Below are 50,147 nucleotides of genomic sequence, written 5' to 3'. Positions count from 1 at the left end.
GTGGTGCTCGACCTGGGCAGCGTGATCGCCACCGGTACACCGGAGGAGATCCGCACCGATCCGCGGGTGATGGCCGCCTATCTGGGGACCGAGGGCCCCGCCGCAGAGGAAGCGGCCCCAGAGGATTCGGCCCCGGAGGATCCTGCCCCAGAAGAACCGGACCATCCGGCACCCGACGGCCCCGCCGGGGCACGTCCCGTCCGCAACGATTCCGACGCTCCGGAGGTCATCGCATGAGCATGCTGTCGGCCCGGTCCCTCGATGCCGGTCACATGAAGGGCAACCCGGTGGTGCGCGGCATCGACCTGGACGTGGCGGCGGGCGAGATCGTCGCTCTGCTCGGTCCCAACGGCGCCGGGAAGACCACGCTGCTCGAGACGATGGCGGGGCTGCTGCCGCGCCTCGGCGGTGAGCTGAGCGTCGACGGGACGGCGGTGGCCTCGGCCGATCCGCGGTCGGCGGTGCGCTCGGGGCTGGTCCTCGTGCCCGACGACCGGGCGCTCTTCCGCAAGCTCTCCACCGAGCAGAACCTGAAGCTGGCGGTGCGCGCCGATGCGGGACGGCCGCTGTTCGGCGGCCGCCGGCGCCGGTCGGAGGCGGCGGCCCGGGTGGCCGAGATCGTCGACTGGTTCCCCTCGCTGGGCCGGCGGGCGCGGGTGCCGGCCGGCCAGCTCTCCGGCGGCGAGCAGCAGATGCTCGCCATCGGGCGGGCTCTGCTGCAGCGGCCCAAGGTGCTGCTGATCGACGAACTGCGCATGGGGCTCGCGCCGGTGATCGTGGAATCGATCCTGCCGGTGCTGCGCCGGGTGGCCGACGCGGACGGCACCGCGATCGTGCTGGTGGAGCAGCATGTGCGGCTGGCTCTGGAGGTGGCCGACCGGGCGGTGGTGCTGGTGCACGGCGACATCGCGCTCGAATCCGGGGCGAGTGAGCTGGCCGCGGATCCGGCGCGCCTGGAGCGGGCCTACCTCGGCGGGTCGGTGGCGGACGGGTCCGACTTGGCAAGAAACTAAAACGTGTTCTAATCCCTCTGGTGTGAACGTATCCCAGATCGCCATTCGGTGATCGGCGCACACGGATGCAAGGACCGCGAACCCACCCCAACCTGGACTATCCGAGTTTCGATCCGCTGCAGAACGTGGCGGTGACCGCCCGCGCGGTGGCCGATCTGCGGGCGCTGGTCTCCTGGGTCGGGCAGCAGGATCCGCTCGACATCACCATCGGCGGCACCTCGGTGGTGGACCCGCTGGCCGTGATGCCCTATGCACCCGAGAATCGGCGTGCGGTGATCGCCGCACTCAACGACCGGGTCACCTGGGTGACGGCCGCACAGAAGCTGCACGAGCACTGGGGCGGCCGGATCGACTGGTATGCGGGCGGCCATGTGGGCCACGTCTTCTCCGGTCAGGTCCGGGCCGCCACCGACCAGTTCCTGTCCGTGCCGCCGCACGCCGTGGAGTAGGTCCTTCGCGTGCCGGGCCGGGAGGTTGCGGTTCAGGCCGGGCCGGATGCGCCGAACTCGCGCTGAGCACCGGCCAGAAACAGGCGCATCATGTCGGCGAAGAGCTGTTCGTCGGACCAGTGCGCGGCCTGCATGGAGGTCACCAGGTCGGCGTCGAACTCGGTCGGGTCGGTCAGCGGGGCCATCGCGGGCCGGCCGGTGGCCGTGCACATGGCCGAGCCGATGGTCATCCGGTGCACCGATTCGAGGATCACCATCTGCCAGTCCACCGGCACCCCGTGCCGGCCGAGCACCCGGCAGTGCTGGACGTAGAGCTTCTCCAGCAGCTGCCGCGGGAAGTGCTCGACCACCAGCGGCACCGCCCGGGCGTGCGCCAGCAGCGCCGAGCGGAACGCCAGGGCGCCGTCGATCAGCCAGCCGGCCCAGTCGTCGCCGACCACCGGCCCGTGATCGGGAGTCGAGAGCACGATCTGCCGGGCGGCCTCGGTGAGGATCTCGTCCTTGTCGCTGAAATGGTTGTACAGCGACGGCGCCCGGACGCCGAGCCGGGTGGCGAGGCGTTCGAGGCTCAGTGCGTCGGGACCGTCGGCATCGATGATCTCGACGGCGGCGAGTGCCGCGGACTCACGCTGGATCAGCGGTCTGCGTCCCACCCTGGCGTCCTCCCGGTCGTGTCGGTCTCCCGACCAGACGCTACCCGGCCGCCGAGAGCCGTTCCCCGCGGACCGGCAGGTCCGCGTACTCGTCGCGCAGCGCGCCCTTGCGGATCTTCATGCCGGCCGTCCGCGGCAGCGGCTGGGCCAGGAACTCCACGTACCGGGGCGCCTTGTACGAGGAGAGGCTTTCGCGGCAGTGCTGGACCACCTCGGCGGCGGTCAGCGCCGACGACTCGGCGGTGCGGACGAGCGCCGCCGGGGTCTCCCCGAATTCGTTGTCGGACACGCCGATCACCGCCACCTCGAGCACATCCGGCAGCTCCGCGATGGCGCGCTCGAGTTCGGCGGCATAGATGTTGATGCCGCCGGAGATGATGATGTCCTTGGTGCGGCCCACCACCCGGATCGCCCCGGCGTCGTCGCGCACGCCGATGTCGCCGGTCCGCAGCCGGCCGTCGCCGAAGGTGGCGGCGGTCAGTTCGTCGTTGCGCCAGTAGCCGGCGGCGACGCCCGGACCGGCCACGGTGATCTCGCCGGGTTCGCCGGGAGCGCACACCTCGCCGTCGGCGTTCACGATCAGGATCTCGTTGAGCACACCGCCGGTTCCCACACTGTCGGGCGCGCTCATCGACAGCTCGATCGACGGGACGCAGACCTGCGACTGGGATTCGGTGAGCCCGTACACCTGCCGCAGCCCGATGCCCTTGTCGCCCCACAACCGGATCAGCTCGTCGGTGACCGGATTGCCGCCGGTGAAGGCCAGGGTCAACGACGACAGGTCGGCGTCCGGGAAGTCGGGGTGGGCCGCCATCTGCTCGTAGAAGATGGTGGTCGCGCCCAGATGATTCACCTTCTCGTCGCGGATCATCCGCAGGGCGATCGCCGGATCCCACTCGGGCAGGTAGGCCACACTGCCGCCGAGCACCAGCGGGCCGAGGAAGCCGTTGAGCAGGCCCGCGCCGAAGGCCATCGAGCTCACGCTCAGTGAGCGCATGTGCAGGAAGGAGGGCTCGGCCAGGCACCATTCGAAGAAGCTGCTGAGCAGTGAGTCGTGCGTGAAGACCACGGCTTTGGGGGCGCCGGTGGAGCCGGAGGTGGCCAGGATCGCCACCGGGTCGGCGCCGTCGGTGCGCACCGCGGGCAGCGGCCGGTCGGCCGGCTCGGGGCGCCCGATCTCCTCGAGCGCCAGGGTGGCGCCCGGCAGCGCCTCGGCACTCGCGCGCAGGGCCGCCGAGACGACGGTCAGCACCGGCTCGGTGACCGAGACCGCGGCCGCCAGGTCGGCGGGGCCGCTGCGCTCGTTCAGTGGGCAGACGATCGCACCGAGTTTGATCACCCCCATGGCGGTGACCGCCCATGCGGTGCCGGTCCGGCCGAGAATCGCGACCCGGTCGCCGCGGCTCACGCCGGCCTCGGCGAGTTCGAGGGCGGCCCGGTCGCTGGCCGAGTCGAATTCCGACCAGGTCAGTGCCACGGCCGGATCGGCCACGGCCGGCTCCTCGGGCTGGCGTGCGGACCAGGCCGCGATCGGACGAAGAATGCTGGCGTTCATGCGTTTTCCTTCAGGCTGGTGGTCGGTGGTTGAGGGTCGGGTGTCAGGGGTGGGCAGGACAGGAGCACATCGCTGCGGTCGTGGCCGAAGGCGGCGGACCGGAGGATGTCGATCAGTTCCAGGTCGGCGGTGTCGGCGACGGTCTGCACCATGCGGGCGCCGCGGGTCAGCAGGGTGTCCACCCCCAGCCGGACGGCGCCGGCCCGGTCTGGTCCGGCGGCGTCGCGCAGGATTCCGGTGCTGCCGTGCACCGCGATCCGGACGGTCGACGGGGAGCCGCCCGCGGTGCGCAGCTCCACACTGCCGGGCACCTCCTCGCCGAGGGCGGGCCACGGCGAGGAGGGGACCGGCCGCCGCTGCGGCCGCCCGGGGGTGCTGTCGCCGTCGGCGGCGAGCCGGGAGTGCAGGTAGGCCGACGCCGAGGGCAGCAGCAGGTGGTGGCGTTCGCCGAGCTGCTCGGCGCCGAAGCGGCGCGCCATCCGCATCGCCGCCGGATGGGAACCGTGGCAGCAGATCAGCAGGCGTGCCCCGGACGGGACGGTGAGCACGTCGCTGCGGCGCAGCGCTTCTACGGCCGCGGTCCCCACTCCGGTGGACCGGAACAGCGGCGCGATCTGCAGGGTGAGCACGACGTCCGGCCCCACCAGCCGGGCGGTGGCCACTCCGGCGAGCAGTGGCTGGTCGCCGTGCGGTGCCGACCAGCGGTGCAGCCGGGTCCGCAGTTCGGCGGTCCTGATGATCGGCGCCGGCAGGATCCGGTGCTCGTCGGCGGCGAAGCTCATCTCCGCGTCGGCCCGGTCGGCGTCGGCGGCGAGGTCGGCGGCATCCTGGCGGGGCGGCCCGGGGTAGCTGTCCACCACCACCAGTTCCTCGGTGGGGGCGGTGTTCACGGCGCTGCGGCGGCCGGCGCGGTCGCGAGCAGCTCGTCGACCATCCGGCGGAACAGATGGCTGCCGATCTCGTTGCGGCCCAGCAGCATCGGTCCGGTGTCGAGGCTGTTCATCGCCACCTGGGAGCCGTCCAGGATCGGGAAGTCCTCGTCGTGCAGGATGGCGATGAGCAGCCCCCAGTTCTTCTCCCAGCGTTTGGCCCAGTGTTCGGGGGTCAGCCCGCTGTCCTGAACCGACGGCGCCATGATGCGCATCTGCATGATCGACTGGTTGGGGTCGGCGCCCACCGGCCGGAAGGTGAGCAGCTCGAAGTGGGTGGCGTGCTTGAGCAGCATGGAGTTCGGTGCGAGGAAACAGCTTTCGATGGTGTGGCCCTCCATCTCCGGGCTCCAGGACACCTCCTGGCCGATGAACTGGTCGACGGTCTTGCGGGCGGTGAGGAACCAGAACGAGCGGCCGTAGTCCTGCAGCGCCACGGCATTGGTGTGCAGCATCTTCCCGGCGGTGTTCGGGTGCGCGTACTTGACGTGGTAGTTGTCCAGGAAGCCGTCCTGCATGATCTTCCAGTTCGCCGGCCGCCGGTAGGTGTGCGGATCCACGCTCACCAGATCGCCGATCCCGTAGGAGGCCATGATCGCGTCCATCTCCGGGCCCAGCCAGGCGGCGACGTCGATCTGCCGGTCGGGGTTGTCGATCACCCAGACGAAGCCGTGCCGCTCCTCGGTGGGCAGTTCCACCAGCCCGTACTGCGAGCGGTCGAAGTCGCCGAAGGTGTTGTCGAGTGTCACGCTGCGCAGCGCGCCGTCGGTGCCGTACGACCAGCGGTGATACGGGCAGGAGAAGAGGCGGCACTTACCGGAGTCCTCGGTCACCAGCTGGGCGCCGCGGTGCCGGCACGCGTTGACGAAGGTCTTCACGCCGCCGTCGCTCTGCCGGATCACCACGACGTTGTTGCGCGGCAGGTCGGCGGTGATGAACTGGCCGCGGCCGGTCACCTCCGAGGAGTGGGCGACGATGAACGGCACCTCGCCGAAGACGCGGTCGCGTTCGAGTTCGGCGCGGACCGGATCGGCGAAGTCGGGGGCGGACGAATCGGCGATCTCCGGCCACTGGTCGGTGACCGAGCCGTCCAGATGGGCGAGCAGGTCGCGCAGGGCGCGGGTGCGCAGGTCTTGGATGTCGACGGCGAGAGTCATGGGGTCGGGCCTCCTCGGGTGAGGGCTGTGGTGTGCGTCACAGCCAGTATACTAACGCCATTAGTCTAAATGTCGGAAATCGCCGAGATGCGGCCGCGGCCCGGACCCCGACGATGTCGGAATCCGGGCCACGATCAGGCAGTGAGCTGCGGTGATGCCTAGTAGGGCAGGTGCTCGGGACGGGCATCGGCCAGCAGGGCCTCCCGGTCACTCGCCAGCAGAAAGCCGTCGGCGATGCCCTGCTCCACCGCACCGGCATACCGATCGAGATAGTCCGCACGCGAGCGGTAGAGGTCGGCGAGCTGTTCGCCGGGCAGTGCCGTGGTGGAGCCGAAGAGCAGGCAGATCCGGGAGACCGGCTCGGGCACCACGCCGCTGAGCACCTCGGTGGGCACCTCCACACACGGTGTGCGCACCCCGCCGCGGGCATTGCCCACGGCATCGGTCACCAGTGACGGCCGCTGCGGACCGGACTCGCCGGTGATCTCCAGCGGAGCCGCCGACGGGGGAGCGGACTCGCCGGCCGCCCACCGGTCCAGGTGGGCCAGCGCAGCGCGCAGCACGAACTGCTGCTGTCCGCGGTTCACCGGATCCGGGCAGCCGAGCATCTCCTCGAACGGCCCGATCTGGACCAGGTCGGCGTGGGAGGTGCCGGCCACCTCCCACACCCGCAGCCGATCGGTGTCGGGCTGACGCGCCAGGTAGTACCGGAAGTCGGTGAGCACATCGGTCTCGGTCTGCACCACGAACACCGGCGCCTGCACCGACCGGATCTTCTCCGGCTCGCCGCGGTAGGCGCCGGAGATGTCGATCGGGCGGCCCACCTCGCCGAGCGGCAGCCCGGCCAGTGCCCGGCTGTGGATCAGATATCCGTCGTAGGCTCCGTGCTCGTCGGCAAAGCGGTTCACATACGTGGTCAGCGCCATCGCGGACTGCGATTCGCCCACCGCCAGCAGCCGGCGCACGGTGAGCCCGCCCAGCGGGTGCAGCGACGATTCGGTCTGGCCGTCCGGACGGCGCAGCACCCGGCCGAGCTGACCGAACAGGTCGTAGCAGTACGCATCGCCGGGATGGTGCAGGGCGCCATAGCGTTCCGGGTTCTTCGCGGCCAGTCCGCGTGGCCCGGTGTCCACGCCCACCGAGCCGTCCCCGCCCTCGACGCCGGTGTACTGCGCCGACAGCCCCACCCACGCATAGCCGCCGCGCACCACCTCGGCGGCCACATAGCTGTACTCGGGGGCGGCGTCGTTCCCGCTGCTCACATTGAGCCATTCGACGATCACGGTGCCGTTGAAGTCCTCGTCGCGCCGGGGCCGGCGCACCAGCATCCGGGTGACGTATTCGGCCGGCGGTGCCGATCCCGCCTCAGTGGTGCCGCCGACGATGCCGCCGACCGCGTATTCGTCCTCGGCGTAGCCGTGCGCCGCCAGCTCCGGCAGCGGGCTGGCCGCCAGCAGTGCGTGTCCGGTACCGCCGCTCAGTTCCTTGAACATCACCATGATGCGTGTCTACTCCTGCTCGGTGGCGCGCTGAGCCTTCCGGTGGTTCTTGGCCGCCTGGCCGAAGATCATGTTCAGCTTGGTGCCCACCGGCCAGCCCACGTAATAGCAGAGGAACAGGGCGATCTCCTCGAGCTGCTCGGCGGTGAGCTCGCCGTTGGTCAGCGCCGCGCCGGCCTGGATCTCGGCCACATCGGTCTGCCCGCTGCCGGCCAGCGCGCCGAGCAGCAGCAGGCGGCGATCCCGCATGCTCAGACCCTCCCGGGTCCAGACCTCGGCGAAGAGCTGATCGGCGGTGTGCGCGAAGTGCAGGCCCGGGCCGTCGGACATCTCCCAGCCGTACACCTCCGACATCTTGTCCACGCCCCGCTTGCGCTGCGGGGTGCCTTCGCCGCCTACGGCGGTGCCTGAACTCATGAGGGGGTCGATCCTTTCGTGGTGGGGATGCCGAAGCCGGCGGCCAGGTCCCGGCGGGCGATCTCGCCGAGCGGCAGGTCCACGCCGAGTTCGGCACCGAGCTGCAGGGCCAGTGACAGATCCTTCTCGCCCAAGTCGACCACATGGGAGAAGACCTCGTACCAGAAGTCGTCCGGTTCGATCTCGGCGGTGGTCTCGCGGAGCATGATCGCGCCGGCGCCGCCGGTGATCGCATCGGTGTGCCGCACCACCCGGCCGAGGGTGGTGATGTCCAGGCCGGCGGCCTCGGCGAGGCGTTGCGCCTCGGCGGCGGCGTTGAACGAGATGAAGTGCAGCAGATTGCGGGCCAGCTTCATCTTGGTGCCCGCACCCACCTCCTCACCTGCGTGCACCAGCATGTCGCCGGCCAGGGAGAACGGCGCCTCGACCCGGTCGTAGGCGGCGCGCGGACCGCCGAACATGATGGCCAGGCGGCCAAGCTCGGCGCCGGGCGCACCACCGGAGATCGGGGCGTCCAGCAACTGCACGCCCTTCTCCGCGCATTGCGCGGCGAGCGTCACGGCGGTCTCCGGGCTGATCGTGGAGTGCACGGTGATCACTGTGCCGGGGGCGGCGGTGGTCAGCAGCTCGCCGACCACCGACCGCACCTGGCCGTCGTTGACCACGCAGATCCCGATGATGTCGGCCATCGTCGCCAGTTCGGCCGGTGAGTCGGCCGCCTGCGCGCCCTTCTCGGTGAGCTTGTCGACGGCCTCGTCGGACAGGTCGGACACGGTCAGGCCGCCGCCCCAGCCTGCGAGGCGCCCGGCCATCGGCGCGCCGATGTTGCCCAGGCCCACATAGCCGAGCCGGGCGGCGGTGTTCTCGCCGCTCATGCCCGGTAGACCTGTCCGCCGTCGACGTTGAAGATCTGGCCGGTGATCCAGCCGGCCTCGTCGGAGAGCAGGAACATGAGCATGCCGACGTGGTCTTCGGCCTTGCCGAAACGCTTGAGCGGCAACTGCTTCACCATGTCCTCGACCATCTCCTTGGGGGTGGTGGTGCGAGTGGCCTCGGTGTCGGTGGGGCCGGGGGCGATGGCGTTGACCCGGATGTCGTTGCCGCCGAGTTCGGTGGCCAGCTGGAAGGTCAGGTTGTTCACACCGGCCTTGGCCAGTCCATAGAAGCCGCTGTAGAGCCAGGCCGCGGTCGACGACTGGTTGACGATGGCGCCGCCCTCGGTCATCTTCGGGTACACCGCGCGGGTCACGTTCAGGGCGCCGTCGAGGTTCACCGCCATGAACTTCTTGTAGTAGTCCCACGGGACGGTGATCAGGAAGTCGAGTTTCATGCCGCCGTAGATGGCGGCGTTGTTCACCAGGCCGTGGATCACCCCGTAGGTCTGCGCGGCGGTGTCGGCGAGCTGCTGGGCGGACTCCGGGTCGGAGACGTCGCAGTGCACGTACAGGCCGCCGATGTCGTCGGCGACCTTCTGGCCGGCTTCGTCGTTGACGTCGGCGACCACCACGGTGGCGCCCTCGGCCGCCAGTCCGCGGGCGTACGCCTCGCCGATGCCGCCGGCCGCGCCGGTGACGATGATGGTCTTGTTCTCGAAACGGGACATGCGGTTGAAGCCTTTCATCGGTTCTGACTCAGTGTCTGAATGTCGTTCTGTCGGTGGTCGAGCGCCCGGCGAGGTGCGGAGTTTTCGGTCGGTGGTTTCGTGCTCCCGCTTCGTCTCGTCGGTCAGTGCTTTTCCGTTGGTGGTCGAGTGCCCGGCGAGGCGCTAGCCGAGCCGGGTGTATCGAGACCCCGCCCCCGATCACACCGGCCGCGCCACAGCCTTGGACTCGAGGTACTCCTCGAAACCCGCCACCCCCATCTCCCGGCCGATCCCCGACGCCTTGTGTCCCCCGAAGGGCACGTCGGCCGAGTACCAGATGCCCCCGTTGACGCCCATCGTGCCGGTGCGGACCCCGTCGACGACCGCGTTGATGCGCTCCTCGTCGGTGCCGTAGACCATCCCCGACAGCCCGTACGGCGAGTCGTTGGCGATGCGCACGGCGTCCTCGTCGCCGTCGTGCGGAATGATCACCAGCACCGGACCGAAGATCTCCTCCTGCGCCACGCGCGCCGAGTTGTCCAGTCCGGAGATCAGGGTGGGTTCGACGTAGAAACCCCTGTCTCTGCCGGCGGGCCGGCCGCCGCCGATCTCGATCGTGCCGCCTTCTTCGCGGGCGAGCCGGATGTAACCCTCCACCCGCTCGCGCTGGGCCGCGGAGATCAGCGGGCCGCAGATGGTGCCGGGGTCGGCCGGGTCGCCGGGGGGCAGGCCCGCGAGCGCGTCGCGGGTGGCGGCGATGGCCTCGTCGAGGCGCTCACGCGGCACCAGCAGCCGGGTGGTGATGGCGCAGCCCTGGCCGGCGTGGGTGACGACGGCGAAGGCGGCCATCGAGCAGGCGCTGTTCAGGTCGGCGTCGTCGAGCACGATGAACGCCGATTTGCCGCCGAGTTCGAGGAAGACCTTCTTCAGGCTCTCCGACGCTGCGGCCATCACCTTCTTGCCGGTGGCCGTGGAGCCGGTGAACGAGACGAGGTCCACCCGCGGATCGGTGGACAGGACGGCGCCGACGCCGTGATCGCTGGAGGTGACGATGTTGATCACGCCGGGCGGGAAGTCGGTCTCCTCGGCGATGACCTTGCCGACCAGTGCGGCCGCCCACGGGGTGTCGGGGGCGGGTTTGAGGACCACGGTGCAGCCGGCGGCCAGCGCCGGACCGATCTTGGCGAAGTTGATCTGGTGCGGGAAGTTCCACGGGGTGATCGCCCCGACCACGCCGACCGCCTCGTAGCGCAGTTCGCGCTGGTTGTCGATGCCCATCGGCTGGGCCCGGCCGAGGTCGCGGGTCCAGGCGTAGTTCTCGGCGAGGTCGGCGAAGTAGCCGAGGTCTTCGGCCGGGCCGGCGAACTGCGGGCCGCCGGTGAGGAAGGCCGGTGCGCCCACCTCGGCGGTGGTCAGTTCGCGGAACTCGTCGGCGTGGGCGAGCAGGGCGTCGCGGAGCTGCCGCAGACACCGGGCACGGAGGCTGTGATCGCGTGACCAGCCGGTGGTGTCGAAGGCCCGGCGGGCGGCGTCGATCGCCGCGTCCATGTCGGCGGCGGTGGCGTCGGCCGCCTGCCCGATGACCTCTTCGGTGGCCGGGTTGACCACGTCGAAGGTACCGCCGGAGGCGGGGATGAGTTTGCCGTCGATCAGCAGGTCGGTGGCTGATTCGGGTCGAATAGACATGTAACTGGAACTCCATCTGGACAGGTGTCTGGACTCTGGTTCAAACCTAGTGTAGCGTCAGTCACATGTCCAGCGGCACCCCGCCGCGGAAAGCCCGGAAGAACTCTCGACGGAAGGCCGGCAGCCCGCCTCCGCGAAGTCTCTGACGAACACACAACTCCATGCCCATCGGCCCACCGTCGCCCATCTGGAGGATCCATGACCGACGCCGTCACGATCGCGGGAATGCAGGAGCAGATTCCCTTCGATCCCTACGACTACGACTTCCACGAGAACCCGTATCCGCTGTACGCGCGGCTCCGCAGCGAAGCGCCGGTCTACTACAACTCCGCACAGGACTTCTGGGCGCTGTCCCGGCACGAGGACGTGGCCCGCGGCTTCCGCGACAACGTGCGGCTCTCCAACAGCTGGGGCGTCTCGCTCGACCCCACCTCGTACACCCCGCACGCCGAGAAGTCGATGAGCTTTCTGGCGATGGACGATCCGCGCCACATGCGGCTGCGCAAGCTCGTCTCCAAGGGCTTCACCCCGCGCCGGGTCAGCGAACTGGGGCCGCGCATCTCCGAACTGACCGCCGCACACTGGGCGCGCTGCCTGGAGATGGGCGAGTTCGACTTCGTCGACGACTTCGCCGGCCTGCTGCCGATGGACGTGGTCTCCGAACTGCTCGGTGTGGGCCAGTCCGATCGCGCGCACCTGCGCAAACAGTCCGACCTGCTGATCCATCGTGAAGAGGGCGTCACCGACGTCCCGGAGGCGGCCATCTACGCCTACCTGGAGCTGCACGGCTTCTACAGCGCACTACTGGCCGACCGCCGCAAGAACCTCGGCGACGACCTGGTCTCCGCGCTCATCGGCGCCGAGATGCGTGACGACGAAGGCGAACTCACCGCCCTCACCGACGACGAGATCATCGGCTTCATGATGCTGATGGTGGTGGCCGGCAACGAGACCACCACCAAGCTGCTGGCCAACGCGGTCTACTGGGGATCGAAGAACCCGGCCGAGCGTGCCAAGGTGCTGGCCGATCCGTCGCTGGAGATGGCCGTGCAGTGGGTGGAGGAGACCCTCCGCTACGACACCTCCTCCCAGATGCTGCTGCGCCGGGTGGTGCAGGACGTCGACTTCGGCGGTCACACCATCCCGGAGGGCCATCGGGTCCTGCTGCTGGCCGGCTCGGCCAACCGCGACGAGGAGGTTTTCGGCCCCGACGCCGACCAGTTCATCCTGGGTCGCGATTCGGCCCGCAGCATCATGAGTTTCGGTGTGGGAACGCACTTCTGCCTGGGTGCGCACCTGGCCCGGCTGGAGGCCAACCTCGGTCTCGAGCACATCGCGCAGACCGTGGCCGGCTACGAGATCGACGAGTCCGGCGTCGAGCGTGTGCACTCGGTCAGCGTGCGCGGCTTCGCGCACCTGCCGATGACGGTGACGGTGCGCTGACCATGGCCTTCATCGCGCACCCCGACCGCCGTCCGGTACTCGTCGCCGGCGCCTCGTCGGGCATCGGCGAGGCCACCGCCCGGTGGATGGCCGCCCGCGGCTACCCGGTGGCGCTGGCCGCCCGCCGGGTGGACAAGCTCGCCGATCTGGCCGCCGAGATCACCGAGGCCGGCGGGGAGGCCGTCGCCGTCCGGCTGGACGTGACCGACGCCGACTCGGTCACCGCGGCCGTGGCCGAGGCGCAGCAGGCCCTGGGCGCACTCGAGATCGTCGTCATCGGGGCCGGGGACCTGGCCATCGGCCGGTCGTACGAGATCACCGCCGAGGAGTTCGCCTCGCAGGTGAACATCCACCTCACCGGTGCGTTCCGGGTCTACCGGGCGATCATCGGGCAGATGATCGAGCGGCGCCGCGGCGACGTGGTCTTCATCGGCTCCGATGTGGCCGCACATCCGCGTCCCTGGCAGGCCGCCTACGTCGCCGCCAAGAGCGGTCTGGACGGCCTGGTGGACGTGATCCAGCTCGAACTTGAGGGCACCGGCGTGCGGGCGGGCATCGTCCGGCCGGGTCAGACGCTCACCGGGATGGGCATGAACATGGACCAGGCGACCACCGAGGCCATGCTCAACGACTGGATCAAATACGGGCTGGCCCGGCACGGCAACTTCATGACGCCCGACCACCTCGCCCAGGCGGTTCACTCCATGGTCACCGTGCCCCGCGGCGCACACATGAAGGCCGTCGACGTGGAGGCCGAAGGAGCGCTCGGCACCTGAACCGCTGAAACTGCCGGCCGGCTGTAGCCGCGCCCGCCGAATCACCAGCCCACCAACGACTTCCGCACCCGTTGCACCAGGAAGGACACTGACGATGACCACCCTCACCACCCCCAAGCGCGTCTCCGGCGGAGAAGGCGAACACGGGCACCTCGACGACCTCACCAACGATCCGATCGAACTGTTCTGGCGCGTCCGCAACGAGTGCGGCGACGTGGGCATGTTCGAGCTCGCCGGCCGCGAGGTGGTGCTGGTCTCCGGCGCCTCGGCCAACGAGGAGTTCTTCCGGGCGCCCGACGAGATGCTCGACCAGGCCGCCGCCTACCCGTTCATGACCCCGGTCTTCGGCGAGGGCGTGGTCTTCGACGCCAGCCCGGAGGAGCGCGCCAAGGCGTTGCACAACCAGTCTCTCAAGGGTGCGCACATGAAGCAGCACGCGGTCACCATCCCCGAGGAGGTGGAGCGGATGATCGCCGACTGGGGTGACGAGGGCGAGATCGACCTGCTCGAGTGGTTCGGTGAGCTGACCCTCTACACCTCGTCGTCGTGCCTGATCGGCCGCAAGTTCCGGGAGCGGCTGAGCAAGCGGATCTCGGAGATCTATCACGATCTCGAACGCGGCACGGACCCGTACGCCTACGTCGACTACAACGCCGATATCGAGAGCTTCCGGCGCCGCGACGCCGCCCGCGCCGAACTCGTCGCGTTCATGACCGAGGTGCTCGCCGAGCGCGAGGCCAACCCCGAACCCGACAAGGACAAGCGCGATCTGCTCGACGTGCTGGTGTCGCTGAAGAACGAAGACGGTTCGCCGATGTTCAGCGCCGACACCGTGACCGGCATGTTCATCTCGATGATGTTCGCCGGCCACCACACCACCCAGGGCACCTCCGCGTGGACCCTGCTCGAGCTGCTCCGGCACCCCGACTTCATGGCCCAGGTCGTCGCCGAACTCGACGACATCTACGAGGACAAGGGAGAGGGGCGGCCGGAGTACTCGTTCGCCGCCATGCGGCAGATCCCGCTGCTCGAGGCGGGCATCAAAGAGACCCTGCGGCTGCATCCTCCGCTGATCATCCTCATGCGTCTGGTTCAGGAGAACTTCGAGGTGGAGGGCAACGAGGTCCGGGCCGGCCAGCTGATCGCGGTCTCGCCGGCCGTCAACAACCGGCTGCCCGAGGACTTCCCGGAGGCCGAGTCGTTCGATCCGTTCCGCTACATCGACCCGCGCCAGGACGACATCATCAACCGGTGGACCTGGATCCCGTTCGGCGCCGGCCGGCACCGCTGCGTGGGCGCACAGTTCGCCATGATGCAGATCAAGGCCATCTTCTCGGTGCTGTTGCAGAACTACGAGTTCGAGCTGTCCCAGCCGCCGGAGAGCTACCACAACGACCACTCGAAGATGGTCGTCCAGCTGGCCCAGCCCTGCAAGGTTCGGTACCGCCGGCGGGTGCGCTGATGCGTATCGAAGTGGACCTCGACCTGTGCCAGGGGCACGGGATGTGCGAGATGGAGGCACCCGAGGTCTTCGAGGCGCAGCGCGACAGTGTGCTGATCCTCGACCCGACCCCCGACGAGAGCCGGCGGGCCGAGATCGAGGCCGCCGTCCGGTACTGCCCCACGCAGGCACTGCGCATCGTCGAAGACTGACCGCACCGCCGCCGTGCAGACGGCGACCGACACCCTCACTCCGACAAAGGAAACCGAACAGACATGACTGAGAACTTCCGGGACTTCACCGCCGCCGACCACGCCGGCCCGTTCGACCGCGCCGAACTGGAGGAGATGAAGACGCGCTGGCTCGCCGCCAACATCGAGGCGGAGAAGCTCGGCGACTGGACCACCCTGGCCCAGTACTACGCACAGGACGCCACCTACGGCTGGAACTACGGTCCCGCGAAGGACTTCATGGCCGTCGGCCGCGACGAGATCCGCGAGCTGGCCCTCGGCCAGGAGATGGAGGGCCTCAAGGGCTGGACCTACCCGTACCAGACCTGGGTGATCGACGACGCCACCGGCGACATGATCGGCCTGTGGAAGCAGGTCTACGAGGGCACCCGCGCCGACGGCAGCAATTACGCGCTGAACGGGATCCAGGGCAGCTGGTTCAAGTACGGCGGGAACTTCGAATTCGCCTGGCAGCGCGACTTCTTCGACTTCGGCAATGTCTCCTCGCTGTTCGTCGAGATGATGACCGACAAGGCGATGAGCGACGAGATGCTGGCCCGCGTGGAGAAGTCGGCCCCGGGCGATCTGCCCGGCTGGTACGACCTCGGCACTGCGCCCGTGCCGTTCTGGTGAGCCGGCATGAGTGAGTCGACCCCACTCGAGCCGGCCTGTCCGCTCGGCGACGAGCATCCCGGCCCACCGTCGCCGCACGCCCGGCTGACCCAGTCGCAACTGGCGACGCTGGTCCCCGAGCTGCTGCTCTCCGGCCAGCTGATCGATCGCAGCGGAATGGCACACCTGATCAGCGCCTTCGGTCGGGAGATCATGACCCGGGTGGCCATCGAGGAGTGGATGGCCGCGAGCCCGGTCTACACGCACCGGATGCGCAGCGCCCTGGGTATCGACGGCGACACCGTCGAGGACATGTTCAAATGCCTTCAGCTCGACATCGGTGCGCCGCCGCAGTTCATGGACTTCCGGTACGAGATCACCGATCCGCATCACGGTGCGTTCGTCCTCGACCACTGCGGCGCGCTGATGGACGTCGAGCCGCTGGGCGACGAGTATGTGACCGCCATGTGCCACGACATCGAGGATCCGACCTTCGACGCGACGGCCATCGCCACCAACCGGCGGGCCCGCATCCGGCCGATCCACCGGCCGCCGCGGGTGCCGGCCGACCGGACCCCGCACTGCGCGTGGACGGTGACCATCGAACCGGACCGGCCGGAACTGCCGCTGCCCGAGGACGCCGAGCACGTCTTCACCCTGGCGGCAGCACAGGTGGCGCTGAGCCCGATCGACGGCCGGGCCACGGACGGCTACACCGACTATCGCGGCCCGCTGCACCAGGATCTGCAGTTCCGGGACTGGTCGGCCGGGGCGCTCACCCGGATCGCCGAGGAGGTGGCGCTGCAGCACCAGTTGCTGGCCCTGGGCTTCCAGCTCAGTCTGCGCCGCTACGCGCAGAGCGAGGAGCAGGCGGTGGAGATCTTCCGCAAACAGCTCACCGGGATCGCCGGACTCTCGGCCGACCGGCTGCAGGCGGCGCTGGACCTGTCCGGCGATGCCGACTCGCTGGCGCAGGTGCTGGCGCTGCACCCGGTGCTCGGGCCGGTGCAGTACACCGGTGTTCAGGTGGCGGTGGACGGCGACGAGGTGGTGCTGCGGATTCCGGCCGACTCGCCGGCGCAGGAGGACGGCGGGTGGATCACGCTGCTGACCGTCGACCACATCGAGCCGCTGCAGGCGGCCGCGACCGCCGTGGACCCGTATCTGACCGCCACCGCGGAGGAGTCCGCCGACGGGCTGGTGATCCGCTTCTCCCGGGGCGAGCAGGCGCACGAGGAGTCGGGGGAGGTGGCGATCGTACGGTTCAGCAGCGGCTCGAACTTCCACTTCGCCGACCGCGGGCCGTCGGTCGCACTGTCCATCACCCCGGTGGGCCGGTAGGTGACCGGCTTGCCGGGCACAGTGGCGGTGGTCGCCGGCGGCACCCGGGGCATCGGCCTGTCGGTGGTGCACGCGCTGGCGGTGCGCGGGGTGTCCGTGGTGGTGAACGGGCGCGACCGGGACGCGGTCTCCGCCGCCGTCGACGAGGTGCTCAGCGGCGGCGGCCAGGCGGTGGGCGTCTGCGGCTCGGCCGGTGCGCCGGGGGTGGCGCAGGAACTGGTCGACGCGGCGCTCGCCGAGTTCGGCTCACTCGATGTGGCGGTGAACTGCGCCGGCATCGCCGAGCCTCCGGGATCGACGGTGCTGAGCCTGACCCGGGCCGAGTTCGACGAACAGATCGAGGCGCACCTGACCAGCGCCTTCGAGCTCACCAAGGCGGCCGGCTCGGTGATGTCCGAGCAGGGGGCCGGGTCGATCGTGCTCACCGGCTCGGCGGCCTCGCTGGGCATGTTCGGCGGCAGCGGCTATCCGGCGGCCAAGGGCGGAGTGAATGCGCTGGCGCTGGCCGCCGCCGCGGACCTGCGCGAGTTCGGTGTGCGGGTGAACGTGGTGATGCCCGGGGCGCAGTCCCGGCTGTCCTCCGGCGACGACTTCGTCGCGCACATCGAGAGCCTGCACCGTCGCGGGATCCTCGACGACGGTCTGCGGGATGCGGCGCTCGCACCGGCGCCACCGGAGTACGTCGCCGCACTCTACGTCTACCTGGCCAGTGCCGGTGCGGCAGACATCACCGGTCAGATCTACAGTGCCGCAGGCGGTTTCATCGGACGCTACGATCCGGTGATGCCGGTCTTCCTGGCCTACCGGGATCACGCCGACTCGCCGCCCTACGAGATGGGTGAGCTGCACGAGCTGCTGCACCAGAGCACCGGCTGAGGCGCGGCGACACTCGTGGGAGGCGCGGATCCTTGGGTGCGCCGCAGGTGGCGCCTACCCTGATTTTCAGGTCTCGGAGCGGCAACGGTGAGACCTGAGAATCGGTACAGCGGGCGAAGGGGCACCGATGAAGGGCATGGCGCGCAGCACGGTGGTGCTGGCCGTGACGGTACTGACCGCGCTGGGACTGGCCGGGGCCAACGCGCCGTCCGCGCAGGCCGCCCCGCTGGCGGTGCTGCCGGTGACCGGCGGTCTCGAACACGGTGGGCACGGGGTGCCCGGCGGCGACTTCACCCGGATCACCGTGACCGCGCAGCCTGCTCCGCGGACCCTGCAGTACCCGCCGCCCCCGGCCGCGGTCACCTTCCGCGTGGTGGGGCTGCGCAAGTACGACCACCAGTACCTGCCGCGCTATCTGAAGGTGTCGTGGCGGAATCTGGCCACCGGCCGCACCGGAGCGGTGCGGCTGCGGCACTGGCGGCTGCCCGGACACGGCACCACCGCACCGGGTTTCGCGGCCCGGCTCGGCACCAGCACGAACGCCGTCACCGGCCGGGGGACGGTGGTGGCGACCGTCGAGGTGATCCGGCAGGCCGACGACGATCCGCCCGCCGTGATCAGCACCATCCCGGGGGTGATCGCGCTTGACGTCCCCTGACGCCGGGCAGGCTGCGGCGCAGCGGCGGCGGCTGCTGCGTACTGCGGCCGTCGGCGCCGTACTCGTCACCGGCACTGCGCTGCTCGCCGCGTGCGGAGACGACGACGGAGGCGGCGCCGGCGATACGCAACTGGTGATCCGGGAGGTGCGGACGTCCTATTCGTGGGTCGGTCTGGCCGGCCGGCGCAGCTACTCCTATTCGATCGTGTGCGGGCAGGACGGTGGCCGTTGCCAGGCCACCGTCGAGTGCGTGGGCATGCACTTCCGCGGCCCGGGCGAGCCGTCGACCTCGCAGACCACGGTGCCTCCGCAGCTGGTGGAGGCGCTGGACTCGATCCTGGCCGGCGCCGAGCCGGCCACCGGGCCGAGTGAGACCATCGAGCACACCGACGACTATCCGAAGTACGACATCACCCTGGCAACCGATACCGGCGACCTCACGGTGTCGAGTACCTCCAACACCTCCGGCAACGTCCCGTGGAATCTGCAGCGCGACGGCCGGCGCTACGTCAACGACGGCACCGCGTTCCCGGCCGCCCTCACCGCGCTCAACGACGCCGTCCTCCCCGAGGGCTGCCTCAACTGATCGACCGGCCGGCGCGCTCTGCCGTGTACGCGGCCGAGCGGAGAGGAGCGGACCCGCGATTCGGCGGCGATACGGTGCGGCAGGCCAGACGGCGCGGTAGGCAATACTGGGGGCATGACCGGAAGCGGTGGTACGGAGCGCGCGGATGACTGATCCGGCGGACACCGGTGCGCCGCCGGACCGGCCGGCTCCGGCGCCCCCTCGGTGGAAGCACACCACCGAGGTGTGGAACGCGGTGGCCGTCGTTGCCGGTGCGGTCGTGGCGATCGTCTGCCTTGCGAGTGCGGCCGGCCGGTCGTGGTTCGTCGACCTCGGATCCTGGCTCTCCCGGCAGCCCTCCGAAGCGTGGAGCGGTGAGCGCGTCGCGCTGGGTGTGCTGATCTTCGTCTCGTGCGTCCGAGTCTTCGGCAGCTGGTTCTCCAAGGGCTCGGTCCGCCGGGTCCGCTGGCGTGCCTGGCGCACCGGAATCAACTCGTCCTGCCCCTGCCGGCACTGCCGGGGGATGGTGTACCGGACCCTGCGCCGGGCATTGACCCAGGTGCAGCACGGAGCCCCGCCGCCGCCCGCGCGGGTTGCGGCGGTGATGTTCGAGCAGCACTGCCCGCCGTGGAAGCAGAAGATGCCCGGCGTCAGGTGCGCGTGCACCGCCGACTTCTCTCCGGATGCCCTGCCGTTCGAGACCCGGCGCTTCGGCTTCGCCGCCCAGGTCGTGAGGGAGGCCGTCGAACCGCGATCGTCGACGATGGTCGGCCGGTATCTGCTCAGTGATCGCACCACGGTCAACACCGAGTACCTGGCCCTGCTCAACGACTACCTGCAGCAGTTCGCCGAGCTGGTGCCGGTCCGGCAGGAGACGTGGGCGAGTGCGAAGCGGGCGTGGCCGTCGGACCGTGAGGGACAGCCGGATCACGTGTTCCGCGAGAGCATCTCGGCACTGACCGGTGCCGTTGTCCTCGCCGATGCGACCGCTACCCGCGCCGCCTGTTTCGACAGGATCGTCGTCTGGCATCGCGGGTTGTGGTGCGGTGCGACGGGGCAGGCCGGATCCTCAGCCCCGGCGCCGACACTCGAGCAGTCCGCCTATGACGCGGTCCACGAGCGCGAGCACGGCGCGGCCGGCGATACCGGGGGCTTCGGTCTGCTCGGGGACTACAACGGGCGGATCCCGGTACTCGACTACGTCGATGCGCGCCAGCACCCGGGCGCGGAGGGCGCCACGCTGGTGCTGGTCACCGACGAGACGGACTACTACAGCACCGAACCGGGTAAGACGGCCGACGCGGGCGGATTCGCGACCCACTGCAAGAAGCTGTCGGACGCCCAGCTGACGCACGATGCGCGGCACGACGTCGGCGGCTTCGCACTGCTGCCCGCGGCGACGGTCGATGCCGGACCGGGGCGGGGCCGGACGCTGCGGCCGATCGGAGCGCGGCGGACACCCGGGGAGCGGCGTCTGCGTGCGCCGCTGCTCAACGGCAAGGTCTGTCTGATCGCCGAGTCGGCGGGCGGTCCCTATCTGGTGCTCATGCAGCGAAGCAACAACGTCTCCAACGCTCCCGGTGTGCTCGGTCCCACCTCCGGCGGGGTGGTGGAACTCAAGGTGGGCCCCAGTGACTGTGACGAGGGGAGGTTCGGCACCGTGGAGATTCTGGACGGCATCCGGCGCGAACTGACCGAAGAGCTGGGGCTGCAACCGGACGACTACGAACTGGAGGCGAGCTGCGTCTTCGAATCCAACTCGGCACCCGAGCCGGTCGGGGACGCGGGCACCAAGGGCGAGATCCTGACCACGCTGCTGGCGACGGGCCGGACCGCGCTCACTCCCGACGATTTCCGGCGGCGCCGCATCCACGCCTCGCCGGGCAAAGGCCGCTACGAATCCGTCGGACTGCTCTTCGTGCCGGTGGGACCGACGGCGGAGTCCTTCGCCGAGGCTCTGACCACCCTGTGCCACGTGCGCGGCAGGCAGCGGCCGCGCAAGGCGGGTACCCGCCGCATTCTCGACGACCTCGAACAGTCCGCTCTGGTCGGAGCGCTCTACTGCTGCGCCATGCTGCACGGTCCGGCCGCCACCGTGGCAGCCTTTCGTCGGGCCTTTGCGACGCGGCCGTGGTGGGCTGTGCCCTGGCAGGCGGGGACTCCGCGGATCGTCGTCGATCCGGACCGCGTGATCCGGGACTCCGGGAACCCGCCGGAAGCGATCTTCGCGCAGTGGGTGCGGGAGCTGTACTCGGCTGCGCCGGAGAGTGTCGGACCGGCCGCCGGCACGAGCGGGTACGACGATCTGATCGCCGGGGCCGGGGTGACCCCGGCCCGTGACACAGGGGATGCCCACCGGGCGCCCGTGACCTCCGGCGCCAACCGGGAAGGAGCCGATCGGTGATGTTCGCGGAGATCGAACGATCCCTCGTCGCCAAGGCGGCCGGGCCGGGTGCCGACGTGATCGTCGTCGCCGGCTCCTGGGCGGCCGTGATCGACGGCGCCACCGTCGCCGAGCCCTGTGAATGCTGCGGCTCGGACGCCGGACGTCTTGCCGCCGAACGGCTTGCGGCACTCATCGCCGAACTCGGCCCGGACACCTCGCTGCCCGGCTTCCTGCTCGCCGCCGAGCAGAGCCTGCGTGCTGCGACGGCCGACCGGCCCTGCCGGGGCCGGGCCTGGAGCGCGAGTGCGGTGGTCTACGCGGCCCGCCACGGCCAGGTGTGGCTGATCGGCGACGCCGCCGCCATCGTCGGCGGCGTCCACCACCGGCTCACCAAACAGATCGACGATGCCGCCGCCCGTTTCCGCAGCGTCGTCGATCGTGCGGCGCTCAGTGCCGGCGCCACCGTCGACGAGCTGCGCGCCGACGATCCCGGGCGGCAGGCGATCCGCGCGCTGCTGACCCGGCAGTGGGCGCTGCGCAACAACCCCGGCGCCGGTGAGCTCGCCTACCCGGCGATCGCACCCGAACCCATCCCGCCCGAGCTGTGCCGGATTGTGCCGGTGGAGGTTCCGGACACCGGCGTGGACCTGATCCTCGCCTCGGACGGATATCCCGATCTCCGACCGACGCTCGCCGAATCCGAAGCGGCGCTGGCCGGCCGGCTCGCGCAGGATCCGCTGCTCATCGCCGAGGTGCCGGAGACCAAGGGTCTGGGGCCGGGAGCCTCGTCGTTCGACGATCGGGCCTATCTGAGGCTCCGGCTCCACCGGTGACCTCGGCCGGGGCATCTCCATGCGCGCTCCGGACGGCCGCCGGCAGGTCATACTTGATCGATGACACAGCCGATCGGTGCGCTGCGTGCCGCCGACCAGACGCTCACGCGACTGCCGATACTCGGCGGGGTCTACGGCCTGGCCAAGGGCGCGGCCGGAAGCGTTGCGGCGGTGCCGGTGACCGTCGTCCGGACAGTGGTCCGCACCGTCATCGACGCGGTGGCCGACGAGCTGGCGGGCCGGGACCTGACCGGCGCCGTGGTCTCGGCGGTCGATCTGAACGCGGTGCTGGCGACCGTGGATCTGCAGGCGCTGCTGGCGGGCCTCGATCTCGATGAGGTGCTCGCCGGGGTGGACCTCGATGCCGTCCTGGCCCGGGTAGACCTCGATGCACTGCTGGCCCAGGTCGATCTCAACGCACTGCTGGACGGCGTGGACCTGAACCGGCTGCTGTCCGGGGTGGACCTGAATCGGCTGCTGGCGCAGGTCGATCTGAATCCGCTGATCGCCGAACTGGACCTGAACGGTCCGCTGGCGGTCCTCGACCTGAACCGGATGCTCGCCTCGCTCGACGTCGACGCCATCCTGGCCCGCACCGATCTGGTGGGTGTGGCCGGGCAGGTGGTGGACGGCATCGACCTGAACTCGATCGTCCGCGATGCCAGCAGCACCGTCACCACCGAGATGATCTCCGACGTGCGGAGCGGCAGCGAGCGCGCCGACGACCGCGTCGACCAGTTCGTGCGCCGGGTCTTCCGCCGTGCCGACGCCCGGCCGGAACCGGAGACCGGGGGCCCGGAACCGGAGACCGGGGGCGATGCCGGCCGGGGGAGCCCCTGATGCCGCCGCGGCGGCCCGCGGGCATCGTCTCCCGCGGGATGGCGGCCGTCCTCGACCTGATCGTCGTCGTCGTACTGCTCGCCGGGCTCTACCTGGCGGTGACCTTCGTGATCTTCATCGTCGACGTCCGCACCTTCACCTTTCCCACCATGTCCTGGTTGTTCAGTACCGCGGGCTTCCTGCTCGCCTCGGTGCTCTACCTGACCGTCAGCTGGTCCGCCTTCGGGCGCACCCCCGGGCAGCTGCTGCTGGGGCTGCGGGTGTGCCGGCGCAAGACCGGCGCCTCGCCGCATCTGGTCCGGGCCTTCCTGCGGGCGTGCGTGTGCACCTTCTTCCCGATCGGCCTGGCCTGGGTGGTGTTCTCGCCCAGCCGCCGCGCGGTGCACGACATCCTCACGCGGACCGAAGTGGTCTACTCCGGCCACTGATCGCCGTCGCCGGACAGACCCGTCGTCATTCATCCGGATGGACCCGTGAGCAACAACGGTCGGCCTGTGCAGGTGGGGAATGGTTCAATACCCGCATGACGCAAACTCCGAACGACCCGTACGAGCCGACGCAGTTCGGCGGGCAGAACCCCTCACAGTCGTGGCAGAACGAGCCTTCGCAGCCGCAGCCGGCGGCGTCCTGGCAGAACGATCCCGCACAGGCGCATCCGGGGGGTCCGGGTCCGCAGACCGGTCCCCACACCGGTCCGCAGCCGGGGCCGTTCGGTCAGCAGGGTCCGGTCGACCAGTACGGCCAGCCTCTGCCGGTCGACCAGTACGGCCAGCCGCTGCAGGTCGATCAGTTCGGGCAGCCGCTGCCCGGCGGGCCGATGGGGCCGCCGCCGTTCGGGCCGCCGCCCGGACCGGGATTCTTCGCTCAGCTGCCCACGCCCATCAAGCTGGCGCTGGCATCGGGTGTGGCCGGTCTCATCTCGTTCTTCATGGGCTTCGTCTCGTGGGTGAGCTTCGACGAGTCGATCGAGAACGACGCCGCCGACTGGGCCGCGGACCAGGGTGACAGCGTCGGCATCCCGGCGTTCCTGACCATGGTCTTCACCCCGGGCGTCTTCCTGCTGCTGCTCGGCGCCGCCGGTGTGGCCGCCTTCGGCTTCGTCGCCGCCAAGTGGCGCAAGTACCTGCCGCATATGACCTTCCTGGTGATCCTCGCCTGGCTGGGTCTGTTGGCCTCGGCTCTGGGGCTGCCCTCGTTCATCGGCCTGGGCGCCGGCGCCTTCGTCTCGCTGATCTTCGGTGCCTTCCAGCTCGCGTTGATCGGTGCGGCCACCGTCATGGACGGGATGAACGACGAGCAGTGAGCAATTCCGCACCGGACTCCGGTGACGGCATCCGCACGACGCGCCGCGGCCAAGCCAAGGCGGCGCGTCGTGCGGAACTCATTTCTGCGGCCGCCCGTCAGATGGCCGAACGCGGTTTCGCCGCGGTGCGCCTGGAGGACATCGGCGCCGAGGTGGGGGTGAGCGGCCCCGCCATGTACCGGCACTTCTCGTCGAAGACCGACCTGCTCGACCAGCTGCTGCTCGACATCAGCGAGCGGCTGCGCAACGGCGGCGACGAGGTGGCCGACGCCGGCGGCCCGCCCCGGCAGGTGCTGCTGGCCCTGATCGGTTTCCACATCGACGTGCTGGTGACCAAACCCGACCTGATCGCCGTGCAGGATCGTGACCTGGGCTCACTCACCCCGGAGGCCAACCGGCGGGTCCGCTCCCTGCAGCGCCACTACGTCGAACGCTGGGTGAGCGTGCTCGAGCAGGCCGCCGCCGAGGCGGGCCGGCCGCTGGACACGGCCGAGGCCCGGGTGCGCGTGCACGCCGTCTTCGGCCTGCTGAACTCCTCGCACCGGCTGCCGCCCTACCCGCAGGACCGGCTGCGCGTCCTGCTCACCGAGATGGCGATGGGGGCGCTGCTGTCGGGGCCGGATGCCGCCGATCCCGCCGGACCCTGGAATGCGTGACCGGCATCACGTACACTAATTTCAGTTAACGACGACTAACTGAAAGGTGGGGCGATGACGGCCACCTCGTCCGCCGGCGCCGGGGACCCCTCGGGCGCCGCCGCGCACCGCACCAATGTGGCGGTCCTGCGCGAACGACTGTCCGCCGCCGCGGCCGGTGGCGGCGCCACCGCCCGGCAGCGCCACCTCGACCGCGGCAAGCTGCTTCCCCGGCAGCGCGTCGACGGTCTCCTCGACCCCGGATCGCCCTTCCTGGAGGTGGCCCCGCTGGCCGCGTACGGCATGTACGACGGCAAGGCGCCGGCCGCCGGGGTGGTGGCCGGCATCGGACGCATCCACGGCCGCGAGTGCATGATCGTCGCCAACGACGCCACCGTCTCCGGCGGCACCTACTACCCGGTGACCGTCAAGAAGCATCTGCGCGCGCAGGAGATCGCCGCCGCCAACCGGCTGCCGTGCATCTACCTCGTCGACTCCGGTGGGGCGATGCTGCTCAACCAGGAGGACGTCTTCCCCGACCGCGAGCACTTCGGCCGGATCTTCTACAACCAGGCCACCATGAGTGCGGCCGGCATCCCGCAGATCTCCGCGGTGCTCGGCTCCTCCACCGCCGGCGGCGCCTACGTGCCGGCGATGAGCGACGAGAACGTCATCGTCCGCAATCAGGGCACCATCTTCCTGGCCGGACCGCCGCTGGTGAAGGCCGCCACCGGCGAGGACGTCACCGCCGAGGACCTCGGCGGCGGCACCATGCACTCGTCGGTCTCCGGTGTCACCGACCACCTCGTCGACAACGACGAGCAGGCGCTGGCCAAGGTCCGCGAGATCGTCGCCACCCTGGGCCCGGTGGAGCCGCCGCAGTGGGAGACGGTGCCCACCCGGGAGCCGCTGCGCGACCAGCACGAGCTCTACGACGTGGTGCCCACTGATCCGAAGATCCCGTACGACGTCCGCGAAGTGATCGAGATCCTCAGCGACGCAGGCGAATACACCGAGTTCAAGGCGAACTACGGGACCTCGCTGGTCACCGCCTTCGCCCGTCTGCACGGGCATCCGGTCGGCTTCATCGCCAACAACGGTGTGCTCTTCTCCGAATCGGCGCTCAAGGGGGCGCACTTCATCGAACTCTGCGATCGCCGCCGCATCCCGCTGATCTTCCTGCAGAACATCACGGGGTTCATGGTGGGGCGCCAGTACGAGGAGGGCGGCATCGCCAAGAACGGCGCCAAGATGGTCACCGCGGTGGCCTGTGCGCGGGTGCCCAAGCTGACGGTGATGATCGGCGGCTCGTTCGGCGCCGGAAACTACTCGATGTGCGGCCGCGCCTACTCGCCGCGCTTCCTGTGGACCTGGCCCAACTCGCGCATCGCGGTGATGGGCGGGCCGCAGGCCGCCGACACGCTGGCCACCGTCCGCCGCGGACAGGCGCAGCGCTCCGGGCAGGAGTGGACGGCCGCCGACGAGGAGGCCTTCAAAGAGCCCATCCGCCGGCAGTTCGACGAGCAGTCCGACCCGTACTTCTCCACCGCCCGGCTCTGGGACGACGGCATCGTCGACCCCGCCGACACCCGCACCGTGCTCGGCCTGGCCCTGCAGGCCTGCCGCCGCGCCCCGCTCGCCGACGTCGCCAACGGCGTCTTCCGGATGTGAGGAACTGATCGTGACCGTCGAGGCATTCGCACCCCACCCGCCCGGCGACTCCCAGACCGGCGCCGCCCGGCCCATCGGCAGCGTGCTGGTGGCCAACCGCGGCGAGATCGCCTGCCGGGTGATCGCCACCCTGCGGTCGATGGGCATCGCGTCGATCGCCGTCTACTCTGATGCCGACGCCGACGCCCCGCATGTGCGGGCCGCCGACACCGCCGTGCGGATCGGCCCGGCGCCGGCCGCACAGAGCTATCTCGACATCGAGGCAGTGGTCGCCGCCGCCCGCCGGGCCGGCGCCGACGCCGTCCACCCCGGTTACGGATTCCTTTCGGAGAACGAGGCTTTCGCCGCCGCACTCGCCGACGCCGACATCGCCTTCATCGGTCCGCCGGCCGGCGCCATCGGCACCATGGGCGACAAGATCGCAGCCCGCGCCGCGGTCACCGCCCGCGGCGTCCCGGTGGTTCCCGGTCTGTCCCGGCCGGGCCTCACCGACGACGAACTGATCGACGCCGCACCGGGGATCGGCTTCCCGGTCCTGATCAAACCCAGCGCCGGCGGCGGCGGGAAGGGAATGCACCGCGTCGATGAGCCCGCGGACCTGCCCGCCGCGCTGCGCACCGCGCGACGGGAGGCCGCGTCGGCGTTCGGCGACGACACCCTGTTCCTCGAGCACTTCGTGGACACGCCCCGGCACATCGAGGTGCAGATCCTCGCCGACGAACACGGCAACGTGATCCACCTGGGGGAGCGGGAGTGCTCACTGCAACGGCGCCACCAGAAGGTGATCGAGGAGGCGCCGTCGGCGCTGCTGAGCCCGCAGACCCGGGACCGCATCGGAACCGCCGCCTGCGACGCCGCCCGCTCGGTGGGCTACACCGGCGCCGGCACCGTCGAGTTCATCGTCTCGGCGAGCTCGCCCGACGACTTCTTCTTCATGGAGATGAACACCCGGCTGCAGGTGGAGCACCCGGTGACCGAACTGGTCACCGGCATCGACCTGGTGGAACAGCAGATCCGGGTGGCCCGCGGCGAGGTGCTGGCCATCGCGCAGGACGAGGTCCGGCTGCGTGGGCACGCCGTGGAAGCGCGCGTCTACGCCGAGGATCCGGCGCAGGGCTTCCTGCCGACCGGCGGCACCGTGGACCGGCTGGAATGGCCGGCCGCGGCCGGGATGCATCTCCGGCCGGGCGGCGGCGGCATCCGGATCGACTCCGGCATCGCCGAAGGCGGGGTGGTGGGCTCGCACTACGACCCGATGCTCGCCAAGGTGATCGCGTACGGCGCCGACCGCGGCGAAGCCCTTGACCGGCTCGACGAGGCTCTCGCGGAGACCGTCCTGATCGGCGTGGGCACCAACATCGACTTCTGCCGCTTCGTGCTGGCCCAGCCACCGGTGCGCGAGGCCCGCCTCGACACCGAACTGCTCGACCGGCTCGCCGACGACTATGTGGCGCCGCTGCCGATCCCGCGCGCCCTGATCGCCGGGGCGGTGGGCACCCTCGACCTGGGATCGGCCGACGATCTGTGGAGCAGCGCCGTCGGGTTCCGGATCTCGGTGCCCTCGCCGATCACTACGCGGCTGCTCTGCGACGGCCACCGCTACCGGGTCTCGATCGAGGTCACCGGCGGGGAACCCGCCCGCAGCCTCGACGCGGTCGCCACCATCGACTACGAGGACCTCGACCGCGAACCGTTCACCGCACAGATCCGGTACCGGCCCGAGGCCGACGGAGCGCTGGTGCTGCGCTGCGACGGTCTCGAGACCCGCTGGACGGTCCGCCAGACCGGCGAACAGCGCTGGGTCAGCGGCGAATCCGGCACCTGGATCATGCGCCGGGCCCACACCCTGGCCGACGCCGACGAGACCGAGCAGGCCGGCGAGGTGTGCAGCCCGATGCCAGGCACCGTGGTGGCCGTCCCGGCCGGCGAGGGCCAGACCGTGGCGGCCGGCGATCCGCTGGTGGTGGTCGAGGCGATGAAGATGGAACACACCCTGCGCGCACCGCGCGACGGCGTGGTCGCCCTGCACGCGAGCACCGGCCAGAAGGTGAACGCCCAGCAGGTGCTGGCCCTCGTGACTCCCGCCGATCCCGTGACTCCCGTCGATCCCGTGACTCCCGCCGATCCGGCCGATCCGTGATCACCCGCCGACCGCACCTCCCGACCGACCGAACCGCACTGCCGCCCAACCGAAACCGAGGGACCAACCGATGGAATTGACCCAGGAGTACACCGACCTGATCCACTCCGTGCGCGACTTCGCGCGCTCGGTGGTCGCGCCGGTGGCCGCGAAACACGACGAAGAGAAGACCTTCCCGTACGAGGTGGTCGCCCAGATGGGCGAGATGGGGCTGTTCGGGCTGCCGTTCCCGGAGGAGTACGGCGGGATGGGCGGCGACTACTTCGCCCTCGCGCTGGCACTGGAAGAGCTCGCCAAGATCGACCAGTCGGTGGCCATCACCGTCGAGGCCGGGGTGGGGCTCGGGGCCATGCCCATCTACCGGTTCGGCAGCGAGGAGCAGAAGCAGCGCTGGCTCCCGGATCTGACCTCGGGCCGGGCACTGGCCGGCTTCGGTCTCACCGAACCCGGTGCCGGCTCGGACGCCGGCGCCACCGCCACCACTGCGGTGCAGGACGGCGACGAGTGGGTGATCAACGGTTCCAAGCAGTTCATCACCAACTCGGGCACCTCCATCACCTCGCTGGTCACCGTCACCGCGGTGACCGGTGAACGCGCCGACGGCCGCAAGCAGATCTCGACGATCATCGTGCCGTCCGGCACCCCCGGCTTCGTCGCGGAGCCGGCCTACAACAAGGTGGGCTGGAACGCCTCGGACACCCATCCGCTGAGCTTCACTGATGCCCGCGTCCCGCTGGACAATCTGCTCGGCGAACGCGGCCGGGGCTACGCCAACTTCCTGTCCATCCTCGACGAGGGCCGGATCGCGATCGCCGGACTGGCCACCGGGGTGGCGCAGGGCTGCGTGGACGAGTGCGTCCGGTATTCCGGCGAACGGCAGTCGTTCGGCAAGCCGATCCGCGACTATCAGTCGGTGGCCTTCAAGATCGCCCGGATGGAAGCCCGCGCCCACGTCGCCCGGACCGCGTACTACGACGCGGCCGCCAAGATGCTGGCCGGCCAGCCGTTCAAGAAGGAGGCGGCCATCGCCAAGATGGTCTCCTCGGAGGCGGCCATGGACAACGCCCGCGACGCCACCCAGATCTTCGGCGGGTACGGCTTCATGAACGAGTATCCGGTGGCGCGGCACTACCGCGACTCGAAGATCCTGGAGGTGGGCGAGGGCACCACCGAGGTGCAGCTCATGCTCATCGCCCGGTCGCTGGGGCTGCCGGCATGACCGGCCCGGATCCCGCCGCGCCGCGGATCACTCAGCGCGGCCTGTGGTTCGAGGAGTTCACGGTGGGCACGGTGTACGAGCACCGGCCCGGCCGCACCCTCACCGAGGCCGACAACGTGCTGTTCACCACGCTCACCATGAACACCCAGGCGCTGCATCTGGACGCGCACTGGGCGGCCGGGCAGCCCGGCTTCGACGGTCAGCGGCTGATCAACTCGATGCTCACGCTCTCGACCATCGTCGGACTGTCGGTGGCCCAGCTGACCCAGGGCACGCTGGTGGCCAATCTCGGGTTCACCGAGACCGCGTTCCCCGCGCCGATGTTCGCCGGCGACACCCTCTACGCCGAGACCGAGTGCACCGGCAAGCGGGTCTCGAAGTCCCGGCCGGGGGAGGGCGTGGTGAATCTGACTCACATCGGCCGCAACCAGCACGGCACCGTCGTCGCCCGCACCTCCCGCGCCACCCTGGTGCGGCTCGACCCGGACCGGCCGACGCAATCCACCGCAGGAGAAGGGAATCCACGATGACACGACGATGGCTGCCGGCCGGACCGGCGCTGCTCTTCTGTCCCGCCGACCGGCCCGAACGGTACGCCAAGGCGGCCGAACGCGCCGACGGGGTGATCCTCGACCTCGAGGACGCGGTGTCCCCGGAGCGCAAGGCCGCCGCCCGTGAGGCACTGGCGGCCACACCGCTGGATCCGGAGCGGGTGATCGTGCGGATCAACGCCGCCGGCACCGAAGATCACGCCCTGGATCTGCAGGCACTGGCCGGCACCGACTACCGGGTGATCATGCAGGCCAAGTCGGAGGACCCGGAAACGGTCCGGGCGCACGGCTATTCCACGATCGCGCTGATCGAGACCCCGCTCGGCGCGGTGCGCTGCGAGGAGATCGCGGCGCAGGAGAACTGTGTCGGCCTGATGTGGGGCGCCGAGGATCTGGTGGCCGGCATGGGCGGGCAGTCCAGCCGCTACGGCGTCGACGAGGCGAACGCCGGCCGGTACAGGGACGTGCCGGTGGCGGTGCGGGCCCGGGTGCGGCTGGCTGCGGCGGCCTTCGGCAAGGCCGCGATCGACGCGGTGCACATCGACATCGCCGACACCGTCGGCCTGGCCGCCGAGGTCCGCGACGCGGTGGCGCTGGGCTTCACCGCGACCGCCTGCATCCACCCGAGTCAGGCGGCGGTCATCCGCGACGGCTACGCCCCCGACCCGTCCGAGGAGGCTTGGGCGCGTGCGGTTCTCACCGAGGCCCGGCGCTTCGGCGGCGGCGTCTTCGCCTTCGACGGCCAGATGATCGACGGCCCGGTCCTCAAACAGGCCGAAGCCGTCCTCGTCCGCGCCGGCCGCCCCCTCCAGTAACCGAAAGTCCGCGCCCCGGTGATCGAGCAGCCTCCTCCCCCGGCGATCGAGGACCCCGGCCTTCGTTGATCGAGCGGCTTCTTCCCCGGTGATCGAGTGCCTGCGAGGCGCTAGCCGAGCAGGCGTATCGAGATCAGACCCCACCCCGACGACACAACAGAATCCCGACGACCCGCCCCACCCCCTCCGGAGGTCACCATGACTGAACTGTCGTACGCAGTCGGCGAGGACACCCCGCCCCTGCTCGAGCACACGATCGGCACCACCCTGGCGGCCACCGCCGACCGCCACCCCGACGCGATCGCCCTGATCGACGCGGCCGCCGACGACGGCGCCGGCCGGCAGTGGACGTACCGGGAGTTCCGGCGCGACGTCCTCGCCCTGGCGGCCGGCCTGCGCCGGCTGGGTCTGCAGCCGGGGGACCGGCTGGGTCTGTGGTCGCCGAACCGCTTCGAGTGGGTGCTCACCCAGTTCGCCGCCGCCGAGGCCGGGGTGGTGCTGGTGGTGATCAACCCGGCCTACCGCCGTCACGAGCTGGCCTACGTCCTGTCCCAGTCCGGGACGGTCGCCGTCCTGGCCGCCGAACGCTTCCGGGACGCCGACTACGCCGGCATGCTCGCCGACGTCCGCGAGCAGACTCCCGGCCTCACCGACGTGATCACCTTCGAATCGGAGGACTTCGCCGACCTGCTCGCACCACCGACCGAGGCCGAGCTGGCCGGTCTGGCCGAGGTCGCGGCGGGGCTGGCGCCCACCGACCCGATCAACATCCAGTACACCTCCGGCACCACCGGATCGCCGAAGGGCGTGACCCTCTCGCACCGCAACATCGGCAACAACGGCTACCTGGTGGGCTTTCTGCTCGGCTACACCGAGGCCGACCGGATCTGTCTGCCGGTGCCCTTCTATCACTGCTTCGGCATGGTGATGGGCAATCTGGCGGCGATCGCTCACGGGGCGGCGATGGTGATTCCGGCGCCCGCCTTCGATCCGCAGGCCACGCTGGCCGCGGTGGAGAAGTACCGCTGCACCAGCCTCTACGGGGTGCCGACGATGTTCATCGCCGAACTCGGGATCCTCGACGCCGGAGCACGTTTCGACCTGAGTTCGCTGCGCACCGGGATCATGGCCGGCAGCCCGTGCCCGGAGACCGTCATGCGTCGGGTGATCGACGAGATGGCGATGACCGAGGTGTCGATCTGTTACGGCATGACCGAGACCAGCCCGGTCTCCACCCAGACCCGCACCGACGACTCCCTGGACCTGCGGGTGGGCACGGTCGGCCGGGTGGGGCCGCACCTGGAGATCAAGGTGATCGATCCGGTGACCGGGGAGACCCTGCCGCGCGGGGAGACCGGCGAGTTCTGCACCCGCGGCTACTCGGTGATGCTCGGCTACTGGAACGAGCCGGCCAAGACCGCCGAGGTGCTCAGCGAGGACGGCTGGATGCGCACCGGCGATCTGGCGGTGATGGGCGACGGTTCGGACGGCGATGACGGCTACGTCCGGATCACCGGGCGGATCAAGGACATGGTGATCCGCGGCGGCGAGAACATCTATCCGCGGGAGATCGAGGAGTTCCTGTACACCCACCCCGACATCGTCGACGCCCAGGTGATCGGTGTGCCCGACGAGAAGTACGGGGAGGAGTTGATGGCCTGGGTGCGGCTGCGCGAGGGTGCGGCCGAGCTGACCGCCGAGGGGCTGCGCACGTTTGCCGCCGATGCGATCGCCCGGCACAAGATCCCCCGGTATGTGCGGGTGGTGGACGAGTTCCCGATGACCGTCACCGGCAAGGTCCGCAAGGTGGAGATGCGGGCCCAGGCCGTCGAGTTCCTCGGACTGGAAGGCTGAGCCCGTGAGCCCTGACAGCGTGACCACCACTCCCGGCGGCACCGGCGCCCAGCCGTGGCCGGCCGGGGCGTTCGCCGACTTCGTCGACCTGCTGCGCACGCGGACCGGTGAACCGTTCACCGACTATCAGCAGTTGTGGGAGTACTCGGTGGCCGATCTGCCCGGCTTCTGGCGGGCGGTGTGGGACTTCTACCGGCTCGACGAGATCGCCGAGTCTCCGCTGGCCGACGGCGACGACGCCGTGCTGGCGAGCACGGAGATGCCTGGCGCCCAGTGGTTTCCGCAGGTGCGGCTGAATTACGTCGATGCCGTCCTGGCCCACCGCGACCTGCCCGGCGAGGCGATCGTCGGTCTCGGCGAGGACGGTGCCCGCACCGCGATCAGCTGGGCGCAGCTGCCGGCCCTGGTCGCGGCCGTCGCCGAACGTCTCGCGCAGGCCGGAATCAATGCCGGCGACGTGGTCGCCGGATATCTGCCGGATGTGCCCGAAACCGTCGTCGCCTTCCTGGCGGCCGCCTCGCTCGGCGCCGTCTGGTCGGGCTGCGGACAGGACTATGCGCCGGAGGGGGCCGCGGCGCGCCTCGGCCAGCTGCGGCCCAAGGCCCTGTTCACCGCCACCGGCTACCGGTGGAACGGCAAGGATGTGGACAAGCGTGCCGACAGCGACGCCCTGGCGGGGCTGCTGCCCGAGGTGGCGCTGCACATCGTCGTCGGCGACGAGCCGGGGGCGTCGGCGCCGGGTCGGCTCGCCTGGGCCGACGTCGTCGACGGTGCGTCGGGCAGCCCCCGGCCGGTACCGGTGGCGGCCGACCATCCGCTCTGGGTGCTGTTCTCGTCGGGCACCACCGGCCGGCCCAAGGGCATCGTGCACGGGCACGCCGGGGTGCTCGTCGAACATCTGAAGTCGGCCGGGCTGCACGCCGGGCTGGGCCCGGAGTCGGTGTTCTTCTGGCAGACCGCGCTCAGCTGGATGATGTGGAACTTCCAGATCGCCGGTCTGCTGGTGGGCGCCCGGATCGTCTGTTACAGCGGCTCACCGCTGTATCCGGACGCCGACCGGCTGTGGCAGATCGTCGCCGACGAGAAGGTCACTTACTTCGGTACCAGCCCCGGGCAGCTGCAGGCGTCGCGCAAAGCCGGTCTGGCACCGGGCCGCGACCACGACCTGAGTGCCCTGACCACTCTCGGCAGTACCGGCTCCACCCTGCCCGCGGACCTGTTCGAGTGGGTGCATCAGGCGCTCTCACCGGAGTTGGAGATCTCGTCGATCAGCGGCGGCACCGATGTGGTCAGCGCATTCGCCGGCGGCAGCACCGGCATCACGGCCCGCCCCGGCGAGCTGCCGGTCCGGATGCTGGGGGTGGCGCTGGCCAGCTGGTCGCCCGAGGGCCGGCCGCTGGTCGACGAGGTGGGCGAGCTGGTGGTGACCGCGCCCATGCCGTCGATGCCGGTCAGTTTCTGGGACGACCCCGACGGTGCGCGCTACCGCGCCGCCTATTTCGAGCATGTGTGGTCGGGCGGCGAGCAGCCCACCGCACCGGTGTGGCGGCACGGCGACTGGGTGACGCTCACCGGCCGCGGCTCCCTGATCTTCCACGGCCGCAGCGATGCGACGCTCAACCGGCAGGGCATCCGGATGGGATCGGCCGACATCTACGAGGTGGTCGAGGGGATCGATGAGATCGCCGAGGCCTTCGTGCTCGGTGTGGACGGTCCCGGCGGCGCCTACTGGATGCCGATGTTCGTCACCCTGATCCCCGGCGCCGAACTCACCGACGAGCTGGTCGGGCGGATCCGGCAGCAGGTGCGCACCCGGCTCTCCCCGCGGCACGTGCCCGACGAGGTGATCCTGGCGCCGGGGATTCCGCACACCCGCACCGGTAAGAAGCTCGAGGTTCCGGTCACCGCGATTCTGGCCGGCCGGGACAGCGTCAACCTGGACCCGAAGTCGGTGGATCAGCCCGAACTGATCGGCTGGTACCGGGAGCGCGGGAGCGCTCACTCCTGGTAGTGCTCGCGCTTCGGCCCGGCTCAGCCCCACCGATTCTGCTCAGCCCCACCGACTATTCGGTAGGGCAGACCCGAGTCGGTGGGGCTGAGCGATGCGGTATCTACCCCGGCGCAGTCGATCGTTCGACCGACGCAACGCGCGGCCGCTGTGCGCGCCTGTAATAGCGTGATGCGACCCGGGCCGTCGGCGCACGGCCATCCTTCGGCGAGGAGCAGGTCGATGACGTATCCGCAGGCGGACTCCGGTCGCGAGCCATCCGGCAACGGCCGGGGTGCCGCGCCACCTCACACTCCGCAGTCCTACGGACCGCCGCCGCAGAATCCGCAGCCGCGCCACCAGCAGCGGCCGCACCCGGGCTCCGGGCCGGTCCCGCCCGGGCACTACGGCCGGCACGAACCGGCGCCGCCTCAATCGGGTCCGCCCCAGTCCGGTTCGCCGCAATCCACTGCGCCGCCGGGCCGGACGCTGCCGGCCGGCACCCGGACCGTGTTGATCGGGACCGTCGCCGGCCTGGGCATTCTGATGATCTTCCTGGGCTTTCTAAACGCCGAGAGCTCTACCAGTTACAACGACTACGGCGGCTACACCTACACCGCCAAGGTCTTCGAGAGCTGGGCCGTGGGACCGTATCTGCTTCTCGCGGTGGCCGGAGTGGTCTGTGCCCTGACCTTTCTGCTCGGCTCGCACAAATGGGTGGCCGGGGCAGTGGCCGCGCTGACCGTGGTCAGCGTGCTGGTGACCGTCTTCCAGTTCGCCTCCGGCGACGACAACGGGGCGGGCATGGTCATGCTGCTGATCTGCGCACTGCTCTCCGCTGTCGCGGCGGTGATCTGGGTGCTGATCGAAGCCGGACACCTCAAAGAGTCCGGCGCCGCGGCGCCGGCTCGTCCCGGAGTTTCCGGGCACGGGCACTAGCGCGAGGGGTGGGTGTCTGTATTAGCGTGGGGGACGTTCACGGGCCGTCGCAAGATGGCCGTTTCCGTATAAGGAGTTGGTTGATGACGTACCCGCAGTCGGGTTCTGGCTACGGCCAGGGCAGCTACGGTCAGGGCGAGGGCCAGCAGCAGTACGGGCAGCAGGCCCAGTACGGCCAGCCGGCCGAGTACGGGCAGCAGGCCCAGTACGGCCAGCCGGCGGACTACGGACAGTCCGCCCAGTACGGGCAGTCCGCCCAGTACGGACAGCAGTACGACCCGCAGCAGGCCCAGTACGGCTACGGGCAGCAACAGTACACCGCTCCCAAGCCGCCGAGCCAGGGTCTGCCGCCGCAGACCGGCCTGATCCTGGCGGCCTCCGTCGCCGGCCTGGGCATCCTCATGCTCTTCCTGGGCTTCCTGGCCGGGTACAAGGGCGGCAACGAGTCGGTCAAGCTGTTCGAGACCTTCTTCGCACTGCCCTGGGCTCTGTTCGCGGTGGCCGGTGTGGCGTCGGCGCTGACCTTCATCGTCGGTGCCGGTAAGCAGTTCGTCGCCGGCATCACCGCGCTCACGGTGACCTCGGCGCTGATCAGCATCTTCCAGTTCGCCACCAAGGGCCTCTACGACGGCGCGGACAAGGGTGCCGGCGCCATCATCCTGCTGATCTTCACCATCCTCGGTGCGATCGCCGCGGTGCTGTGGCTGCTGATCGAGGCCGGCTTCGTGCAGGTGGCTCCGGCCGCTGCGGCGCCCGCCGCCGAGGCCGCCGCTGCCTCGGGCGCGGCCCCGGCCGCCGAGCAGTCCGCCGGCTACGACTACAGCGCGGCCTACGGCCAGCAGGCCTCCACCGGCTCGTCGCCGGCCGCCTCGCCGGCGGGCGACTACGGTCAGGCGTCCACCGGTTCGGCGTACGGCCAGGCTTATGGCCAGTCGGCCTCCACCGGCTCGGCCTCCACCGGTTCGGCCTACGGCCAGCAGGCCTCGGCGGGTTCGGCGTACGGGCAGACCGGCTACTCCGGCAGCAGCGAGCCGACCAGCTACACCGGCAGCAACGCGCCGACCAGCTTCACCGGCAGCAGCGAGCCCACCAGCTACACCGGCACCGGTGCGCCCACCAGCCACAGTGCGCCGGAGTCGGCCGACGACGGTGCCACCACCGCCTTCGTCAAGCCGGAGTCTGACACGGGTGAGCACAAGGCCTGACCGCCTCGGACACCAGACAGCGGCGCCGTCGATCATCGTGATCGGCGGCGCCGCGGTCGTATCTGTGTCCCCGTCGTACCCGTGTCCCCGTCGTCCCCGGTCATTCGCCTGGATGAGCGCAGACTGAGAACTGCGGCTCAATTGGCCCGGCCCCGGCGCGCCCCCTCGGCGGCCATCACCGACCGTGCCACGCTCGTAGGCAATGGCTTCTCATCCCGAATCTCTGGCGACCCGGCTACGGCAGAGCCGGCTGGCGCGGCGCGACGACGTCGCGCCGACGCGGGCCGCCACCTGGGATCTGATCAAGGTCGCCCTGCTGGTTCCGGCGCTGACCGTCGTGGTCCTGACCGTGGTCGTCTCCCTGGTCAAGGCCATCGCCGGGGGAGCGGTGAGCGGACTGCCCTCGCAGGTGGCCGCCGGCTGGCTGGTGGTCAATCAGGTGCCGCTGACCGTCGGCGACACCATCGTGGGCGCGCTGCCGCTGCTGCCGACCCTGCTGCTCATCGCCGCCGTGGCCGCGGTCACCGCCCGCGCCGCCCGGGAGACCGACAGCCTGGCCGCGGTCGGCACCATCGCCGGTGCCGCGCTCGGCGGATCCCTGCTGACCACGGCCCTGTCGTTGGCCGTGGTGGCCGACGGCTCCTCGGTGTCGTCGCTGGGCCAACCCGATCCGCTGACCGCCTTCGGCGCCACCCTGCTGGTGCAGGGCATCGGGGTGCTGATCGGCGTGGGACGGCGCTGCCTGGCCCCGCTGTTCGCGCAGTACGAGTTCCCGGCCACCGATCGGGTGGGTGCCCGCGCCGGTCTGATCGCCTTCGCCGCCCTGGTCGCCGGCAGCGGCATCCTGGTGCTGGCCGGAGAACTCGCCCACTGGTCGCTGATCGGTGAGCTGATCGAGGGCGGCCACAGCGTGGACGGCTACCTCGGCCTGGTGGGCCTGTCCATCCTCTACCTGCCGAATGTGCTGGTGGCCGCGCTCGGGGTGAGCGTGGGCGCCGAGGTCAACGTCGGCACCGCCTCGCTGACCGCGTTCGGCACCGATCCGGGCACGCTCCCTCCGCTGCCCGTCCTGGGTGTGATGCCCGAGCATCTCGGTGCCGTCGGCTTTGCCGTCCTGCTCATTCCGCTGCTCACCGGCGTGCTCATCGGCTGGTACTGCCGCAGCGTGGAGATCGTCAAACACCTGCGTGCGGTCGCTGTGGCCGCCGCCGCGGCCGCCGGACTGGTGGCGGTCGCCTCGGTGCTGGCCGGCGGACGGGTCGGTGAGATCGGCAGCCTCGGCGCAAGCGCCCCGGTGGCCGCCGGCTACACCTTCGCCTGGATCATGGTCGTCGGCGCCGCGTGCGCCGGCGTGCACTACCTGCTGCCCTCCACCAGATCCCAGCGCATCGCCGACGCCGTGCCCTTCGACCTCGACGAACTGCTCGCCGACGAGGACTTCGACGGTCTGGAGATCGTCGACGACCCGGATGCGGACGGCGGCGACGAGGCGGTGACGGAAGGGGACGAGGCGGACCCGGACCTGGTGGCCACCGATGTGCTCGAGCCGCTGGACGACGATGAGGCCGACGGCCCAGCCGACCACCTCGCCGACGACTACCTCGCCGATGACGACCTGCCCGGATCCGGTGACACCGCAGATCAGCGGCCCGGCGACCCGGTGTCGTCCCGGGGCGCCGACGGCGACTAATCTTGAGGGCGTGAACAGCCTGCCGGACTCCCGTGTGCCCGTCGTGGTGATGGCATCCGGTACCGGCTCGCTGCTGGCCGCGATCCTGGCCGCCGCCGACGAGGCGCCGTTCGCGGTCGCCGGGGTGGTGTCCGATCGTGAGTGCGCCGCCGTCGGCATCGCCGCCGACGCAGGAGTCCCGGTGAGCGTGTGCCGCCCCGCCGATCACGCCGACCGTACGGCCTGGGACGCTGCGCTGACCGAGACGGTGGCCGGATTCGCGCCGGAGTGGGTGGTCACCGCCGGTTTCATGCGGATCCTCGGCGCGCACTTCCTCGGCCGATTCGGCGGGCACGTGCTCAACTCCCATCCGGCCCTGCTGCCGGCTTTCCCCGGCGCGCACGGGGTGGCCGATGCGCTGGCGCACGGCGTCAAGGTGACCGGCTGCACCGTGCATCTGGTGGACGACGGCGTCGACACCGGACCCATTCTGGCTCAGCAGGTGGTGACCGTCGCCGATGACGACACCGTCGAATCCCTGCATGAGCGCATCAAAGAAGTCGAACGCGAGCTGCTGCCGTCGGTGGTGGCGGCCGTGGTGGCGCATGGCGTCGTGACCGATGGACGAAAGGCATACATCCCGTGAACGCATCTGCAGATCGCCGGACCATCCGGCGGGCCCTGATCAGCGTCTATGACAAGACCGGGCTCGAGGAGCTCGCCACGGCGCTGCAGGCCGCCGGGGTGGAGATCGTGTCCACCGGGTCCACCGCCAAGACCATCGCCGCCGCCGGTGTGCCGGTGATCGAGGTCAGCGAGCTGACCGGTTTCCCGGAATGCCTTGAGGGGCGCGTGAAGACGCTGCATCCGCGGGTGCACGCCGGTGTGCTGGCCGACACCCGCAAGGACGATCACCTGCGTCAGCTCGACGAGCTGGGCATCGCCCCGTTCGAGCTGGTGTGCGTCAACCTGTATCCGTTCACCCAGACCGTGGCCTCCGGCGCCTCGCCCGACGAGTGTGTGGAGCAGATCGACATCGGCGGACCGTCGATGGTGCGTGCCGCCGCCAAGAACCATCCGTCGGTCGCCGTCGTGGTGGACCCGTCCGACTACGCTTCGGTGGCCGAGGCCGTCGGCACCGGCGGTTTCTCGCTGGCCGAGCGTAAGACGCTGGCCGCCAAGGCCTTCCGGCACACCGCCGACTACGACGTGGCCGTGGCGTCCTGGATGAGCAGTGTGGTCGCGCCCGACGAGGAGGACGGCTTCCCGGTGTGGACCGGCGCCACCTGGGAGCGCGAGGCGGTGCTGCGCTACGGCGAGAACCCGCACCAGCAGGCCGCGCTGTATGTGGGCGGCGAGCCGGGGCTGGCGCAGGCGGAGCAGTTGCACGGCAAGGAGATGTCGTTCAACAACTACACCGACGGCGACGCCGCGCGGCGGGCCGCCTACGACCATGCCGGGCCGGCGGTCGCGATCATCAAGCACGCCAACCCGTGCGGTATCGCGGTGGGCGCCGATATCGCCGAGGCGCACCGCAAGGCCCACGCCTGCGATCCGGTGAGCGCCTACGGCGGGGTGATCGCCGCGAACCGCGAGGTGAGCGTCGAGATGGCCGAGCAGGTCGCCGAGATCTTCACCGAGGTGATCATCGCGCCGTCGTACGCCGACGGCGCCGTCGAGGTGCTCTCGCGCAAGAAGAACCTGCGCATCCTGATCGCGCCGGCCCCCGCCGAGACCGGTGTGGAGCTGCGGCCGATCTCCGGCGGCGTCCTGCTGCAGAGCCGTGACGTGATCGACGCCGAGGGCGACGACCCGGCCAACTGGACGCTGGCCACCGGCGAGGCCGCCGACGAGCAGACTCTCGCCGACCTGGTCTTCGCTTGGCGTGCATGCCGTGCGGTCAAGTCCAATGCGATCCTGCTGGCGCACGACGGCGCCTCGGTGGGTGTGGGCATGGGCCAGGTCAACCGGGTGGATTCGGCGCACCTGGCGGTCAACCGTGCCGGTGACCGGGCGTCCGGCTCGGTCGGCGCCTCCGACGCCTTCTTCCCGTTCCCGGACGGCCTGCAGGTGCTGATCGACGCCGGCGTGTGCGCGGTGGTCCAGCCCGGCGGCAGTGTCCGCGACAACGAGGTGATCGAGGCGGCCAAGGCGGCCGGAATCACCATGTACCTCACCGGTTCCCGGCACTTCGCGCACTGAGCGCAGACGCGCCGGCAGGCTGCGTGACCCCGTGCGAACCGTGATCCGGCCGTGAGCATCGTCGATCTGGCGATCCTGCTCGCGGCCGGTTTCGGTGCCGGACTGGTGGGCTATGTGACCGGCATGGCGTCGTTGGTGAGCTACCCGGCGCTGCTGGCGGTGGGCCTGGATCCGTTGTCGGCCAATGTGACCAACACGGTGGCGCTGGTGGCCGTCGGCGTGGGGAGCTTCGCCAAGTCGGGGCGGGTGCTGACGGCCGACGACGGTGGTCGTTCGCTCGGCCGGGATGCGCTCGCCGCGCTGGCCGGCGGTGTGGTCGGGGCCCTGGTGCTGCTGGTGTCGCCGGATGAGGCGTTCGGCTTCGTGGTGCCGTATCTGGTGGCGGTGGCTTCGCTGGCGCTGCTGGTGCAGCCGCGGCTGCGGGCGTGGATCGCGCACGGTGTGGACCGGCCGGTGCTGTGGGTGGCGGGGGTCTTCCTGGTCTCGATCTACGGCGGCTATTTCGGTGCGGGCGCCGGGGTGATCTTCCTGGCGCTGGCCATGGTGGCCACGGCGCTGCCGTTGTGGCGCGCCACCCTGCTCAAGTCGGCGCTGCTGGGGGTGGCCAATGCCGTTGCCGCCGTGGCCTTCATGATCTGGGGTCCGGTGCACTGGGCGGCCGCGGCCGCGATGGGCGTCGGCTGTCTCCTGGGCGGCTGGCTGGGTCCGCCGGTCGTCTCCCGCCTGCCCGCCGGTCCGCTCCGCGTCGCCATCGGTCTCGGCGGCCTCGCCCTGGCCCTCTACCTCGCCCTCTCCTCCTGACCCCCGACATCGCAGTGCCGCCTTCCTTGGCGGCCGAGTGCCGCCTTCCGTGATGGCCGAGTGCCGCCCGAGGAACGAGGGCGGTGTATCGAGGCCCCTGCCGGGCCGCGTGGGTGGTCTCGATACACCCGCCTCGGCTAGCGCCTCGTCGGGCACTCGACCAGCAATGAGACGTGCGGCTTTTGTTGGTGGCCGAGTGCCGTCCGAGGAACGAGGGCGGTGTATCGAGGCCCCTGCCGGGTCGCGTGTGTGGTCTCGATACACCCGCCTCGGCTAGCGCCTCGTCGGGCACTCGACCAGCAAGAACAAGCGCGGCCCTCGGCGGATCGCGTGTGGTCTCGATACACCCGTCTCGGCTGGCGCCTCGTCGGGCACTCGACCAGCAATGAATCGTGCGCTTTTTGTTGGTGGGCGGTGTGTCCAGGTCCCGCCGGGCCGCGCGCCTGGTCTCGATACACCCGCCTCGGCTGGCGCCTCGTCGGGCACTCGACCAGCAAGAACAAGCGCGGCCCTCGGCGGATCGCGTGGGTGGTCTCGATACACCCGTCTCGGCTGGCGCCTCGTCGGGCACTCGAGCAGCAATGAGGCGTGCGCCATTTGTTGGTGGCCGAGTGCCGCCCGAGGAACGAGGGCGGTGTATCGAGGCCCCTGCCGGGTCGCGCGCCTGGTCTCGATACACCCGCCTCGGCTAGCGCCTCGTCGGGCACTCGACCAGCAATGAGACGTGCGGCTTTTGTTGGTGGCCGAGTGCCGCCCGAGGAACGAGGGCGGTGTATCGAGGCCCCTGCCGGGTCGCGCGTGTGGTCTCGATACACCCGCCTCGGCTAGCGCCTCGCCGGGCACTCGACCAGCAAGAACAAGCGCGGCCCTTGGCGGATCGCGTGTGGTCTCGATATGCCCGTCTCGGCTGGCGCCTCGCCGGGCACTCGACCAGCAATGAAACGTGCGGCCCCGTCGGGCACTCGACCAGCAAGAACAAGCGCGGCCCGTCGGGCGCCGGGTCTCGAGACGCGGGCCGCGGAGGCGTCGTGCGAGCCGCCGCCGGACCGATATTCACCCGATCGATACCCGCACGGGGGGATACAACCGAAGCAATAGCCGATAACGTCGGTGCAATGCGCCGTTCCGTTGCTCGTGCCCTGGTGGCCACCGCGGCTGTGCTGCTCGCCGGCCCGGCCATCGCCCCGAGCCACGCCGAGCCCGCCCGGCCGACCCCGCCGAACTTGCGGCCGTTGCCCGGCGAGGTGATCGACGGCGTCGACCAGCTGGTGCCGCCCGCCGACATTCCGCACCTGAAGCGGATCCCGCAGCGCGCCCAGGCACCGGGCTACTCCCATTCCACGCTGGAGGTGCGCGCGGCCACGCTGCCCGATCCGGTAGGCGATCCGATGTTCGATCGCTGGCCGCGCAGTCTGGACAAGCGGGCCAACGGCGAGGTCCTGGCCACCCGGGACGTCACCGGCACCGCCGGGTTCCTGGTGACCGTCCCCCTTCGCAGTGCACGCATGCTGAAGTTCCGCTCCACCGACGTCCAGGGGCAGCCGATCTTCGGGACGGCGACGGTGATCGAGCCCCGCGCCCCGTGGAAGGGCGCCGGGCCGCGGCCGATCCTGGTGAACAACGTGCCGATCAACGGCCTGGGCCACGAGTGCACGGCGGGCTACACCCTTGCTCACGGCCTGTCGGACAGGACCAACAAGACCGACCTGTTCCCGCCGACCACCCAGCTGGCACTCGCGCGCGGTTACACCGTGATCATCCCCGACCACGAAGGTCCGCGGCAGGCCTACGCCGAGCCGACTCTCGCCGGGCACGTCGTACTCGATTCGATTCGGGCTGCCGCCAGGTACGCACCGAAGAAGTACGCCGACAGCAAGGTGGCCCTGACCGGCTATTCCGGCGGTGCGATCGCCACCAACGGCGCCGCGAAGCTGCTCGGCGAGTACGCCCCCGACCTGACCGACCGGATGGTGGGCGCCGCCCTCGGCGGTGTGCCCGCAGACTTCCGGCTCCTGGCCGGGGCCATGAACGCCAACATCGCCACCGGTGTGATGCTCGCCGGGACGCTGGGGGTGGCCCGCGAGCGGCCCGAGATCCTGGAGCTGACGAACAACCTGGGTCGGTGGCTGGCGACGTCGTCGTTCAAGAACTCCTGCGGCGACGACTACGGTGTCGCCGCCCCGTTCCAGTTGCCGGCGCAGGTGCTGTCGAAGGACAAGGACCCCTTCAACTCCGAGGTGGCCGAGAAGGTCTATCGGGCCACGCAGATGCCCAGCACCAAATCCGACCTGCCGCTGTACATCTACCACGGCGCCAACGAGATCTGGATCCCGGTGCAGGGCGCCCGCAACCTGTACGCGGAGCAGTGCAAACTCGGCGCCGACGCGGTGTACCGGGAGGTGCCCGGCGAGCACCTGTCAGCCGCGGTGATCGCCTACCCGGAGGCGATGCAGTGGCTCGACGCCCGCTTGCAGGGCAAGCCGGCCACCAGCGAGTGCCCCCGGTCCTGACCGCCGCTCAGCTCTCGGAGGGACGGTCCGGCGGCCGGCCCAGCCAGGCGATGACAGCGCCGGCCTCACCGCCGGCCCCACGGGTTGATCCGTGTCGCGCGGTTGCGGGGCACCACCAGGTGGCCTAGTGTGCGGTACGTCACACTCAATCTCCAGGACCAGGAGGCACCAGCCCGTGCCAGAGGATCTGACTCAACTCCAACTGCTCACCGAACTGGAACCCGTCGCCGAGAAGGAACTGAATCGGCACCTGTCCCTCGCGCGCGACTGGCATCCGCACGACTACGTCCCGTGGGAGGAGGGGCGCAACTTCGCGGCGATGGGCGGCGAGGACTGGGATCCGGAACAGTCGCAGTTGAGCGAGGTCGCCAAGGCCGCGATGACGCTCAACCTGCTGACCGAAGACAATCTGCCGTCGTACCACCGGGAGATCACCGAATACTTCTCGCCCGACGGCGCGTGGGGTACGTGGGTCGGCCGCTGGACCGCCGAGGAGAACCGTCACGCCATCGTGATGCGCGACTATCTGGTCGTGACGCGCGGGGTGGATCCGGTCGCGCTCGAGAACGACCGGATGACGAACATGACCAAGGGCGCCCACTCCGACGATCTGAACGGGCTGCTCCGCGGAGTGGCGTACGTGACCGTCCAGGAGCTCGGCACCCGCGTCAGCCACCGCAACACCGGCAAGGCCTGCAACGATCCCATCGCCGACAAGATGCTGCAGCGCATCGCCGCCGACGAGAACCTGCACATGATCTTCTACCGCAACCTCTGTGCGGCAGCGCTCGATCTGGCGCCCGACCAGGCGATGGAGGCGATCACCTCGGTGGTCACCAACTTCGACATGCCGGGCATCGGCATGCCCAACTTCCGGCGCATGAGTCTGATCATGGCCAAGCACGGCGTGTACGACATCCGCCAGCACCTCGACGACGTCGTGTGGCCGGTGATGCGCAAGTGGGGCATCTTCGACCGCACCGACTTCGGCGCTCGCGGCGAGAAGGCGCGCGAAGAACTCGCCGCATACCTGGAGCAGACCGACAAGGACGCGGCGCGGTTCGAGGAGCAGCGCGACCGCTTCCTGGCGCGGGAGGCCGCCAAGCGCGAGCGCGTCAACGCCTGAGCCTGTTCGGCCCGGCGGTAACGCCGAGCGGCTCGACATTCCCTGGCCGAGAGCATTTCGGCCAGGGAATGTTCTGTTCCTGAGCGGCCGGGCGGGCTCGCCTCACCGGGCGGGCCTTCGCGCGACCAGTATCGTCGAGCCCATGGCTTCTGCTGATGATTCGCCCTGGACCGAGGCTGCGGCCCGCTCAGCGCCGCCGGATCCGTCGAACGGCCAGACGGCGCCGGAGCTGGCGACCGTCCTGGAGACCCTCGCGCAGTCCCGCGACCAGCTGCAGGGCTTCTGGCGCGAGCTCAACATGTTCCGCCTGCGGTACAAGTTCGCCATCGACGAGCTGACCACCAAGATCGACATCCTGCGCGAAGAGTTCGCCGAAACCTACGACCACAGCCCGATCGAGCACGTCCGCTCCCGCCTCAAATCGTCGCAGAGCATCGTCGACAAGGCGCGCAAACGCGGCGCGGACGGCTCCCTGGAGGAGGTCGCCGCGGCGGTTCAGGACATCGCCGGGGTTCGGGTGGTGTGCCCGTTCGTCTCCGACGTGTACTGGATCAAGGAGATCCTGACCACGCAGTCCGACATCACCGTGCTCGAGGTGGAGGACTACATCGCCCGGCCGAAACCGAACGGCTACCGCAGCCTGCACCTGACCATCGCGATCCCGGTGTATCTGTCCGACCGGACCGAGCAGATCCCGGTCGAACTCCAGATCCGCACCATCGCGATGGATTTCTGGGCCAGCATCGAGCATCAGATCTATTACAAGTACGACGCCGCCGTTCCGCCCGGCCTCATCGGAGAGCTGGCCGAAGCCGCCGACACCGCCGCTGATCTGGACAGTCGGATGACGCGTCTCCGCGCCGAGATCCGCGGTCGTCTCGACGGGTAGGCGGCCCCGGCCGAGGCCTCGCAGCGCTTCGGCCACCACCGAACACGCGCCGATCCCGACGACCCTGCGGCTCTACGGGGACGTCCGGCGCAGCGTCAGGTACGACGCTCCGCCCAGGACCACGGCCACCAGCACCACGATCCCGCACACCGTCAGCGGCTCCACGCCGGCCAGCCAGCGGCCCACGCCGGTCCACGTCCGGCTGCCGGTGATCGCCACCGCGGCCACCACCAGGGCGAGCAGAATCCCGACGATGGTTAGGATCACGCCCAGCATCCCGAACCGCTTGTAGATGGTGGCCGCCCAGAAGCCGAGCATGAACGCGAACATCGAGACCACGAAGAACAGCAGGGTGGCCACGGCCGGCCCCTGGTCCCAGATCCACGGCAGGTAGAAGAAGTAGCCGTCGAAACCCCAACCGTCGGTGGCCTTTTCGATCAGCCCGCCGATCAGGTAGATCAGCGACAGTCCCAGTGCGCTCAGTGCGGCGGTGAGCAGTGTGCCCAGGTAGAACTCGCGACGGGTGGCGCTGACCGCTTGGGAGAACGGGAAACTCAGCGTCAACGCCTGTACGCCGACGGCGGCGAAGTACCAGAGCGGGGCCTGTGAGCCGCCGCCGTAGATGGGGTCGCGGCCGTCGTCGCCCACCGTGTAGGCGATGATCCCGTAGATCGCCAGCGAGATCGCGAACGACGACAGCAGGATGATCAGCGGCAGCCAGAGGAAGGTCTGCCGGTTGATCAGTTGCATGCGGACCACGGTGAGGGTCCGGTTGGGGGTGCGGGCCGGTCGGTCCGCAACGGCGGCGGTCATCGCAGTGCTCCCTTCTCGGCGGCGGCCGCGGCGAGCGGTCCGTCGGCGTTGTGCTGGGTGAGCCGGACGATCAGTTCCTGCAGGGATACCGGTCCGGAGCTGAGTCCGAGGTCGGCGATACGGGTCCGGTCCTCGCCGCTGAGCGTGCCGAGCACCGTGGCCGAGGCCATCGGTCCCATCCGTTCGCGGTGCAGTTCGTCGCGGCCGGCGACGAAGCTGTTCACCGCGTCCTCGTTGCCGATCACGGTGAACGCCCGCTCACGCAGATCGTCGGCGTCGGCGTCGACGGTGATCCGTCCGCCGTCCACCACCAGCACGCGTTCGATGATGTCGGCGATCTCGTCGATGAGGTGGCTCGAGAGCAGCACGGTGCGCGGATGTTCGGCGTAGTCGGCGAGCAGCCGGTCGTAGAAGATCTGCCGGGCCACCGCGTCGAGTCCCAGATAGGGCTCGTCGAAGAAGGTGATGTCGGCGCGCGAGGCGAGCCCGATGATCACCCCGACCGCGGAGAGCTGGCCGCGGGAGAGTTTCTTGATGCGGGTGCACATCGGCAGATTGAATTCGTCGGCCAGTTGCGCGGCGAGCTCGTCGGACCAGTTCGGGTAGAACAGCCGGGCGATCTCGAAGGCGTGCTGGGGCCGGGCATCGTCGGGGTACTTCTGGTTCTCCCGGACGAAGCACATCCGCGGCAGCACGGCCGAATTCTCGTAGGGCGCCTGCCCGAAGACCGTCACCTGCCCGGAGCTGGCGAAGCCCTGCGCGGTGAGGATGGACATGAGCGTGGTCTTGCCGGCGCCGTTGCGGCCGAAGAGCCCGCAGATCACGCCGGGCTGCAGGTCGAAGTCGACGCCGTCGAGGACTGTGTTGCCGCCGAATCGTTTGACCAGACCGCGCACGCTGACTGCGGGCGCGTCGGCCGGTCGTCCGGTGGTGGGGGAGTCGGTGGTCATGTGACTGCGCTCCTTTCGAAGAGGTCAATCGGATGCTGCGGACTGCGGGGAGGTGCCGTCCCCGGTGCGCCGGCTGATCAGGTCGATCACGTCTGCCGGGGTCAGTCCGAGCCGGCGGGCTTCGCCGAGCAGCGGTTCGAGGTAGTGGTCGGTGAAGGTGGCCTGCCGGCGGCGGAGCAGTTCGGTCCGCGCACCGGCGGCGACGAACATGCCGATGCCGCGGCGTTTGTACAGCACACCCTGGTCAACCAGCAGGTTGATGCCTTTGGCGGCGGTCGCCGGGTTGATCCGGTAGAAGGCCGCCAACTCGTTCGTCGACGGCGCGCGGGTCTCCTCGTCGAGCGTGCCGTCGATGATCGAGTCGGCGATGTTGTCGGCGATCTGCTGGAAGATCGCCCGCCCTTCCTCGATCATGATCAGTCCTCTGTAGTTCGGTTAATTAGTTGACTAACTAACCATGACACCGGTCTCGGCCGGCTGTCAAGAGCCGGTGCCCTACCGTGGGCACCGTGACTGCGCAGAAGAGATGTCCGTGCGGCAGCGGGGAGACCCTGGCGCTGTGCTGCGGCCGCTACCTGACCGGACTCGGGGAGGGGCGGCCGGCGCCGACGGCCGAGGCCCTGATGCGCAGCCGGTTCACCGCCTTCGCGCTCGGCGACGCCGACCATCTGCGGGCCACCTGGGATCCGTCCACCCGTCCGGCCGTCCTCGACCTCGACGACGGCCTGCGCTGGCTGCATCTGCGCATCGATGCGACCGCCGCGGGCGGACCCTTCGACGCCGACGGCATCGTCGAGTTCACCGCCGTCTACCGCGGACCGGACGGGCGCGGAGAACTCCACGAGCGCAGCCGCTTCGTCCGCGACGGCGGCCGCTGGTTCTATCTCGACGGGGAGTTCCCGGCCGGCTGACCGGACGGCCGCCGACGACGCGGCACCGGGTCAGGACGGGCGCAGGTCAGGACAGTCGCGGGTCACGCCCGCAGCGGGCCATCAGGGCTTCGGTGGGCGTCGCCCCCTCGGGCGGGGTCACGGCCGGACCGAAGACCCCGGGCCGGCGCACCGCCTCGTCGGGCAGACCGTCGAACATCGCGTCGATGAAGCCCACCGCCGCCGAGGGGATGGTCACGGACCGCCCGCCGGAGGCGGCGATGTCCCAGCCGTGCAGAAACAGATCGGCCGCCGGGAACGAGAGTCCTTCGGCCACCGTGCGCGGCCCCATCGGCGACTGCACCACCCGTTCGAGATCGTCGACCCCGTCGAGCGCGCTGCGGGCCTGTGCGGCAAGGGCATCCCAGACCGCGGCGGGCTCGCCGTCGACGGCCTCGGCCGGCGGCTGATGGGCGGTGAACTCGAACTGCTCACCGGCCAGGATGCGGGTGCCGGCACTCGTCGCATCGCAGACGTGACCGAGCACGTCCAGGGCGGTCCAGCCCGCGCACGGCGAGTCCTGCCGCCAGGTCTGCGCGTCGGTGCCGTGCACGATTCCGGTGAGGAAGTCGAGGCCGTCGGAGTACAGGTCCAGGGCGGTGTAGGTCATGGTGGCTCCCGGTGAGGCTGGTGTGTCGACGGCTTTCACGCTAGACCCCGTCGGCGCCCACCGACGGCGATTCCGGAGCGCAGACGTGCAGGTGACCGGCACAGACCGGCGCGCCGTGTCCCGCCGATCGGCGGGTTCGGATCACGGCGCGCGCAACGATGGTCGGCCGGTCGGGCACCGGCGTACTACTAGCCTCGATCTTTCATCCGGTGCCTATCCCTGCCTGAGCGGTTCGGATTGATTGCGGCAGGGCTGATTTTGCGGTTCGGGTACGACAGGCTGGCCGGTTGCCGCCGGATCACGGCCGGGTTTCACGGGCCCGGAGGGTGTCTTTCAGGTCGTTCGGATACGTCAGGACACGCTGGTCACGTGCTGTTCGGGTAGCCGT

General features: G+C 70.2%; 47 protein-coding genes and 1 pseudogene. 35 read left to right on the top strand and 13 right to left on the bottom strand.

Translation table 11 applies throughout. The features are described 5' to 3' along the window. The 3 genes and pseudogenes from ACJMNC_RS12185 to ACJMNC_RS12175 form a co-directional block, all read left to right on the top strand. A pseudogene (locus ACJMNC_RS12185) lies at nucleotides 1–237 on the top strand (hypothetical protein); the annotation flags it as partial. After that, nucleotides 234–1,013, top strand: a complete 780-nt coding sequence (locus tag ACJMNC_RS12180; protein WP_408948228.1) for an ABC transporter ATP-binding protein — start codon at nucleotides 234–236, stop codon at nucleotides 1,011–1,013. The pseudogene ACJMNC_RS12185 and the gene ACJMNC_RS12180, both read left to right, overlap by 4 nt. A gap of 65 nt (nucleotides 1,014–1,078) precedes the next feature. Next, entirely contained in the window at nucleotides 1,079–1,462 is a 384-nt protein-coding gene (locus ACJMNC_RS12175; RefSeq protein ID WP_408948227.1) for a hypothetical protein, read from the top strand. Between the two features lie 32 nt (nucleotides 1,463–1,494). Here ACJMNC_RS12175 and ACJMNC_RS12170 read toward each other — a convergent pair whose 3' ends face one another. From ACJMNC_RS12170 to ACJMNC_RS12130, 9 genes are all read right to left on the bottom strand, one after another. After that, nucleotides 1,495–2,115: a TetR family transcriptional regulator gene (locus ACJMNC_RS12170; protein WP_408948226.1), complete on the bottom strand. Its 621-nt coding sequence runs from the start codon at nucleotides 2,113–2,115 to the stop codon at nucleotides 1,495–1,497. A 40-nt stretch (nucleotides 2,116–2,155) separates the two neighbouring features. Then, nucleotides 2,156–3,670, bottom strand: a complete 1,515-nt coding sequence (locus ACJMNC_RS12165; protein ID WP_408948225.1) for a class I adenylate-forming enzyme family protein — start codon at nucleotides 3,668–3,670, stop codon at nucleotides 2,156–2,158. Continuing rightward, nucleotides 3,667–4,560 (bottom strand): hypothetical protein, encoded by an 894-nt coding sequence (locus ACJMNC_RS12160; protein ID WP_408948224.1) that lies wholly within the window; start codon nucleotides 4,558–4,560, stop codon nucleotides 3,667–3,669. Before ACJMNC_RS12160 ends, ACJMNC_RS12165 begins: the two co-directional genes overlap by 4 nt. Beyond that, nucleotides 4,557–5,756, bottom strand: a complete 1,200-nt coding sequence (locus ACJMNC_RS12155; protein WP_408948223.1) for an aromatic ring-hydroxylating oxygenase subunit alpha — start codon at nucleotides 5,754–5,756, stop codon at nucleotides 4,557–4,559. Before ACJMNC_RS12155 ends, ACJMNC_RS12160 begins: the two co-directional genes overlap by 4 nt. A 158-nt stretch (nucleotides 5,757–5,914) precedes the next feature. Further along, on the bottom strand, nucleotides 5,915–7,255 hold the full coding sequence (locus ACJMNC_RS12150; protein ID WP_408948222.1) for an alpha/beta hydrolase domain-containing protein: 1,341 nt from the start codon (nucleotides 7,253–7,255) through the stop codon (nucleotides 5,915–5,917). 9 nt (nucleotides 7,256–7,264) lie between these two features. Further along, entirely contained in the window at nucleotides 7,265–7,672 is a 408-nt protein-coding gene (locus ACJMNC_RS12145; RefSeq protein ID WP_408948221.1) for a carboxymuconolactone decarboxylase family protein, read from the bottom strand. Continuing rightward, entirely contained in the window at nucleotides 7,669–8,547 is an 879-nt protein-coding gene (locus tag ACJMNC_RS12140; protein WP_408948220.1) for an NAD(P)-dependent oxidoreductase, read from the bottom strand. Before ACJMNC_RS12140 ends, ACJMNC_RS12145 begins: the two co-directional genes overlap by 4 nt. Next, complete coding sequence (locus ACJMNC_RS12135) at nucleotides 8,544–9,275, bottom strand: SDR family oxidoreductase (protein WP_408948219.1); 732 nt, start codon at nucleotides 9,273–9,275, stop codon at nucleotides 8,544–8,546. Before ACJMNC_RS12135 ends, ACJMNC_RS12140 begins: the two co-directional genes overlap by 4 nt. A gap of 198 nt (nucleotides 9,276–9,473) precedes the next feature. Continuing rightward, nucleotides 9,474–10,940, bottom strand: coding sequence for an aldehyde dehydrogenase (locus tag ACJMNC_RS12130; RefSeq protein ID WP_408948218.1), 1,467 nt, complete (start codon nucleotides 10,938–10,940; stop codon nucleotides 9,474–9,476). 198 nt (nucleotides 10,941–11,138) lie between these two features. Here ACJMNC_RS12130 and ACJMNC_RS12125 point away from each other — a divergent pair, with 198 nt between their 5' ends. The 31 genes from ACJMNC_RS12125 (at nucleotide 11,139) to ACJMNC_RS11975 (ending at nucleotide 46,457) form a co-directional block, all read left to right on the top strand. Next, nucleotides 11,139–12,383, top strand: coding sequence for a cytochrome P450 (locus tag ACJMNC_RS12125; protein WP_408948217.1), 1,245 nt, complete (start codon nucleotides 11,139–11,141; stop codon nucleotides 12,381–12,383). 2 nt (nucleotides 12,384–12,385) lie between these two features. Then, a complete protein-coding gene (locus ACJMNC_RS12120; RefSeq protein WP_408948216.1) occupies nucleotides 12,386–13,159 on the top strand; it encodes an SDR family oxidoreductase in 774 nt (257 codons plus the stop codon). Between the two features lie 94 nt (nucleotides 13,160–13,253). After that, the gene (locus tag ACJMNC_RS12115) at nucleotides 13,254–14,621 is read left to right on the top strand and encodes a cytochrome P450 (RefSeq protein ID WP_408948215.1); all 1,368 of its coding nucleotides are present in this window, start codon (nucleotides 13,254–13,256) and stop codon (nucleotides 14,619–14,621) included. Continuing rightward, a complete protein-coding gene (locus ACJMNC_RS12110) occupies nucleotides 14,621–14,812 on the top strand; it encodes a ferredoxin (protein ID WP_408948214.1) in 192 nt (63 codons plus the stop codon). The genes ACJMNC_RS12115 and ACJMNC_RS12110 overlap by 1 nt, the downstream gene beginning before the upstream one ends. 63 nt (nucleotides 14,813–14,875) lie before the next feature. Further along, entirely contained in the window at nucleotides 14,876–15,463 is a 588-nt protein-coding gene (locus ACJMNC_RS12105; RefSeq protein WP_408948213.1) for a nuclear transport factor 2 family protein, read from the top strand. A gap of 6 nt (nucleotides 15,464–15,469) precedes the next feature. Beyond that, nucleotides 15,470–16,783, top strand: coding sequence for a hypothetical protein (locus ACJMNC_RS12100; protein WP_408948212.1), 1,314 nt, complete (start codon nucleotides 15,470–15,472; stop codon nucleotides 16,781–16,783). Beyond that, nucleotides 16,784–17,659, top strand: a complete 876-nt coding sequence (locus ACJMNC_RS12095) for an SDR family NAD(P)-dependent oxidoreductase (protein WP_408948211.1) — start codon at nucleotides 16,784–16,786, stop codon at nucleotides 17,657–17,659. A 127-nt stretch (nucleotides 17,660–17,786) separates the two neighbouring features. After that, nucleotides 17,787–18,317, top strand: coding sequence for a hypothetical protein (locus tag ACJMNC_RS12090; RefSeq protein ID WP_408948210.1), 531 nt, complete (start codon nucleotides 17,787–17,789; stop codon nucleotides 18,315–18,317). Next, a complete protein-coding gene (locus ACJMNC_RS12085; protein WP_408948209.1) occupies nucleotides 18,304–18,903 on the top strand; it encodes a hypothetical protein in 600 nt (199 codons plus the stop codon). Before ACJMNC_RS12090 ends, ACJMNC_RS12085 begins: the two co-directional genes overlap by 14 nt. Before the next feature lie 145 nt (nucleotides 18,904–19,048). After that, a complete protein-coding gene (locus ACJMNC_RS12080) occupies nucleotides 19,049–21,286 on the top strand; it encodes a hypothetical protein (protein WP_408948208.1) in 2,238 nt (745 codons plus the stop codon). After that, nucleotides 21,286–22,101 (top strand): hypothetical protein, encoded by an 816-nt coding sequence (locus ACJMNC_RS12075; RefSeq protein WP_408948207.1) that lies wholly within the window; start codon nucleotides 21,286–21,288, stop codon nucleotides 22,099–22,101. Before ACJMNC_RS12080 ends, ACJMNC_RS12075 begins: the two co-directional genes overlap by 1 nt. Before the next feature lie 60 nt (nucleotides 22,102–22,161). Next, nucleotides 22,162–22,941 carry a hypothetical protein gene (locus ACJMNC_RS12070; protein ID WP_408948206.1) on the top strand — a complete coding sequence of 260 codons (780 nt, stop codon included), beginning with the start codon at nucleotides 22,162–22,164 and terminating at the stop codon, nucleotides 22,939–22,941. Next, the gene (locus ACJMNC_RS12065; RefSeq protein ID WP_408948205.1) at nucleotides 22,941–23,369 is read left to right on the top strand and encodes an RDD family protein; all 429 of its coding nucleotides are present in this window, start codon (nucleotides 22,941–22,943) and stop codon (nucleotides 23,367–23,369) included. The genes ACJMNC_RS12070 and ACJMNC_RS12065 overlap by 1 nt, the downstream gene beginning before the upstream one ends. A gap of 95 nt (nucleotides 23,370–23,464) precedes the next feature. Next, nucleotides 23,465–24,244: a DUF5336 domain-containing protein gene (locus tag ACJMNC_RS12060; protein WP_408948204.1), complete on the top strand. Its 780-nt coding sequence runs from the start codon at nucleotides 23,465–23,467 to the stop codon at nucleotides 24,242–24,244. Further along, complete coding sequence (locus ACJMNC_RS12055) at nucleotides 24,241–24,900, top strand: TetR/AcrR family transcriptional regulator (RefSeq protein WP_408948203.1); 660 nt, start codon at nucleotides 24,241–24,243, stop codon at nucleotides 24,898–24,900. Before ACJMNC_RS12060 ends, ACJMNC_RS12055 begins: the two co-directional genes overlap by 4 nt. A gap of 54 nt (nucleotides 24,901–24,954) precedes the next feature. Further along, nucleotides 24,955–26,550 (top strand): carboxyl transferase domain-containing protein, encoded by a 1,596-nt coding sequence (locus tag ACJMNC_RS12050; protein ID WP_408948202.1) that lies wholly within the window; start codon nucleotides 24,955–24,957, stop codon nucleotides 26,548–26,550. A 10-nt stretch (nucleotides 26,551–26,560) separates the two neighbouring features. Then, the gene (locus tag ACJMNC_RS12045; RefSeq protein ID WP_408948201.1) at nucleotides 26,561–28,690 is read left to right on the top strand and encodes an acetyl/propionyl/methylcrotonyl-CoA carboxylase subunit alpha; all 2,130 of its coding nucleotides are present in this window, start codon (nucleotides 26,561–26,563) and stop codon (nucleotides 28,688–28,690) included. A gap of 70 nt (nucleotides 28,691–28,760) precedes the next feature. Further along, entirely contained in the window at nucleotides 28,761–29,909 is a 1,149-nt protein-coding gene (locus ACJMNC_RS12040) for an acyl-CoA dehydrogenase family protein (RefSeq protein WP_408948200.1), read from the top strand. After that, complete coding sequence (locus ACJMNC_RS12035) at nucleotides 29,906–30,439, top strand: MaoC family dehydratase (protein WP_408948199.1); 534 nt, start codon at nucleotides 29,906–29,908, stop codon at nucleotides 30,437–30,439. The genes ACJMNC_RS12040 and ACJMNC_RS12035 overlap by 4 nt, the downstream gene beginning before the upstream one ends. Continuing rightward, entirely contained in the window at nucleotides 30,436–31,275 is an 840-nt protein-coding gene (locus ACJMNC_RS12030) for an HpcH/HpaI aldolase/citrate lyase family protein (RefSeq protein ID WP_408948198.1), read from the top strand. The genes ACJMNC_RS12035 and ACJMNC_RS12030 overlap by 4 nt, the downstream gene beginning before the upstream one ends. 198 nt (nucleotides 31,276–31,473) lie before the next feature. Then, entirely contained in the window at nucleotides 31,474–33,129 is a 1,656-nt protein-coding gene (locus tag ACJMNC_RS12025) for an AMP-binding protein (RefSeq protein ID WP_408948197.1), read from the top strand. A gap of 88 nt (nucleotides 33,130–33,217) precedes the next feature. Next, nucleotides 33,218–35,140, top strand: coding sequence for an acetoacetate--CoA ligase (locus ACJMNC_RS12020; RefSeq protein ID WP_408948357.1), 1,923 nt, complete (start codon nucleotides 33,218–33,220; stop codon nucleotides 35,138–35,140). 219 nt (nucleotides 35,141–35,359) lie between these two features. Beyond that, entirely contained in the window at nucleotides 35,360–36,055 is a 696-nt protein-coding gene (locus tag ACJMNC_RS12015; RefSeq protein ID WP_408948196.1) for a DUF5336 domain-containing protein, read from the top strand. 83 nt (nucleotides 36,056–36,138) lie between these two features. Beyond that, nucleotides 36,139–37,260 carry a DUF5336 domain-containing protein gene (locus ACJMNC_RS12010; protein WP_408948195.1) on the top strand — a complete coding sequence of 374 codons (1,122 nt, stop codon included), beginning with the start codon at nucleotides 36,139–36,141 and terminating at the stop codon, nucleotides 37,258–37,260. 202 nt (nucleotides 37,261–37,462) lie between these two features. Next, nucleotides 37,463–38,950: a DUF6350 family protein gene (locus tag ACJMNC_RS12005; RefSeq protein ID WP_408948194.1), complete on the top strand. Its 1,488-nt coding sequence runs from the start codon at nucleotides 37,463–37,465 to the stop codon at nucleotides 38,948–38,950. A 49-nt stretch (nucleotides 38,951–38,999) separates the two neighbouring features. Then, entirely contained in the window at nucleotides 39,000–39,575 is a 576-nt protein-coding gene (gene purN, locus ACJMNC_RS12000; protein ID WP_408948356.1) for a phosphoribosylglycinamide formyltransferase, read from the top strand. Next, a complete protein-coding gene (purH, locus tag ACJMNC_RS11995) occupies nucleotides 39,572–41,131 on the top strand; it encodes a bifunctional phosphoribosylaminoimidazolecarboxamide formyltransferase/IMP cyclohydrolase (RefSeq protein ID WP_408948193.1) in 1,560 nt (519 codons plus the stop codon). The genes purN and purH overlap by 4 nt, the downstream gene beginning before the upstream one ends. 51 nt (nucleotides 41,132–41,182) lie before the next feature. Further along, nucleotides 41,183–41,932, top strand: coding sequence for a sulfite exporter TauE/SafE family protein (locus tag ACJMNC_RS11990; protein WP_408948192.1), 750 nt, complete (start codon nucleotides 41,183–41,185; stop codon nucleotides 41,930–41,932). 1,115 nt (nucleotides 41,933–43,047) lie between these two features. Next, on the top strand, nucleotides 43,048–44,442 hold the full coding sequence (locus ACJMNC_RS11985; RefSeq protein WP_408948191.1) for a lipase family protein: 1,395 nt from the start codon (nucleotides 43,048–43,050) through the stop codon (nucleotides 44,440–44,442). Between the two features lie 175 nt (nucleotides 44,443–44,617). Next, entirely contained in the window at nucleotides 44,618–45,568 is a 951-nt protein-coding gene (locus ACJMNC_RS11980; RefSeq protein ID WP_408948190.1) for an acyl-ACP desaturase, read from the top strand. Between the two features lie 142 nt (nucleotides 45,569–45,710). Beyond that, nucleotides 45,711–46,457, top strand: a complete 747-nt coding sequence (locus tag ACJMNC_RS11975) for a GTP pyrophosphokinase family protein (protein WP_408948189.1) — start codon at nucleotides 45,711–45,713, stop codon at nucleotides 46,455–46,457. Between the two features lie 72 nt (nucleotides 46,458–46,529). Here ACJMNC_RS11975 and ACJMNC_RS11970 read toward each other — a convergent pair whose 3' ends face one another. Genes ACJMNC_RS11970 through ACJMNC_RS11960 form a run of 3 tightly spaced genes read right to left on the bottom strand, consistent with a single transcriptional unit; the run spans nucleotide 46,530 to nucleotide 48,634 of the window. After that, nucleotides 46,530–47,270: a hypothetical protein gene (locus ACJMNC_RS11970; RefSeq protein WP_408948188.1), complete on the bottom strand. Its 741-nt coding sequence runs from the start codon at nucleotides 47,268–47,270 to the stop codon at nucleotides 46,530–46,532. Then, on the bottom strand, nucleotides 47,267–48,220 hold the full coding sequence (locus ACJMNC_RS11965; protein ID WP_408948187.1) for an ABC transporter ATP-binding protein: 954 nt from the start codon (nucleotides 48,218–48,220) through the stop codon (nucleotides 47,267–47,269). The genes ACJMNC_RS11970 and ACJMNC_RS11965 overlap by 4 nt, the downstream gene beginning before the upstream one ends. A gap of 24 nt (nucleotides 48,221–48,244) precedes the next feature. Continuing rightward, nucleotides 48,245–48,634 (bottom strand): GntR family transcriptional regulator, encoded by a 390-nt coding sequence (locus ACJMNC_RS11960; protein ID WP_408948186.1) that lies wholly within the window; start codon nucleotides 48,632–48,634, stop codon nucleotides 48,245–48,247. Between the two features lie 95 nt (nucleotides 48,635–48,729). Between ACJMNC_RS11960 and ACJMNC_RS11955 the strand changes: the two genes are divergently transcribed. After that, nucleotides 48,730–49,131, top strand: coding sequence for a YchJ family protein (locus ACJMNC_RS11955; protein WP_408948185.1), 402 nt, complete (start codon nucleotides 48,730–48,732; stop codon nucleotides 49,129–49,131). Nucleotides 49,132–49,177: 46 nt separating this feature from the next. On the opposite strand, the gene ACJMNC_RS11950 is transcribed toward ACJMNC_RS11955, so the two are convergent. Beyond that, complete coding sequence (locus ACJMNC_RS11950; RefSeq protein ID WP_408948184.1) at nucleotides 49,178–49,759, bottom strand: TIGR03086 family metal-binding protein; 582 nt, start codon at nucleotides 49,757–49,759, stop codon at nucleotides 49,178–49,180. Nucleotides 49,760–50,147 lie beyond the last annotated feature (388 nt).

The organism is Gordonia sp. VNK21, from assembly GCF_046098115.1.
Classification (GTDB): domain Bacteria; phylum Actinomycetota; class Actinomycetes; order Mycobacteriales; family Mycobacteriaceae; genus Gordonia.
The sequence above is the reverse complement of the archived record's forward strand: the minus strand, read 5'-3'. Positions and strand labels throughout refer to the sequence as shown.

Excerpts from the sequence above, each read along its gene's own strand:
- ACJMNC_RS12180 (WP_408948228.1), top strand. The coding sequence starts at position 234 with ATGAGCATGCTGTCGGCCCGGTCCCTCGATGCCGGTCACATGAAGGGC.
- ACJMNC_RS11970 (WP_408948188.1), bottom strand. The coding sequence starts at position 47,270 with ATGACCGCCGCCGTTGCGGACCGACCGGCCCGCACCCCCAACCGGACC.
- ACJMNC_RS11960 (WP_408948186.1), bottom strand. The coding sequence starts at position 48,634 with ATGATCGAGGAAGGGCGGGCGATCTTCCAGCAGATCGCCGACAACATC.
- ACJMNC_RS12050 (WP_408948202.1), top strand. The coding sequence starts at position 24,955 with ATGACGGCCACCTCGTCCGCCGGCGCCGGGGACCCCTCGGGCGCCGCC.
- ACJMNC_RS12165 (WP_408948225.1), bottom strand. The coding sequence starts at position 3,670 with ATGAACGCCAGCATTCTTCGTCCGATCGCGGCCTGGTCCGCACGCCAG.
- ACJMNC_RS12100 (WP_408948212.1), top strand. The coding sequence starts at position 15,470 with ATGAGTGAGTCGACCCCACTCGAGCCGGCCTGTCCGCTCGGCGACGAG.
- ACJMNC_RS12010 (WP_408948195.1), top strand. The coding sequence starts at position 36,139 with ATGACGTACCCGCAGTCGGGTTCTGGCTACGGCCAGGGCAGCTACGGT.
- ACJMNC_RS12030 (WP_408948198.1), top strand. The coding sequence starts at position 30,436 with ATGACACGACGATGGCTGCCGGCCGGACCGGCGCTGCTCTTCTGTCCC.
- ACJMNC_RS12140 (WP_408948220.1), bottom strand. The coding sequence starts at position 8,547 with ATGAGCGGCGAGAACACCGCCGCCCGGCTCGGCTATGTGGGCCTGGGC.
- ACJMNC_RS11965 (WP_408948187.1), bottom strand. The coding sequence starts at position 48,220 with ATGACCACCGACTCCCCCACCACCGGACGACCGGCCGACGCGCCCGCA.
- ACJMNC_RS12145 (WP_408948221.1), bottom strand. The coding sequence starts at position 7,672 with ATGAGTTCAGGCACCGCCGTAGGCGGCGAAGGCACCCCGCAGCGCAAG.
- ACJMNC_RS12150 (WP_408948222.1), bottom strand. The coding sequence starts at position 7,255 with ATGGTGATGTTCAAGGAACTGAGCGGCGGTACCGGACACGCACTGCTG.
- ACJMNC_RS12015 (WP_408948196.1), top strand. The coding sequence starts at position 35,360 with ATGACGTATCCGCAGGCGGACTCCGGTCGCGAGCCATCCGGCAACGGC.
- ACJMNC_RS12035 (WP_408948199.1), top strand. The coding sequence starts at position 29,906 with ATGACCGGCCCGGATCCCGCCGCGCCGCGGATCACTCAGCGCGGCCTG.
- ACJMNC_RS12060 (WP_408948204.1), top strand. The coding sequence starts at position 23,465 with ATGACGCAAACTCCGAACGACCCGTACGAGCCGACGCAGTTCGGCGGG.
- ACJMNC_RS12040 (WP_408948200.1), top strand. The coding sequence starts at position 28,761 with ATGGAATTGACCCAGGAGTACACCGACCTGATCCACTCCGTGCGCGAC.
- ACJMNC_RS12125 (WP_408948217.1), top strand. The coding sequence starts at position 11,139 with ATGACCGACGCCGTCACGATCGCGGGAATGCAGGAGCAGATTCCCTTC.
- ACJMNC_RS12120 (WP_408948216.1), top strand. The coding sequence starts at position 12,386 with ATGGCCTTCATCGCGCACCCCGACCGCCGTCCGGTACTCGTCGCCGGC.
- ACJMNC_RS11950 (WP_408948184.1), bottom strand. The coding sequence starts at position 49,759 with ATGACCTACACCGCCCTGGACCTGTACTCCGACGGCCTCGACTTCCTC.
- ACJMNC_RS12075 (WP_408948207.1), top strand. The coding sequence starts at position 21,286 with ATGTTCGCGGAGATCGAACGATCCCTCGTCGCCAAGGCGGCCGGGCCG.
- ACJMNC_RS12065 (WP_408948205.1), top strand. The coding sequence starts at position 22,941 with ATGCCGCCGCGGCGGCCCGCGGGCATCGTCTCCCGCGGGATGGCGGCC.
- ACJMNC_RS12110 (WP_408948214.1), top strand. The coding sequence starts at position 14,621 with ATGCGTATCGAAGTGGACCTCGACCTGTGCCAGGGGCACGGGATGTGC.
- ACJMNC_RS12175 (WP_408948227.1), top strand. The coding sequence starts at position 1,079 with ATGCAAGGACCGCGAACCCACCCCAACCTGGACTATCCGAGTTTCGAT.
- ACJMNC_RS11985 (WP_408948191.1), top strand. The coding sequence starts at position 43,048 with ATGCGCCGTTCCGTTGCTCGTGCCCTGGTGGCCACCGCGGCTGTGCTG.
- ACJMNC_RS12115 (WP_408948215.1), top strand. The coding sequence starts at position 13,254 with ATGACCACCCTCACCACCCCCAAGCGCGTCTCCGGCGGAGAAGGCGAA.
- ACJMNC_RS12005 (WP_408948194.1), top strand. The coding sequence starts at position 37,463 with ATGGCTTCTCATCCCGAATCTCTGGCGACCCGGCTACGGCAGAGCCGG.
- ACJMNC_RS12070 (WP_408948206.1), top strand. The coding sequence starts at position 22,162 with ATGACACAGCCGATCGGTGCGCTGCGTGCCGCCGACCAGACGCTCACG.
- ACJMNC_RS12025 (WP_408948197.1), top strand. The coding sequence starts at position 31,474 with ATGACTGAACTGTCGTACGCAGTCGGCGAGGACACCCCGCCCCTGCTC.
- ACJMNC_RS12135 (WP_408948219.1), bottom strand. The coding sequence starts at position 9,275 with ATGTCCCGTTTCGAGAACAAGACCATCATCGTCACCGGCGCGGCCGGC.
- ACJMNC_RS11975 (WP_408948189.1), top strand. The coding sequence starts at position 45,711 with ATGGCTTCTGCTGATGATTCGCCCTGGACCGAGGCTGCGGCCCGCTCA.
- ACJMNC_RS12130 (WP_408948218.1), bottom strand. The coding sequence starts at position 10,940 with ATGTCTATTCGACCCGAATCAGCCACCGACCTGCTGATCGACGGCAAA.
- ACJMNC_RS12090 (WP_408948210.1), top strand. The coding sequence starts at position 17,787 with ATGAAGGGCATGGCGCGCAGCACGGTGGTGCTGGCCGTGACGGTACTG.
- ACJMNC_RS12155 (WP_408948223.1), bottom strand. The coding sequence starts at position 5,756 with ATGACTCTCGCCGTCGACATCCAAGACCTGCGCACCCGCGCCCTGCGC.
- purN (WP_408948356.1), top strand. The coding sequence starts at position 39,000 with ATGGCATCCGGTACCGGCTCGCTGCTGGCCGCGATCCTGGCCGCCGCC.
- ACJMNC_RS12105 (WP_408948213.1), top strand. The coding sequence starts at position 14,876 with ATGACTGAGAACTTCCGGGACTTCACCGCCGCCGACCACGCCGGCCCG.
- ACJMNC_RS12080 (WP_408948208.1), top strand. The coding sequence starts at position 19,049 with ATGACTGATCCGGCGGACACCGGTGCGCCGCCGGACCGGCCGGCTCCG.